This is a genomic window from Burkholderia sp. MSMB1835, assembly GCF_001526365.1.
Taxonomy (GTDB): Bacteria; Pseudomonadota; Gammaproteobacteria; order Burkholderiales; family Burkholderiaceae; genus Burkholderia.
On record NZ_LOYP01000054.1, the window covers coordinates 56,452 to 114,122 of the forward strand.

Below are 57,671 nucleotides of genomic sequence, written 5' to 3' on the forward strand. Positions count from 1 at the left end.
CATCCTGCCCGCCCTGGTCGTTGAATAGCGGCGAATTCTGCCGGCCCGCGCGCACCTTGCCCCACTGTCCCGCGATGCCGACCCACGCCTGCCGGTTGAACATGCTGCCGGCGCTCGCGAGCGAGCCGTCGTTCGGATTGAAGCCGTTTTCCAGCGCGAACTCGATCTTCTGGCCGCCGCCGATATCCTCGCCGCCCTTCAATCCGAATCGACTCCCCCACTGGCCGCCCGAATTGATCGCGGCCGTATAGCCGTTGCCCGTATTCACGTACTGCGCGAATTCGTCGATCACGCCGTACAGCGTGACGCCGTCCTGCGCGCGCGCAGCGCCCGAACCGGCGACGCAGGCGATCGCCACCGCGACACGAACACCGGCGTGCACCGGCTGCGCGCGGCCATCGACGCCGCGCACTTCACTATGCTTAGTCATACTATTCAATGGACAGAGGTTGAAACGATATCTGGCGCGGCATGAATGCCGCACCGCCATCGCGGGATACGGGATTGTGTCGACAGCGCCCGGCGCAGGCTGCGCCCGGCTTCGCGCTCAGGCTGGCGGCTTGCCGGCCCGATGCGCGAGACGTGTCGTCAGTGGTGGACTTCGCCGCGTTCGAGCGGCAGGATCAGGCGCTCGGGAATGCTGCGTCGCGACGCGCGGGCGCCGACGTAATACAGCACGGCCGGCACGACGAGACCGAGGATCCACGAGATATCGGTGCCGCCGAGCGCATCGACGAGCGGCCCCGTGTAGATGTGCGTCGACATGAACGGCAACTGCACCAGGATGCCGACCACGTAGATCGTGATGGCCATCGCGTTCCAGCGGCCGTAGCGGCCATCCGGATCGGACAGCGCCGGCACGTCGTAGCGCGACCGCGTGAAGCAGTAGTAGTCGACGAGGTTGATCGCGCTCCACGGCGTGAAGAACGCGAGCAGGAACAGGATGAACGCGGTGAACTCCTTCAGGAACGAATGACGGCCCGCGAGCGCGATCAGCGTCGACACGCAGATCATCCCAAAGATGTAGACGAGGCGGCTCTTCGACGATACCGCGCCCTTGCCGCGAAAACCGCTGACGATCGTGGCCATCGACATGAAGCTGCCGTACGCGTTCAGCGCCGTCACCGTCACCTTGCCGAACGCGATGCTGAGATACAGCAGCGCGGCCACGGCGCCCGTCGAGCCCAGGCCGACGATGTACGACACTTCATGGTGCGCGAACTGGCTGCCGGCGAGCGCGGCCGCGAACACGCCGAACACCATCGCCGCCTGTGCGCCGATCACCGAGCCGAGGCCGACCGCGAGAAACGTCGCGACCGACGACGTCGAGCGCGGCAGATAGCGCGAATAGTCGGCCACGTACGGGCCGAACGCGATCTGCCACGACGCGGACAGCGACATCGCGAGCAGAAAGCTCGGCAGCGAGAAATGCCGGTTCGCGAGCAGCGCGCCGATGTCGTGGTTCGCGAACAGTTGCGCGAACATGTAGACGAACGCGACGATGCCGACCACGCTCGCGATTCGGCCGACGAAATGGATCGCGCGATAGCCGAACACGGTCAGCACCACGATCACGGCCGCGAACAGCAGGATGCCGGCCGCGTCGTCGACGTGCAGCAGTTGCGCGACGGCCTGCCCGGCCAGCACCGAGCCGCTCGCGGAAAAGCCGATGTACATCAGGCACACCAGCACGATCGGGATCATCGCGCCGTACACGCCGAACTGCACGCGGCTCGAGATCATCTGCGGCAGACCGAGCTGCGGCCCCTGCGCGCCGTGCAGCGCCATCACCGCGCCGCCGACGAGCTGGCCAAGCAGCAGCGCGACCAGCGACCAGAACACGTCGCCGCCGAGCACGACCGCGAGCGCGCCCGTGACGATGGCCGTGATCTGCATGTTGGCCGACAGCCACAGCGTGAACTGGCTCAGCACGCCGCCGTGGCGCTCGGCGTCGGGAATGAAGTCGATCGAGCGAACCTCGATCAGTCCGCCGGCTTTTCCACTGGAATTCGTTGACACGGGTCAATCTCCAAAATACTCAGGATCACATATGGTTTGAACGAGACGGGAAGCTGCGAGCCGCCCTTTCGGCTCGTCGAATGCGGGGCGCCGTGGATCGCCGGCATGCGCCACGCACGCAGGGTCTGCCCGCTGGCGCGCAAGCGGCACGACGCGTGCCGACATTGCCAGCGGATGATCTTGTATATACAACTTGCGAGATATCGGTGATTACCCGATATCGATCGACTTTCGAAATTGTCCGAGCAATCGCGGTCTACCTGCGCAGGTTTTGCCTCAAGCCGGGCGTCGGGAAAATGAAAGCTCGATCGGGGGTGGCCGGCCGGGCGTGGCTGCCATGGCGCCGGCGGGAGGAGGTTCGGCAGGTGTCGTGCGGCGTCGATGTCGCGCGCGCCGCCACGCGTTGGCGTCGTGGCGACGCAGCGCCACGCCATCGCGCGGTCGGCGCGCGCATGCGGCAATGACCTGATTGCCCGGTCTGACCAAGCAGTTGTCCGAACCGGGCAAACGCCGAGATCCGAACAACGCGTCCGATCAGCCGCGCTGCCCGACCTGAAACGTGAGGATCTCGTCCCCCGCGTCGTCCAGCTCGCCGGTCGGCGTCCAGCCGAGGTGACGATAAAACCCGTACGCGCGCGACGCGGGATCGGTCGAGCAGCCGAGAAACAGCGACGTGATGCCGTTCGCCGCGAAATCGTCGATCACATGCCGCAGCAACTGCTTGCCGATCCCCGCTCCTTCGTACTCGGGCAGCATCGCGAGCACGACGATCTCGCCCGAGACGGTCTCGCCGAAGCAGTAGCCGACCATGCATCCGCGCGCGCAGCACACGTGGCCCGAGAACAGCCCGTCGCGGATACCGTCGCCCCAGCTTTCGACGGTGATGCCGAGCGCGCGCAACTGCGCTTCGGTGAACGCGTTCTCGCGGGTGCGCGCCCGCAGCGCGATGCATTCGGCGGCGTCGCCGGGAACGGCCTTGCGCCAGGTGAGGTCATCCATCGATCGACGCGTCCTTTTTCTGCCGCCGGCGCGACGCATACAGGCAGATCAGCTCCAGCGCGATCGTCGCACCGGCCAGCGACGTGATTTCCGCATGATCGTACGGCGGCGACACTTCGACCACGTCCATGCCGACCAGGTCGATGCCGTCGAGGTGACGCAGGATCTCGAGCGCCTGATGGCTCGACAGGCCGCCCGAGACCGGCGTCCCGGTGCCCGGCGCGAACGCCGGATCGAGACAGTCGATGTCGAACGTCAGGTACACCGGACGATCGCCGACGCGCTCGCGAATGCGCGCGGCGACCGCGGCGGGCGTCGACCCATGCACGTGGCGCGCATCCTGGATGTCGAACCCCATCGGTTCGTCGTTGGTCGTGCGGATGCCGATCTGGGCCGACCGTTCGGGCACGACCCACCCTTCCCGCGCCGCGTGATAGAACATCGTCCCGTGATCGATGCGCTTCACGCCGCGGTCGGGCCACGTGTCGGTGTGCGCGTCGAAATGCACGAGCGACAGCGGCCCGTGCACCTTCGCATGCGCCTTGAGCAGCGGATACGTGATGAAGTGATCGCCGCCGAGCGTCAGCATCGCGCAGCCACGCGCGAGAATCGCGTCGGCATGCCGCTCGATCGCGCCCGGCACCGATTCGGGCTGCCCGAGATCGAACGCGCAATCACCGTAATCGACCGCGGCCAGCACGTCGAACGGATCGAACGACCACGGCCACGGGCGCTCCCACGCGATGCCCGTCGACGCGATCCGCAACCCGCGCGGGCCGAACCGCGTGCCGGGACGGTGCGATGCGGCGGAATCGAACGGCACGCCGGTGATCGCGAGATCGACGCCGTCGAGATCGCGGCTGAAACGCCGGCGCATGAAGCTCGTCGCGCCCGCGAAACTCGGTTCGGCCCGGGTGCCGTAGAGGCTGTCGCGCGTGAACGCGAAATCGTTCTGGCTCATCGTCGGATTCCTGTCTGAAGGGGACACGGTCGCACGGTTGGCGACCTCGTGGCCGATTCTGCCTCCCCCGTACGCAACGAAAAATATGAACTAACATAAGCCGACTTCACAAAATACGATGTATCGCCATGCTGACCCGACTCAGAGACATGGATGTGCAGTTGCTGCGGCTCTTTCTGACGATCGTCGAAAGCGGCGGCTTCAGCGCCGCGCAGGGTACGCTCGGCATGGCGCCGTCGACGATCAGCACGCAGATGGCCAAGCTCGAGACGCGGCTCGGGTTCCGGCTCTGCGATCGCGGTAAAAGCGGCTTCCGGCTGACGCCGAAGGGCGAACGCGTGCTGCAGTCGACGCGCCGGCTCCTGCACGCGATGGACGTGTTCACGCGCGACACGCAGCACGTATCGGGCACGTTGCTCGGCGAATTGCGCATCGGCCTGTCCGAGCGGCTCTCCCCCGACGTCGTCGAATCGATCGCGGCGGCCGTCGGGCGCTTTCGCGAGCGCGCGCCGGACGTGCTGATCGAAATGATCGCGGTGCCGCCCGACGAGTTGGAACGCCGACTGCTGAAAGGCGAACTGCACCTCGCGATCGGCTATTTCTCCGGCCATCAGGCCGGCCTGCACTACGCGCCGCTGTTCGTCGAGCATCAGTCGCTGCATTGCGGCGCCCGCCATCCGCTGTTCGCGAAGAAAACCGTGTCGATCAACGACATCGCCCGCGCGAGCAACGTCGCGCGGCTCTACAAGACGAACACGTCGGGAGCAGCGCTGCGCAATGCGCAGCCGACCGCGTTTTCGGAAAACGTCGACGCCGACGTGATCTTCATCCTGTCGGGCGCGCATGTCGGCTTCCTGCCCGACCACGTCGCGGCGCCGTGGGTCGCCGCCGGGAAGATGCGCCGGCTGCTGGCGAGCAAGCTGAGCCACGCGGTCGAATTTCAGCTCGCGACACCGAGGAATTCCGACGGCAGCGAAGCGCTGGATGCGTTCACGGCGGCGCTCGCCGAGCAGTTCGGCGCGCTCGATGCGAACGCAGATGGATAGCCGGGCGGGCGCGTCGCCCGCGCCGCATCAGACGAGCCGATCCGATGCGATGACCTGCACACCCGGCCGTGCGTCGATCGCCGCGTCGAGCATCGCGCGCGCAATCCGCGACGCGGGATTCACGCGCCACTTCGCCGGCAGCACCGGCCCGACGGCGCCCAACGCGAGCACGAACAGCCGCTCGACGAACCTGAACTCGTCGCGGCTGCCGCCGATCAGGCCCGGTCGCACGTACGTGAGCGAATCGAACCCGACGCCGGCGAGCGCCTGCTCGACCTCGCCCTTCACGCGGTTGTAGAAGATGCGCGATGCGGCGTCCGCGCCGAGTGCGGAATTCAGCACGTAGGTCGGCGTGCCGTGCCGGTGCGCAAGACGCGCGACCGCGAGCGGATAGTCGTGATCGACGCGCCAAAAGGCCGCCTGCGAGCCGGCGGCCCGCATCGTGGTGCCGAGCGTGCAGATCACCGCATCGGCCCGCCACCAGTCGGCCGCCTCCGGCAGTCGATCGAAGTCGACCTCCAGCGCGCGCATCTTCGGATGCGGCGACAACGGCCGGCGCGCGAGCACGACGACCTGGTCCACCCGCGCGTCGGCGAGCGCGACTTCGAGGACGTGGCGACCGACGAGCCCGGTCGCGCCGATGAGCAACAGTTTCATGTCCGGTCGTTCCGTGAGGCGCCCGCGTGCGCCAATCGTCGGAAAATGCCGCGTGCACGCGGCGTTTCGCCATGCCGCACCGCGGCGAACCCGCCGGTGCGCGGCCGATGAACCGGGCGGGAAACCGGGCGGGATAGCGACACGATGAACGGTTCGCGCGGGACGGTCAACCGCGACCGCCGCCCCGCCCGCGCCCCGCTATGAACCGGGCGCCGCCTGCCGCGACACGCTCGGCGCCACGCCCGTCCACCGCTTGTACGCCTGCGAGAACGACGAGATGTCGCTGAACCCCAGTTCGTCCGCGATTTCCTTGATCGACAGTCGCCCTTCGGCAATCAGCGTCTGCGCCCGCGCCTTGCGCACCGCATTCGAGATGTCGCGGAAACACGCACCCTCCTCCCGTAGCCGACGCTTGAGCGTGCGCTCGCTCGTGTTCAGCAGCGTCGCGATGTCCCTCAGTTGCGGCGGACGGTCGAACGGCCGCGTGGACAGGTATTCGTTCAGGAACGACACGAGGTCGACCCGCGTGCGCCGGCGCGCGATCAGCTCCGCGCACATGCGCTCGCACATCGCGGCCGTCGCGGCATTGGCCTGCGGCAACGGCCGTTCGAGGTGCGCATGCTCGAACGCGATCGCATTGGCCTGCCGCCGGTACCGGACCGGCGTGCCGAGCACGTGCCGGCCGCCGGGTTCGGCGTCGTACGCGAGGTCGAACGTCGCGAGCGTGAACGCGCTGCCGATCACGTCGCGCAGCACGCGGCACGCGGCGCCCATCGCGCGCTCGACGAAGAAGCGCTGCAGCGGCGCGGACAACTCCGGCGCCGCGTCGAACACGATCGTGCCGTGCCGCCCCGCGCGACGGTACGTCATCCCGACGAATGTATAGGTCAGGGCCAGATACCGGCCCGCGAGCGCGACCGCATCCATCCCGGTCGCGCTGCTCAGCAGCCCGTATCCGAGCAATCCGTAGGCGGAAAGCTGGTACGACAGGCCGACCGTCAAGCCCACGCCCGGCTCGTCGCCGGCCAGCGCGAGCAGGTTCGACGCGACGGCCCGTTCCTGTGCGGCCAGCACCGTGAAATCCGGATCGGCGAGTTGCTTCAGCGTGAGCTGCGAGCCCTTCAGCAGCGCCGCCGGCGCGATTCCGCGGTCGCGCCCGAACGCGATCATCAGCAGGACGGAAGCCGGGCTGCGGACAAAGTTCCAGACGTTCATCGGGCGCCTCGTGACGTGTGTTGGCCTCGATTCTAAAGCGGTTGGCCCGCGCCAGCATGGGCGAGCGCCGCGTGCCGCGCGATGATGGCTCCATCGCAACCGCCCTTTCACTCGACCGACCGGAGTCCGATGCCATGTCCAGGACCTATGCAGATCAGCCCGTCTGGCGCGCCATGCAGGCGTTCCTGCCGCCCGACTTCCAGTGGGCGGCCGATCGCCAGCCCGACGAGCAATGGTGGCGCTGGAGGGGCCATCGTCTTCATCTCGATACGTATCGCAATCCCCGCGCGCAAGTGAAGGTGATCCTGTTTCATGGCGTCGGCACGAACGGACGGCAGATGTCGATGATCGTCGGCGAGCAGTTGGCACGCCGCGGCTACGAGACGATCGCGGTCGACATGCCCGAATACGGGATGACCGAAGTGGCACGCGGCGCGCTGGTGCGCTACGACGACTGGGTGCGCGCCGGCAGCGACCTGATCGACGCGGAGCGCGCGAAGGACGATCGGCCGATCGTGCTGTACGGGTTGAGCGCGGGCGGCATGCTGACGTACCACGTCGCCGCGCTGAACGGGAAAGTCGACGGCATCGTCGGCATGACCTTTCTCGACCAGCGCCTGCAGCAGGTGCGCGACGAAACCGCGCGCAATCTGTTCATGAGCCGCGTCGGCGGCCCGATGACGCACTTCGCCGCGAAGACGCCGCTGCGCGCCATGCGCATCCCGATGTCGCTCGCGAGCAAGATGCACGCGCTCGTGAACCGCGACGATGCGCTGAAGGTATGGATGTCCGACCGGACCTCGGCCGGCAACGCGATGACGATGGCGTTCCTCGATTCCTACATGTCGTACCGGCCGGTGGTCGAGCCGGAGGATTTTTCCGTGTGCCCGATCCTGCTCACGCAACCGGCCGCGGACCGCTGGACGCCGCTGCATCTGAGCGAGCCGTTCCTCGCGCGGGTTCGCCACGTGCCGGTCAAGGTCGAGATGCTGGAGAACGCCGGTCACTATCCGCTCGAGCAGCCGGGGCTGTCGCAGATGGTCGAAGCGATCGACGCGTTCTATCGTGACGTGACGACGCGGCACGCCGATCCGAACGCGCTTGCCTGATACCCGGCGCATACGCGGCCAGCCGTTTCGGAGCGGTTCCGGCACGGCGGCCGGCCGCGCACGCCCGACGCCCGACGCACGCCGATGCGCGCGCGACGCTGCGGCGGGTGCGTCCGGCGAGCGCGCGTCACACGTGCAGCGCGTGCCCGAGCGCGCGCAGCGCCGCTTCCTGAAGCGCCTCGCCGAGCGTCGGATGCGCGTGAATCGTGCCGCCGATGTCTTCGAGCCGCGCGCCCATCTCCAGCGACTGCGAGAACGCCGCGGCCAGTTCCGACACCCCGCACCCGACCGCCTGCCAGCCGACGATCACGTGATCGTCGCGCCGCGCGACGACGCGCACGAACCCGTCGGTCGCCTGCAACGTCATCGCGCGCCCGTTCGCCGCGAACGGGAACGATGCGCTCAGGCAGTCGACGCCGGCCGCGTGCGCGTCGTCCGGCGACCAGCCGGCCGTCACGATCTCGGGATCGGTGAAGCATACGGCCGGAATCGACGCGGGCGTGAACCGGCGACGCCGGCCGGCGATCAGCTCGGCCACCATCTCGCCTTGCGCCATCGCGCGATGCGCGAGCATCGGTTCGCCCGCGACGTCGCCGATCGCCCAGACGTTGCGCATCGAGGTCCGGCACGCGTCGTCGATCCGCAGCGCGCGCCCGTTGCGATCGAGCATCAGCGACTCGAGCCCGAACCCGTCGACGCGCGGCCGGCGGCCGACGGCGACCAGCACGCGATCGGCCGGCAGCGTGTGCTCGGCGCCGTCGGCCGCCCGCACGCGCACCGCGCCGTGCGCGTCCAGCCCGAGTACCGTGTGGCCGAGCCGCAGCCGCACGCCGAGGCGCGCGAGCGAATCGGCGACCGGCCGCACGAGTTCGGCATCGTACGCAGGCAGCACGCGCTCGGCCGCTTCGACGACGCTGACGTCGACGCCGAGCTTGCGATAGACGATCCCGAGTTCGAGCCCGATATAGCCGGCTCCGACGACGACCAGCCGCTTCGGCAGCGTCGCGGGCGACAGCGCCTCGGTGGACGACACGACATGCCCGCCGAACGGCATCGACGGCAGTTCGACCGGCTCGGACCCGGTCGCGAGCAGCAGGTGTTCGCAACCGATCCGCACCGCATGGCCGCCGCCGACGACTTCGACGGTCTTGCCGTCGATCACGCGCGCTTCGCCGTGCAGCACGCGCACGCCGTTCTTCTTGAGCAGCGCGCCGACGCCGCGCGTCAGCCGATCGACGATGCCGTCCTTCCATGCGACGCTTTTCGCGATGTCGATCTCGGGCGTGCGCACGCGGATCCCGAGCGCGCCCTCGCCGGCATGACCGCACGCCTGTTCGAACGCGTCGGCCACGTGGATCAATGCCTTCGACGGAATGCAGCCGATGTTCAGGCAGGTGCCGCCGAGCCGCTCGCGTTCGACGAGTATCGTCGGAATGCCGAGCTGGCCGGCGCGGATCGCGGCGACGTAGCCGCCCGGGCCGCCGCCGACGACGAGCAGCGTGGTGTGTTCGTTCTTCATCGGCTCACTCCACGAACAGCAGTGCCGGGCGCTCGAGCACCGCGCGCACGGCCTGGATGAATTCGGCCGCGTCCGCGCCGTCGACGACGCGATGGTCGAACGACGACGACAGGTTCATCATCTTGCGCGCGACGACCGCGCCGTCGCGGATCATCGGCCGCTCGACGATTCGGTTCACGCCGACGATGCCGACTTCCGGATGATTGATCACCGGCGTCGACACGATGCCGCCGAGCGCGCCGAGGCTCGAGATCGTGATCGTCGACCCGCTCAGCTCGTCGCGCTGCGCGCGGTTCGCGCGCACCGCATCGGCGAGCCGCGCGATCTCCGCCGAGATCGACCACACGTCGCGCGCTTCCGCATGCCGCAGCACGGGCACCGTGAGGCCGCCGTCCGTCTGCGTCGCGACGCCCATGTGCACCGCGCCGTAGCGCGTGACGACGCCCGCTTCGTCGTCGAAACGCGCGTTGATCTGCGGGAAGTCGCGCAGCGCGATCACCATCGCGCGGATCAGCAGCGGCAGCGGCGTGAGCTTGCCGCGCGTGTCGCCGTGGCGGCGGTTCAGTTCCGTGCGCAACGATTCGAGCTCGGTGACGTCGATCTCCTCGACATAGCTGAAATGCGGGATGCGGCGCTTCGCCTCCTGCATCTTGCGCGCGATCGCCCGCCGCAAACCGATCACCGGCACGTCGGTTTCGTCGTGGCGTTCGTCGTAGCCGCGCGGTTGCGACCCGTGCGCCGCGCTACCGCCGGTGCGTGCATACGCGTCGAGATCCGCATGCAGGATCCGCCCGGCTTCGCCGGTGCCGCGCACGTAGCGCAGCTCGATGCCCATGTCCCACGCACGCTGACGCACGGCCGGCGACGCGAGCGGCCGTTCGCCGGGCGCGAGCGCCGCGCGCGGCGGCGCAACCGGTTCGTCGCGGTGCGGTTTCGTCGGTGCGCGCGGTGCCGTGGGCTGCGCAGGCGGCTCGGCCGGCGCGTCGGCCGCCGGCTTCGACGGCGCCGCCGCCGCGACCGGTGCGGTTTCCACCTTCGTTTCCCGCACCGGCGCCGCGGCCTTCAGGTTGCCGTCGCCTTCGACTTCCAGCCGTATCAGCTCGCTGCCGACCGCCATCATCTCGCCGATCCGGCCGCCCAGCTCGATCACCTTGCCCGCCACCGGCGACGGAATCTCGACCGCCGCCTTGTCGGTCATCACGTCGGCGAGCGGCTGGTCTTCCTTGATCGTCTGCCCGACTTCCACATGCCAGGCCACCAGCTCGACCTCGGCGATCCCTTCGCCGATATCCGGCATCTTGATGACATGAATCCCCATCTCACGCCTCCATCACGCGTCGCAACGCTTCACCGACCCGGGTCGGGCCCGGAAAGTACGCCCACTCCTGCGCATGCGGATACGGCGTGTCCCAGCCCGTCGTACGCTCGACCGGCGCTTCGAGGTGGTAGAAGCAGTGCTCCTGGACCAGCGCGACGAGCTCCGCGCCATAGCCGCAGGTGCGCGTCGCCTCGTGCACCACGACGCAGCGCCCGGTCTTGCGCACCGATGCGACGACCGTGTCGAGATCGAGCGGCCACAGCGTGCGCAGGTCGATCACTTCCGCGTCGATGCCCGTCTCCTCGGCCGCGGCCAGCGACACGTGCACCGTCGTGCCGTACGTCAGCACCGTCACGTCGTTGCCGGGGCGCACGACGGCGGCCGTATCGAGCGGCACCGTGTAGTAGCCTTCGGGCACCGCGCTCGCCGGATGCTTGAGCCACGACGTGACGGGCCGCTCGTGATGGCCGTCGAACGGTCCGTTGTACAGCCGCTTCGGCTCGAGGAAGATCACCGGATCGTCGTTCTCGATCGACGCGATCAGCAACCCTTTCGCGTCGTACGGATTCGACGGCATCACCGTGCGCAGCCCGCACACCTGCGTGAACATCGCCTCCGGGCTCTGACTGTGCGTCTGCCCGCCGTAGATGCCGCCGCCGCACGGCATCCGGATCGTCATCGGCGCGGTGAACTGGCCGGCCGAGCGGTAGCGCAGCCGCGCGCCTTCCGACACGATCTGGTCGGACGCCGGATAGAAATAGTCGGCGAACTGGATCTCGCAGACCGGGCGCAACCCGTACGCGCCCATCCCGACCGCCGCGCCGACGATCCCGCCTTCCGATATCGGCGCATCGAACACGCGCGACTTGCCGTATTTGTTCTGCAGTCCTTCGGTACAGCGGAACACGCCGCCGAAATAGCCGACGTCCTGCCCGAACACGACCACATCGCCGTCGCGCCCGAGCATCACGTCCATCGCGGAGCGCAGCGCCTGGATCATCGTCATCGGCTGCGTCGCCGTCCCTGTCTCGTGTTGCGCCATGATCACGCTCCCAGTTCCTGGCGCTGACGGCGCAGGTGCGCGGGCAGCTCCTTGTACACGTCGTCGAACATCGACGCCGGCGACGGAATCCGGTCGTCGGCCAGCGTCCCGTACTTCTCCGCTTCCTTCTGCGCGGCGATCACCTCGGCCTCGAGCTCGGCCGTCAACGCGTCTTGCGCGCTGTCCGACCAGATGCCTTTCGCGATCAGGTGGCGCTTGAAACGCTCGATCGGATCGCCGAGCGGGAAATGGGACCAGTCGTCGCTCGGCCGGTACTTGGTCGGATCGTCCGACGTCGAATGCGCGCCCGCGCGGTAGGTCACCCACTCGATCAGCGTCGGGCCGAGATTGCGGCGCGCGCGTTCGGCCGCCCAGCTCGACGCCGCGTAGATCGCGAGGAAGTCGTTGCCGTCCACGCGCAGCGACGCGATCCCGCAGCCGACGCCGCGCCCGGCGAAGGTCGTGCCCTCGCCGCCCGCGATCGCCTGGAACGTCGAGATCGCCCACTGGTTGTTGACCACGTTCAATACCACCGGCGCGCGGTACACGTGCGCGAACGTGAGCGCGGTGTGGAAATCGGCTTCGGCCGTCGCGCCGTCGCCGATCCACGCGGACGCGATCTTCGTGTCGCCCTTGATCGCCGACGCCATCGCCCAGCCGACCGCCTGGATGAACTGCGTCGCGAGGTTGCCGGAAATGGAGAAGAAACCGGCCTCGCGATCCGAATACATCACCGGGAGCTGGCGGCCCTTCAGCGGATCGCCTTCGTTCGACATCAACTGGCAGATCATGCGCTCGAGCGGCACGTCGCGTGCGATCAGGATGCTCTGTTGCCGGTAGGTCGGAAAGCACATGTCGCCGTCGCGCAGCGCCATCGCGTGCGCGGTGCCGATCGCCTCTTCGCCGAGGCTCAACATGTAGAAGGAGATTTTCTTCTGGCGCTGCGCGATCATCATGCGCGCGTCGAAAATGCGGGTCTTGAGCATCGCGCGCAGCCCGGCGATCAGGCGCGCATCGTCGAGATCGGGCGCCCACGGGCCGACGGCCCTGCCGCTGTCGTCGAGCACGCGCACGAGGCTGCGGGCGAGATCGGCGGTGTCCGCCGCGGCAACGTCGATCGGCGGGCGGCGGACGGCGCCGGCCGGCGATAGATGCAGATAGGAAAAGTCCGTCTTGCAGCCCGGGCGCCCGGTGGGCTCCGGCACATGCAGACGCAATGGCTCTGACAGGCTCATCGTGTCGTCTCCACGCTCGATTGTGTCTCACGCTGTTTGGGAACGCGCGGGCCGGTTGCCGGCCTGCGCGCGAGCTGACGCGCGGATAAGCACGTCAACCTTGGAAATCTATGCCTTGCGGCGGCGGGCGTCGATGCCCAAGCCGCTCGTTCGCGGTGAGCAGATTTGCCATGACGGATCGTCGCGGCGCGTGAGGTGCGGCCGGCGGAGTCGGCGCAGCGCGGGTTTGCTGCGGTGCAGGGTCGTCGGGCGGGCGACGATCGGGCGTCGCCGACGGATCGACGCGTCCCGATCAGGTGAGGGTACGAAGCAAAAGACCCCGCGAAATCCTCGATCTCGGCGGGGTCTTTCGGGTTCGGGCGCGCGCGCGCCCGATCGCCGGTTCACTGCGACGCGCGACCGGTCACGCGTCGGGACGGAACAGGTCGAAGCGGCTGTCGGGCGTCACGTGCACGTAGGCCGACGGGCCGCCCGCACGCAGGATGATGCCCGCGCCGAACGTGTCGAAGATGCCGTCCTTCAGCAGGTCATGGCGGATATGGACCGCGACGACCTCGCCGAGCACCAGCGTGGCCGGCGTCTCGACACCGCGATGATCGCGCAGCCGGATCACGTCGGTCACCTTGCATTCGAAGTTCACGCCGCTTTCCGCGACGCGCGGCACGTCGACGAGGCGCGACGGCACCGCGGTCAAGCCGCCCAGTTCGAATTCGTTCACGTCGTACGGCACGGCGGCGCAGGTCTGGTTCATCTGCTCGGCGAGATCGCGTGTCGCGAGATTCCACACGAACTCGCCGGTCTCCTGCACGTTGCGCACGCTGTCCTTCGCGGCGGTGCTCGAAAAGCCGATGATCGGCGGGCGATAGTTGAATGCGTTGAAGAAGCTGTACGGCGCGAGATTGAGCGTGCCGTCGCTGCCGCGGGAGGAGATCCAGCCGATCGGGCGCGGGCCCACGATCGCGTTCAACGGATCGTGCGGCAGGCCGTGGCCTTGCGACGGTTCGTAATAGTGATGGGTCGAGTCGGTCATGACGAGAGGCTTGCAAGAGGCGAACTGCGTTGGAATGCGTCGGTAAGACGCGCGTGCCAAGTATCACATGGCGGCGCTTTCGTCGCATTGGCGCGCAGCGCGAGCCGCACGCGCGTGCCGCTGCATGCATCCGCACCAAACAAAAAACCCGCGAGCGCTGCATTTCTCGCGGGTTTTTTACACCTTCATCGAATCGAATCGCGTCGGGGCGATCGATGGTGCCGGGGACCGGACTTGAACCGGCAAGCCAATTAAGGCGGCGGATTTTCGTCACACTGCTTCTTTCGAAGCCGGCGTCGCGTGCGCGAACCGTTCGTGCGCTGGACTATGCCTTCACCGTCGCGCGCGGGCGTAACCGCTGCCCGTGCGCCTTAGGCGCCCCCCGTCTAGTCTCTACACCTTCCTCGCGGGGTGCCGCGAGGCTTGGCTCGGCGTTGCCTCGATGCGCACATCAGGGGTTTCGCCGAATTTGAAGGGTTCTGCACCGACCGTTTCCGGCCGGGCACTCAATCGTTTAAGTCCGCTATGTTTACCAATTTCATCACCCCGGCAAGAGGGCGGACGCGATTCTACCATTGCTTGGCGCATGCGTTCCCTCATTGCGCCGCGCCGCATCGCGACACCGGCCATCGTCGCACCGTTTCCTCCCGCGCATTCGACATCGATACGACACCGATACAACATCGATACGACACGGCCGACGATTTCGTCCCGCGCCGCACCTTCGGCCGATACAATCGACCGCGCGTGTCGGACGGCCTGAACCGTCTGACGTTTGTATCGTGCTCGCCGCGAAACAAGCGTCGCATGCGTCATCGCGAAGTCACAAACGTTTTCGATAATTCCCCGGCCGAAAACGTTTACATCGCATGACTTCATGACCTCGACCATCAAGGACGTCGCCGCCCTCGCGGGCTTCTCGATCGCCACCGTTTCGCGTGCGATCAACGCACCGCATACGGTCAGCCCCGCCACGCTGCAGACGATCCGCACCGCCATCGACACGCTGCAGTTCCGCCCGAGCCCGCTCGGCCGGCAACTGCGCGGCGAGCGCACGCGGCTCGTCGGCGTCGTCGTGCCGACGCTGTCGAACCCGGTGTTCGCCGACTGCCTGCAAGGCATCGATGCGCTCGCGACCGCGGCCGGCTTCAAGCTGATCCTGATGACGACCGAATACGACGCGGCGCGCGAGCGTCATGCGATCGAGACGCTGCGCGAGCAGCGCGTCGAAGGGTTGATCCTCACCGTCGCCGATGCGGATACGCACCCGCTGCTCGACATGCTCGACCGCGACGGCCCGCATTACGTGCTGATGCACAACGACACGCAGCGCCGCCCGTCGGTGTCGGTCGACAACCGCCGCGCCGCCTACGACGGCGTGAAGTTGCTGACCGCGCACGGTCATCGCCGCGTGCTGATGCTGGCCGGTTCGCTCGCGGCGTCGGATCGCGCGCGCCAGCGTCATCTCGGTTATGCGCAGGCACTCGAGGAAATCGGCGTGGCGCCGTTGCCGCCCGTCGAAGTCGACTTCAACGCGCCCGAGCTGCCCGATGCGGTGCTCGCGCACCTCACCGCGCACGCCACGCGCCCGACCGCCCTCTTCTGCAGCAACGACCTGCTCGCGATGGTCGTGATGCGCGGCCTGCGTCGCGCGGGTTTCTCGATTCCCGACGACCTGTCGGTGCTCGGCTTCGACGGGATCGCGATCGGCGAGTTGCTCGCGCCGCCGCTCGCGAGCGTCGCGACGCCGAACCGCGACATCGGCCGCCACGCCTGGCAGCGTCTCGTCGAATCCATCGGCGGCGCGGCGATCGACCGCACGTCGATGATCCTGTCGCATGCGGTACGCGACGGCGCGACGATTGCGCCGCCGGCCGCCGAGCTGCACTTGCGCAACGCGTGACCGCAGGTCCCGTCCACGCACACCGACACCACACCACCCCAGCACCACATCCACTCGCCCGGAGACTCACCGTGTCCTTTCGCCTGACCTCGCTGCTGCGCGCGCTCGCCGCGCCGCTCGCCTGCGCCGCGCTCGTCGCCGGCGCCCCCGCGGCCCACGCCGACGAAACGGCGATCTGCTACAACTGCCCGCCCGAATGGGCCGACTGGGCCGCGCAGATCGCGGCGATCAAGCAGAAGACCGGCATCCGCGTGCCGTTCGACAACAAGAACTCGGGCCAGTCGATCGCGCAGTTGATCGCCGAGCAAAAGAGCCCGGTGGCCGACGTCGTCTACCTCGGCGTGTCGTCGGCGTTCCAGGCGAAGGACAAGGGCGTGATCGCGCCGTACAAGCCCGCACACTGGAACGACATCCCCGCGAACCTGAAGGACCCGCAAGGCTACTGGTTCGCGATCCACTCGGGCACGCTCGGCTTCTTCGTGAACAAGGACGCGCTCGACGGCAAGCCGGTGCCGCGTTCGTGGGCCGATCTGCTGAAGCCCGAATACAAGGGCATGGTCGGCTATCTCGATCCGTCGAGCGCGTTCGTCGGCTATGCGGGCGCGGTCGCCGTCAACCAGGCGCTCGGCGGCAGCCTCGAGAACTTCAAGCCGGGCCTCGACTGGTTCCGCAAGCTGAAGGCGAACGCGCCGATCGTGCCGAAGCAGACCGCGTATGCACGCGTGCTGTCCGGCGAGATCCCGATCCTGCTCGACTACGACTTCGATGCGTATCGCGCGAAATACAAGGACAACGCGAACGTCGAGTTCGTGATCCCGAAGGAAGGCACGATCGCGGTGCCGTACGTGATGAGCCTCGTGAAGGGTGCGCCGCACGACGCAAACGGCAAGAAGGTGCTCGACTTCGTGCTGTCCGACGAAGGCCAGAAGCTGTGGGCCAACGCATACCTGCGCCCGGTGCGCGCGCAGGCGCTCGGCGCCGACGTCGCCGCGAAGTTCCTGCCGGCGAGCGAATACGCGCGGGCGAAGTCGGTCGACTTCGGCAAGATGGCGGCCGGCCAGCAGGCGTTCGGCCAGCAGTACCTGCAGGTGATGCAGTAAGCGGCCGGTCCCACGTCATGCTCGACCTGACTTTCCCGCTGCGCTGGCGCGTCGCGCTCGTCGCGCCGGCGCTGGCGGTATTCGCCGCGTTCTGGCTGCTGCCGATGGCTGCGCTCGTGCAGGTGTCCGCCGACGGCGCCTTCTTCTCGCACTACGCGGCGCTGCTCGGCAACGCGCGTTACATGAAGAGCCTCGGCGAGACGGTTGCGCTGTCCGCGGGCGTCACGCTCGCGACGCTCGCGCTGTCGACCGTTTCCGGCCTGCTGCTCGCGCGCCGCGAATTTGCCGGCAAGCGCGTGCTGCTCGCGTTGCTCACGTTTCCGCTCGCGTTCCCGGGCGTCGTCGTCGGCTTCATGGTGATCATGCTCGCGGGGCGCCAGGGGCTGATCGGCATGCTGTCGGCGAAGCTCGTCGGCGACAAGTGGGTCTTCGCCTATTCGGTGGCCGGCCTGTTCGTCGGCTACCTGTACTTCTCGATTCCGCGCGTGATCGTCACCGTGATCGCGGCCGCGTCGAAGCTCGACGCGTCGCTCGAGGAAGCCGCGCGTTCGCTCGGCGCGTCGCCGTGGCGCATCTTCGTCGACATCGTGCTGCCCGCGCTCGCGCCGGGGCTGATCGCGGCCGGCGCGATCTGCTTCGCGACCGCGATGGGCGCGTTCGGCACCGCGTTCACGCTCGCCACCGATCTGAACGTGCTGCCGATGACGATCTATACCGAATTCACGCTGAACGCGAACATCGCGACGGCGGCCGGCCTGTCGATCGTGCTCGGCATCGTCACCTGGGCCGTGCTCGCGCTCGCGCGCCGCTTCACCGGCCACACCGCCGCCGCGGCGGCCTGAGGATTCCCGCATGCAATCGCTTTCCGGTTCTTCCGCGCCGTCGCCGGCCCCCGCCCCGGCCCCCTTGCAGACCAAGCGCGCCGCGCGGCATGCGCCGCGCGTCGCCGGCGCGCGTGCGATCGCCGCGCTGCAATGGGGCGTCACGCTGCTGCTGTGCGCGTTCCTGATCGTGCCCGTCGTGATGTCGGTGCTCGCGGGCCTCACCGTCAACTATTTCCGCGGCCTGTCGAGCGGCCTCACGCTGCGCTGGCTCGAACAAGTGTGGCAGCAGTATCACGGCTCGGTCGCGCTGTCGCTCTACGTCGCGTTCGCAACGCTCGCGATCGTGCTCGTCGTCGGCGTGCCGGCCGGCTATGCGCTCGCGCGCAGCAAGAGCCGTATCGCGCGTGCGATCGAGGAAGCGCTCGTGCTGCCGGTCGCACTGCCGGGGCTGGCTTCGGCGCTCGCGCTGCTGGTCGTGTACGGCGGCTTCACCGCATTCCGGATGAGCCTGTGGTTCATCGTCGTCGGCCACGTCGTGTTCACGCTGCCGTTCATGGTGCGCGCGGTGGCGGCCGTCGCGGCCGGCGCCGACCTGCGCACGCTCGAGGAAGGCGCGGCGAGCCTCGGCGCATCGTTCGTCACGCGTTTCGTCACGATCGTGCTGCCGAACCTGCGGCCCGGGATCGTCGCCGGCGCGCTCGCGGTGCTCACGCTGTCGATTGGCGAATTCAATCTCACGTGGATGCTGCACACGCCCGACACCAAGACGCTGCCGGTCGGGCTCGCCGATACGTATGCGTCGCTGCGCCTCGAAGTCGGCAGCGCATACACGATCCTGTTCCTGCTGATGACGCTGCCGCTGCTCGTCGCGATGCAGTGGCTCGGCGTCGATCCGTCCGGTACGCGCGCGCCGAAGAAGCGCCCGCGCTGATTTCTTGCAGACATGAAACTCGATTCCACTCCCATCACCCTGACCGGCTGCGCGAAGACGTTCCGCGGCACCCGCGTGCTCGAATCGCTCGACCTGTCGATCGGCGCCGGGGAAACGCTCGTGCTGCTCGGGCCGTCAGGCTGCGGCAAGACGACCACGCTGCGCCTGATCGCGGGCCTCGACACGCCGGACGCCGGCGGCAAGATCGCATTCGGCGACGACGACGTCACCCTGCTGCCGATCGAGCGCCGGCAGGTCGGCATGGTGTTCCAGAACTACGCGCTGTTTCCGAACCTGACGGTGCGCGGCAACGTCGGCTACGGGTTGAAGATCCGCAAGACCGAACCGCGCGCGTTGCGCGAACGCGTCGACGAACTGCTCGCGATGATGCGGCTCGATGCGCATGCGGACAAACCGGTCGATCAACTGTCGGGCGGCCAGCGTCAGCGCGTCGCGCTGGCGCGCGCGCTGGCGGTGCGTCCGCGCGTGCTGCTGCTCGACGAACCGCTGACCGCGCTCGACGCGAAGCTGCGCGACGTGCTGCGCCGCGACATGAACACGCTGCTGCGCGCGCTCGGCGTGACGACCGTCTACGTGACGCACGACCAGGCCGAAGCGATGGAGCTCGGCGACCGCATCGTCGTGATGGGCGCGGGCCGCATCGAGCAGATCGGCACGCCGCGCGAGATCTACTATCACCCCGCGAACCGGACGGTCGCGCAGTTCATCGGCACGCTGAACCGGCTGGCGGGCCAGTGGCGCGACGGCGCGCTCGCGACGACGGGCGGCGCGATCGTCACGCCGCATGCGGCCGACGAATGGTTCTTCCGCCCCGAGGACGCACAGCTCGCGGATCCCGCGCATGCGCCGCTGCGCGGCGCGGTGGGCGCGTGCGCGTTCCTCGGCGAGCGCACGCGGCTCACGATCGAGCAGGCGGCGCCCGACGCGCTCGTGATCGACGTGCCGGGCCGCATCGCGCTCGCACGCGGTACGCCGGTCGGCCTCACGATCGCGCCGGAAGGCCTGATCGCGCTCGGCGCGTAAGCGGTCGATCGGGCATCATTCACGCAACACCCTACGGCGGCGCACGCCGCCGCGACAACGACCAGACGATTCCGAGGAACGACGATGCTGCTTGCTCAAATCAGCGATCTCCACATCAAGCGCCCGGGCCAGCTCGCGTACCGGCGCGTCGATACGGCGGCCGCGCTCGCCCGCTGCATCGCGAAGCTGAACGCGCTCGTGCCGCGCCCCGACGCCGTGCTCGTCACCGGCGACCTGACCGACTTCGGCCACGACGAAGAGTACGGCAACCTGCGCGGGCTGCTCGCGGCGCTCGAGATTCCGTACTACCTGATGATCGGCAATCACGACGACCGCGCCGGCTTGCGCCGCGCGTTCGCCGATCGCGCCGAGCTGCAGGACGGCGAATTCGTGCAATACGCGCTCGACGTCGGCGCGGTGCGCGTGCTCGCGCTCGATTCGCAAGTGCCGGGCGCGAGCCACGGCGACCTGTGCGACGCGCGCCTCGCGTGGCTCGCCGCGCAGCTCGACGCCGCGCGCGACCGGCCCGTGATCGTCGCGCTGCATCACCCGCCGTTCGCGTCGGGCATCGGCCACATGGACAGGCTGCGTCTCGCGCCCGCCGCCGCCGCGAAACTCGATGCGCTGCTGCGCGGTCATCCGAACGTCGAGCGCGTGCTGTGCGGCCACGTGCACCGCACGATGTTCACGCGCTTCGGCGGCACGCTCGCGTGCGCGGTGCCGTCGCCCGCGCACCAGGTCGCCTTCGACCTGCGAGCCGATGCGCCGTCCGCATTCCGGCTCGAACCGCCGGCGTTCGCGGTCCATCGTCATGCGCCCGATACGGGGATGACGTCGCATCACGTCTACGTGGACGAAGGAGCGGGGCCGTATCCGTTCTATGAGCCGACCGGCGAGCTAGTCGACTGACCGACGTGAAGCGCGTGCCGTGACGGGCGGCGGCCGGCCGGTTGTGCCGGTTGTGCCGGTTGTGCCGGTTGTGCCGGTTGTGCCGGTTGTGCCGATTTGCCGGTTCGCCGGTTCGCCGGGTCGCCGGGTCGCCGGGTCGCCGGTTCGCCGGTTCGCCGGGTCGCCGGTTCGCCGGTTCGCCGGTTCGCCGGGTCGCCGGGTCGCCGGGTCGCCGGGTCGCCGGTTCGCCGGTTCGCCGCCGGCAGGATTCACGCCGCTCCGGTATGATCGGCAACCTCGACCGGCGCCCGGCCCGCCTGCGCACCCGACGCGTGCGCCGCCTGCCGCGCCGCCCCACTCCGTGCCTGCCCCTCCACCGACCGTCCGACCGACGCCGCCTCGCCCCACTACTCGCGCAGCCTGCTGTTGCTGCTCGCGACGATCGCGGGCGTGTCGGTCGCGAACATCTACTACAACCAGCCGCTGCTCGACAGCTTCCGCTCGGCCTTTCCGGACGGCGCATCGTGGATCGGCGCGGTGCCGACCGCGACGCAGCTCGGTTATGCGGCCGGCATGTTCCTGCTCGCGCCGCTCGGCGACCGCTTCGATCGCCGCGGGCTGATCCTGCTGCAGATCGCGGGGCTGTCGATCGCGCTGATCGTGGCGGCCACCGCGCCGTCGCTGGCCGTGCTCGCGGCCGCGAGCCTCGCGATCGGCATCCTCGCGACCATCGCGCAGCAGGCCGTGCCGTTCGCCGCCGAAATCGCGCCGCCGGCCGAACGCGGCCACGCGGTCGGCACCGTGATGAGCGGCCTGCTGCTCGGCATCCTGCTCGCGCGGACCGCCGCCGGCTTCGTCGCCGAGTATTTCGGCTGGCGCGCGGTGTTCGCCGCATCGGTCGCGGCGCTCGTCGCGCTCGCCGTCGTGATCGTGTTGCGGCTGCCGCGCAGCTCGCCGACGTCGACGCTGTCGTACGGCAAGCTGCTCGGCTCGATGTGGCACCTGGCCGTCGAACTGCGCGGGTTGCGCGAGGCGTCGCTGACGGGCGCCGCGCTGTTCGCGGCGTTCAGCGCGTTCTGGCCGGTGCTCACGCTGCTGCTCGCCGGCGCGCCGTTCCATCTCGGCCCACAGGCGGCCGGTCTGTTCGGGATCGTCGGCGCCGCGGGCGCCCTCGCCGCGCCGTATGCAGGCCGCTTCGCGGACACGCGCGGCCCGCGGGCGATCATCTCGCTCGCGATCGCGCTGCTCGCGCTGTCGTTCGTGATCTTCGCGCTGTCGGGGTCGAGCCTCGTCGGGCTCGTGATCGGCGTGGTCGTGCTCGACGTGGGCGTACAGGCCGCGCAGATCTCGAACCAGTCGCGCATCTATGCGTTGAAGCCCGACGCGCGCAGCCGCGTCAACACGGTGTACATGGTGTGCTATTTCATCGGCGGCGCGCTCGGCTCGTCGGCCGGCGTCGCCGCATGGCGCGCGTTCGGCTGGACCGGCATGTGCGCGGCCGGCCTGCTGTTTACCGCGCTCGCCGGCTGGTCCCACCATCGCGGCGGCCGGCGCGGCTGAGCGCGGCCGGCCACCGCGGCGTCACGCGTCGGTGCGCGAGGCGGCCGGCTCGGCGGCGGTGGGCGGCGGCGCGAACGCCGGGGCCGGGTCGATCACCGCGCCGGGATCCATCACCGCCGCGGGCGCCGGCACCGCGAGCGGGACAGCGGAAGGCGCGAGGATGGGCGCCGCATCCGGCGTGGCGATCGGCTCGGCGACGGCGGAAGCGTCCGCCGCACCCGCCTGCTCGGCCGCGACGGCCGGGGAACCGGCGGCCGTGGCCGCCGCCGCGGGCCGGCGCGCCGGATCGAACACGAACGACAACCCGACGCTGCCGAGAATCGCGACGGTCGCGACCACGGTCGCCATCGTCACCGGTTCGCCCAGCAGCAACGCACCGAGCGCGACCGCGACGATCGGGTTCACATACATGCAACTGCTCGCGATGATCGGGCTCGTGTGGCGAATCAGATAGCCGTACGCGACGTACGCGGCCATCGTGCAGAACACCATCAGGTACACGAACGCGAACACGGACCCGACGGCCAGCTGTTCGACGCGTTCGCCGAGCAGCCACGCGACGATCGTCGACATCAGCCCGCCGAGGCCGATCTGCAGCGACGTCGACAGAAACAGGTCGGACGGCAGCTTGAGCCGCGTCGCGAGATGCGCGCCGCCTGCCCAGAACAGTGCGCCGGCCAGCACGCAGATCGTGCCGAGCGCCGAGTTCGCGGCGGCCGCGCCGCCCGAATTCAGCACGACGATGCCGACCATCCCCAGCGCGACGGCCGCCCATTCGCCCTTCGTCACCGGCCGCCCGGCGACCGCCGCGATCACGGTCGCGAACAACGGTACCGTGGCCACCATCACCGCGGCCGAACCGCTGCTGACCGTGCGCATGCCGAGCGCGATCGTGCCGGACGACAACGCGACGAGCATCGTGCCGACGATCGCCGCGTTGCGGATTTCCAGCAGCGTCGGCCAGTCGGGCTTGCGCCGCAGCGCGAAGATGAACAGGCCGACCCCGCCGAGCAGGTTGCGCAGCCCCGACAGCAACAGCGGCGGGAACGACTGCAGCGCGAAATGCAACCCGCTGTAGGTCGAGCCCCAGACGAAATAGATGAAGACGAGCGCGAGCGCCACACGGCCGCCGCGGCTTTGCGGCAGGCGGATCCGGAACGAAAGGCGGGCGAGGAAATCGAGGAGGCGGTCGAGCGGCGTCATCGTGCGGCCCGCCCGCACGTCACGCCGCGTGCTCCGCTGAAAGACGCCGGCGATGCCGGCAAACGATCCACGCGGGACCGGGAAGGCAGAGCGAACGTGCGGAACGACATGGCAGTGCGAACGGCGACGAAAGAGAACCGGCGAGCGGCGGCAAAAGGCAAAAAAAACGTGCGCAACCGTATCCGGTGCACACGCTCGGCATTATGGCATCAAGGATTCGAAAGCATCGTCGGACCTGTCTGAAAGCATATCGACTGATGTTTCGGCGCGACATTTTTCGCGCGACGCCGGATGAAAGCGGCGGCTGGAAAATGGGGCGCGACATTGCCGCCCGTGCCACGTTCGGCCCATCGCGCGCGAGCCGTCGGCCGAACGGCCAGTTGTGCATGGCCGCCGCCGTTTCGCGCTTATCGTGACGGGGCGACGCGTGCTGCGCGCCGCACGCTCCGTTCGAACTGCACCTTCACGCTCATACAAAATTTTGTATAATCCTGCCATTCTCCCGCCGAAGCCGGTCGTTTTCATCGGCAGCGCCCTCGACGCGCTTCGCGATTTCCCGCCTGCCGTACGACGCGAAGCCGGTCATCAGATCGATCAGGTGCAGCGCGGCCTGGCGCCCGACGACTGGAAACCGATGCGCACCATCGGCGTCGGCGTACGGGAGATTCGCCTGCGCGACGCGAGCGGCGCGTTCCGGATCGTCTACGTCGCGACGTTTGCCGACGCGGTCTATGTGCTGCACTGCTTCCGGAAGCAATCGGCACGCACGTGCAAGGCCGATATCGAACTGGCCGCCCGGCGCTATCGCGCCCTGTTGACGGAGTGGAAACGATGACCAACGAACGCTACAAGAGCATCTGGGACGCGATCGAGGAACAGCCGGCCGAGGCCGAGAACATGAAGCTGCGGTCCGAGCTGATGATCGCGCTCAAGCAACGCCTCGCGCAGCTTGAACTCAGCCAGGCGCAGGCCGCGAGACTGCTCGGCGTCACGCAGCCCCGCGTGTCCGACCTGATGCGCGGCAAGATCAACCTGTTCGCACTCGACGCGCTCGTCAACATGGCGGCGGCGGCCGGCCTGCACGTCGAGCTTCAGGTGCGGGAATCCGCATGACGCCCATGCGCGATGCATCGCGGCCCGCATGCGCCGGTCACGAGCCGCCGAACCAGTTGTACCCTTGATCGACCCAGTAGCCGCCCGGAAACGTATCGGTCACGAAGATTTCCATGATGTGCTTCGGGTTCTTGTAGCCGAGCTTGGTCGGCATCCGCAGCTTCATCGGGAAACCGTATTCCGGCGGTAGCCGGCGGCCGTCGTAATCGAACGCGAGCAGCGTCTGCGGATGCAGCGCGGTCGGCATGTCGATGCTTTCGTAGTAATCGTCGGCACATTTGAAGCCGACGTATTTCGCACCGGTATCGGCACCCGCGCGTGCGAGAAACGCGCCGAACGGCGTGCCGCCCCAGCGGCCGATCGCACTCCACCCTTCCACGCAGATATGCCGCGTGATCTGTTCCGCGTGCGGCAGCGCCCGAAGCTCGTCGAGCGTCCACACGCGCTTGCCCGTCACGCGGCCGGACAGCACGAGCCGATACGTCGATGCGTCGACGTGCGGCACGTCGTCGATCCCGTAGTACGCATTGAACGGGAACGGCCGCGTGATGTCGGCTTCGGTGTAGGTCGGCGCGAGCCGGTCGGGGCTGAACAGCCATGCCTGCACGCGATCGTTCATGCGCGACACTTTCTCGAGGAACGTGTTGACCGACGCGTCGTCCTGCAACGTGCAGCCGGTCAGCATCGCGAGGCCGCCGAGCGTCAGCACGCGCCGGTTGAAGAGCCGTCGCGACGGCATCTCGAGCGTGCGGCGCACGTCGAGTTCGAGCGACTGCCGATCGAGCGTCCAGCGCGGCTCGCCGCGGTTTTTTTCGGATTCCGACATGATGAGTTCCTTCGCCCGCGACGCGCGGGTCAGCGGCCGCGCAGCATCGCGAGCAGCGAGCGCGGCACCAGCAACGCCATCGCGACGTGAACGACGACGAATGCGACCAGCAGCGACATCGCCCAGAAGTGAACGACGCGCGCAGCGTCGTAACCGCCGAACAGCTCGCGCAGCAGCGGAAACTGCACGGATTTCCAGATCGTGAGGCCCGACAGCACCAACACGACGAGATCGACGATCGCGGTCAGGTACGCGGCACGCTGCACCGCGTTGTAGACGCTCAGGTCGTCGTGCGACAGCCGGCCGCCGAGCGCGGCGCGCACGTCGCGCCACACCGACGCAGGCGTGACCGGCAGCAACTTGCGCGCGAAGCGCCCCGTCGCGATCGACATCGCCAGGTAGAACAGCCCGTTGCCGACCAGCAGCCACATCGCCGCGAAATGCCATTGCAGCGCGCCGCCGAGCCAGCCGCCGAGCGTGATGCCGTGCGCGAACGTAAACGACGGATAGATCGGCGACGCGTCGTAGATGCGCCAGCCGGACAACACCATGAGAATCGCCGCGAGCGCGTTGAGCCAGTGACTCGCGCGCACCCAGCGCGGATGGATCGTCGGCGCGGGCGGCGGCACGCCCGCGCGATCCGTGACAGGAACCGTTTGCATGATGATGACTCCCGGGATGAAGCGGCGGGACGCGGTGCGCGCCGGCAACCGGCCGGTCGCGCCCCGCACGCGTTCGTCAGTTCGACGGGCTCATCGCGTCTTTCTTCATCGCGTCGTCCTTCTTCATCGCGTCGTGGCCCATCGCGTCCTTCTTCATCGCATGCTTCTTCATGCCGTCCTTCTTCATCGCGCCGTCCTTCGCCATCGCGTCGTGGCCCATCGCGTCCTTCGACATCGACATGCCGTCCTTCGACATTGCGTCGTTCTGCGCGTGGGCGCCCGTTGCGATCGTGGCAAGTGCGGCGACACAGGCGGCGAGGAATACGTTTTTCATGACATCTCTCCGATACATGGGTTTGGGAGCCGAATAGACGGAGGACGCCGCCGGAAATGACAGCGATGTCGAAAATTTTTTGAAGCCGGCAACACGGGACGGAAATGCTGCACTGCCCACCCCTTCCGTCCCGGACGACATTGCGCGTCGACGGCCGCGCTTGCTGCGGCGCACCGTGCGCGCGCCGGCGGTCGCGATCCGCCCGCCGCCCGGTGGCATCGGCTTCGCACCCGGTTGAAACCGCCGGCAAGCCGGTGTATCGTGTGCCCTTGCTAACGCGGGGGTCCTGCAATGCGTTCGGTCGAACGACCGGCATTGCGGGTGAGAAATACCCTTTGAACCTGATCTGGATAATGCCAGCGCAGGGAAGCGTACGGATTTCGCCGCCATCCTTCTGACGAAATCCGCCGCCTCACCAAGCCTCGTCTCCTGCTTAGCTCGAGCCCCACATTCGTCAAGGGCTCCGGGCAAGCGCCGAAGCGCCTGTCCGGCGCCCGCACAGGAGATTGCATGAACGCCAATCCGAAGTTTCTGTCCGCCGACGCCCATGTCGACGCCGCTGCCGTCGCGCCGCTGCCCAACTCGCGAAAGGTGTATGTAACCGGCTCGCAGCCCGACATCCGCGTGCCGATGCGTGAAATCACGCAGGCCGACACCCCGACCGGCTTCGGCGGCGAAAAGAATCCGCCGATCTACGTGTACGACACGTCGGGCCCCTACACCGATCCGGACGCGAAGATCGACATCCGCGCGGGCCTGCCCGCGCTGCGCCAGCGCTGGATCGAAGCGCGCAGCGACACCGAGGTGCTCCCCGGCCTGTCGAGCCAATACGGCCTCGAGCGCGCGGCCGATCCGGCCACCGCCGACCTGCGCTTTCCGGGCCTGCACCGCAACCCGCGCCGCGCACAGGCCGGCAAGAACGTCACGCAGATGCACTACGCGCGTCAGGGCATCATCACGCCGGAAATGGAATACATCGCGATCCGCGAGAACCAGCGCCGCGCCGAGTACATCGAGAGCCTGAAGTCGAGCGGCCCGAACGGCGCGAAGCTCGCCGCGATGATGGGCCGCCAGCACCCGGGCCAGGCGTTCGGCGCCGCGGCCTTCGGCGCGAACGCGCTCGCCGAGATCACGCCCGAGTTCGTGCGCGACGAAGTCGCACGCGGCCGCGCGATCATTCCCGCGAACATCAATCACCCGGAATCCGAGCCGATGATCATCGGCCGCAATTTCCTCGTGAAGATCAACGCGAACATCGGCAACTCGGCCGTCACGTCGTCGATCGGCGAGGAAGTCGACAAGATGACGTGGGCGATCCGCTGGGGCGGCGACACGGTGATGGATCTGTCGACCGGCAAGCACATCCATGAAACGCGCGAGTGGATCATCCGCAACAGCCCGGTGCCGATCGGCACGGTGCCGATCTACCAGGCGCTGGAGAAGGTCAACGGCAAGGCCGAGGACCTGACCTGGGAAATCTTCCGCGACACGCTGATCGAGCAGGCCGAGCAAGGCGTCGACTACTTCACGATCCACGCGGGCGTGCGCCTGCAGTACGTGCCGCTCACCGCGAACCGGATGACGGGCATCGTGTCGCGCGGCGGCTCGATCATGGCGAAGTGGTGCCTCGCGCATCACAAGGAAAGCTTCCTGTACGAACACTTCGAAGAGATCTGCGAGATCATGAAGGCGTACGACGTGAGCTTCTCGCTCGGCGACGGCCTGCGCCCCGGCTCGATCTACGACGCGAACGACGAAGCGCAGCTCGGCGAGCTGAAGACGCTCGGCGAGCTCACGCAGATCGCGTGGAAGCACGACGTGCAGGTGATGATCGAAGGCCCCGGCCACGTGCCGATGCAGTTGATCAAGGAGAACATGGATCTGCAGCTCGACTGGTGCAAGGAAGCGCCGTTCTACACGCTCGGGCCGCTGACCACCGACATCGCGCCGGGTTACGACCACATCACGTCGGGCATCGGCGCCGCGATGATCGGCTGGTTCGGCACCGCGATGCTGTGCTACGTGACGCCGAAGGAGCACCTTGGCCTGCCGAACAAGGACGACGTGAAGGAAGGCATCATCACGTACAAGCTCGCCGCGCACGCCGCCGACCTCGCCAAGGGTCACCCGGGCGCGCAGGTGCGCGACAACGCGCTGTCGAAAGCGCGTTTCGAGTTCCGCTGGGAAGACCAGTTCAACATCGGTCTCGACCCGGACAAGGCGCGCGAATTCCACGACGAGACGCTGCCGAAGGATTCGGCCAAGGTCGCGCACTTCTGCTCGATGTGCGGCCCGCATTTCTGCTCGATGAAGATCACGCAGGACGTGCGCGAATTCGCGGCCCAGCAGGGCGTGTCGGAAACCGAGGCGCTGAAGAAAGGGATGGAGGTCAAGGCGGTCGAGTTCGTGAAGACCGGCGCCGAGATCTACCACCGTCAGTAAGCGCGCCGCGAGCCGCACCGGCTCGCATCGCGATGCACGCAGCCCGCTTTCGAGCGGGCTTTTTTGCGCATGTCGCGTGCCTGCCGGCCCATACGAAACAATTGATTACGAAACCGCGCGAGCCTTAACAAGTCCTTACAGCAGCGTCGCGGGACGGCGCGTAGATTGGGGACATGCGCGGCCGCCAGCCGGTCGTGCGCCTTCCGTTCACTACCACAAGGACAACGATCATGAACTCGATTCGGCGTTTTGGGGTATGCGCTCTGCTCGTCGCGACGGTGGCCAGCCTGTCGGCCTGCGATTCGATGTCGCGACGCCAGCGCGATACGGCAATCGGTGCGGGTGTCGGCGGCGTCGCCGGCGCGGCGATCGGCGGCAACGCGCTGTCGACGCTGGGCGGCGCGGCGGCCGGCGGCATCATCGGTAACCAGGTCGGCAAGTAAAGCAATCGCATCGGCCGGTTGGGCGTCGCCCAGCCATTGGCCGGTCGGTTCAAAACGGCGTTTTCGCACCGCGGAAGCGCCGTTTTCGCATGCGGCATCGCAGCCGGCCCGGCCGCGGCCCGGAAATGATCGGTTACCGTTTCTCATACCGTGTCATCGGTACTCGGCCTAAGCTTCAAGCATCTGCCGATGGCCGGCTTTCGCCGGAGACACATGATGAACAGGACCTTCGTCGCCGCGGCGCTCGCCTGCACGACGCTTGCCGGCTGCTATTACCCGTACGGCTACTATCCGGGCGGCTATTACACGGCGGCGCCCGTGCCGGTACAGCCCGCGCCCGTGTATGTCGATCCCGGCCCCGCCTACTACTATCCGGCCCCCGCGTATGCGCCCGCGTGGGGCAGTTATTGGGGCCCCGCGCTGTCGCTCAATTTCGGCTTCGGCGGACGCGGCGGCTGGCGTCATCACTGATCGATCGCGCCGCCGGCGTGTGGCCGGCCGTCCGCCGTCGGCGCCAAGCGGCGCAATTCCCGTTTCTTGTCGTTTCATCCGATCGTGAAACGACGGTGCGGTAACGCGGTGTAAGATTCGTCGCATCCCGTCCCCGCCCTCGCCGATCGATGTCGCCCAAGAACGCTTTCCTGCTGACCGTGCTCGCCGCCCTGTGGGGCGCCTCCTTCCTGTTCATCCGGATCGGCGTGGTCGATTTCGGCGTCGCGCCGCTGATGGCGCTGCGCGTGGGCATCGGCGCGCTGTTTCTCGCGGGCTTCGCGCTGACGCGCTTCACACCCGCCGATCTCGGCGCCCGGCTGCGCCGTCATGCGTGGCCGCTGTTCGTCGTCGGCGCGCTGAATTCGGGCATCCCGTTCTGCCTGTTCGCGTTCGCCGAGCTGACGCTGTCGGCCGGCGTGACGTCGGTGATCAACGCGACGACGCCGCTGTGGGGCGCACTCGTCGCTTACCTGTGGCTGAAGGACAAGCTGTCGCTGCCGCGCGCGCTCGGCCTCGTCATCGGGTTTGCCGGCGTGCTCACGCTCGTGTGGAACCAGATCGCGAACGCGCACGGCGACACCGGCGCCAGCGCGACCGCGCTCGCCGCGGCGGCCGCGCTCGGCGCGACGCTGCTGTACGGCATCGCGGCCAACTACACGAAACGCAAGCTCGGCGGCGTCGATCCGCTCGTCAACGCAGTCGGCAGCATGATCGGCTCGACCGTCCTGCTGCTGCCGTTCGCGATCGCGACATGGCCGGCCGCGCCGGTCGGCGCGCACGCATGGGGCGCGGTGCTCGCCCTCGGCATCGCGTGCACGGGCATCGCGTATTTCATCTTCTTCTACCTGATCGCGCATATCGGGCCCGCCCGCGCGATCACCGTGACGTTCGTGATCCCCGTGTTCGGGCTGCTGTGGGGCGCGCTGTTCCTCGGCGAACACGTGTCGGTCGTGATGATCGAAGGCTGCGCGATCGTGCTCGTCGGCACCGCCCTCGCAACCGGCGTGATCAAGCGGATTCCCGGCGTCCGACCGCGCGACGGCGAAGCGGCCTGACGATCGGCGCGGCCGGCGCGCAGACACCGCGGTCCGCCGTGCCGCCATGCCGATGGCGACGCGACGCGGAGGTGCGGACGCGCCGCCGATCGCATCGCGGCGCGCACGCATTCGACTCATTCGTCTGACGGCGGCGGCCGGCCGCCGGGATTTCCCGCATCGGCCCGCGCATCGGGCAACAGCGACGCACGGTCATGCCGCCGCCCGGTGGCGGGAGGCGGGATCGTCATCCGCCGCCGCGGCGCGCTTCGTTTCGCGACGGTCATGCACCGTACGCATGCACGCGGGGCCGGTCGCCGCGCCGCAGCGCGCGGGCCGGAATCGCGGTGTACCGTTTGCGTCTGGAGTTACCCTGATACGCGCGCCGCGGCAATCCCGTTACACTCGGAACACTCATCCGCAGAAGGCGGTCTCGATGCCCCCCGTTCTTCCGCGTCCGCCTGCGCATGCGGCTGCATCGGCGTGGCGGTGCGCCGCCGCCCGCTCCCGGGCACCGTCGACATGAAGTCCACCCGCGACCTGTCGCTCGACGCCCTGCTCGAACGCCTCACGCCGACGCCCCACGGCTGGCTCGCCACCTACCGCGCCACGACATTGCGCAGCGTGTTCCAGCCCGTGCTGTCGATCACGCACAAGCGCGTCGTCGGCTACGAGGCGCTGCTGCGCGTCGTCGACGGGAACGGCGCGCTGGTGTCGCCCACCGCCCTGTTCGACAAGACGCGCGGCGACGCCGACGCGCTGCTGCTCGACCGGCTCGCGCGCTGCCTGCACACGGCCAACTTCGTCACGCAAGGAATCGGCGACGGCTGGCTGTTCCTGAACGTGACGCCGCGCGTGCTCGACACGGGCCTCGTGCAGCGCGAGTTCGTCGAGGCGCTGTGCCGGCATTTCGCCCTGCCGCCGAACCGCATCGTGCTGGAAGTGGTCGAGCAGCCGGCACGCGACGAAGCCGCGCTTGCCCGCACGATCGACATGATCCAGCATCGCGATTTCCTGATCGCGATCGACGATTTCGGCACGGGGTTCTCGAACTTCGACCGCGTGTGGCGGGCGCGGCCCGACATCGTGAAGCTCGACCGCTCGCTCGTCGAGCGTTCGACCGCGTCGGCCGACGATCGCCGCATCATGCATCACCTCGTGTCGATGCTGCATCAGGCCGGCGCGATGGTGCTGGCCGAAGGCGTCGAAAGCGACGACGCACTGCAGGCGCTGATGGAAGCCGACATCGATTTCGTGCAGGGTTTCCAGTTCGGCCAGCCCGATGCATCGATCGCGCACGCGAGCGCGGCGGCGCCCGCGATGCTCGATGCCGCGTGGCGGCGCTTCATCGCCCGCCGGCACACGCCGGTGGCCGCCCAGCAACCGGGCTTCGACGCGATCGAACGGCTCGTGCTCACCGGCGCGGCCGCGTTTTCGGCGAGCGGCAACCTGCAGGACGCCGCGCAACGCGTGTTCGCGGTACCGGCCGCGCGACGCGTGTTCGTCACGGACGAGACCGGCGAACAGTTCCTGCCGTCGATCGGTGCGCCGCCCGACGACAGCCAGGCGAGCGTGACCCGCCTCGCGCCGCTCTTCCCGGAAACCCACAGCAACTGGTCGCGGCGCCCGTATTTCCAGCGCGCGATCGCCGCCCCCGGGCGCGTCGCGCTGATGGGCCCTCATTTCTCGCTGACGGAAGGCCGCGACTGCTATACGGCCGCCGTCGCGATCCGCGCGCAGAGCCGGCTCGTCGTGTTCTGCGTCGACTTCGTGCTCGACAGCGCGGGAACCGTGATGCGGTAGCCGCCGCGCGCGGCGGACGATCGCGTGCGACGCGCGTCCGCGTTCATTGGTCAGTCGATCACCTTCCCACGCCCCGACTTCACCACGCTGCGGCGCGACTTGTGCTCGAGCCGCCGCTCCTTCGACGCGCGCGTCGGCCGCGTTGCGACCCGGGCACGCGGCGTGTGCGCGACGCTGCCGATCAGCGCATCGAGCCGCGCGAGCGCGGCCTCGCGGTTCTTCTCCTGCGTCCGATATTCCTGCGACTTGATCACGACGACGCCGTCGCGCGTGATGCGCTGGTCGGACAATGCGAGAAGCCGCTCCTTGATGAGCGGCGGCAGCGACGACGCGCGGATGTCGAAGCGCAGATGAATCGCGCTCGACACCTTGTTCACGTTCTGCCCGCCCGCGCCCTGCGCGCGCACGGCCGTCCATTCGACCTCGGCCGGATCGAGCGTGTAGCGAATCATCATCGCGAAGCCTCCGTGCGGCGTCGGGCGAGCGCCTCGTCGACGCGGGCCGCGAGCCCCGAATCGCGCTGCGTGCGCGTCGCGACCGCCTGCGCCAGCACGCGCCGCGGCCCGATCACCTGCACGCGCGCGCGCGCGCGCGTGACGGCCGTATAGACGAGCTCGCGCGTGAGCACCCGGCCGAACGACGCAGGCAGCACGAGCGCGGCTTCGTCGAATTCCGAGCCCTGCGATTTGTGCACCGTCAGCGCGAACGCCGTTTCGTGCGGCGGCAGCGCGGCCGGCGACACCGCACGCGCGGCGCCGTCCGCGCGCCGGAACCACACGCGCAGCACACCGTGCGCGTCGGGCAGCGCAATGCCGATGTCGCCGTTGAACAGCCCGAGCGCATAGTCGTTGCGCGTGACCATGATCGGCCGCCCGGTGAACCAGTGCGCGCCGACCGCGAGCGGCACGCGCGCCGCATGCCGCACGTGCGCGGCCACCAGCGCATTGACGTGTTCCGCCCCGCGCGAGCCGCTGCGGGTCGCGCACAGGATCCGGAACCGGTTGAGCGCGTCGAACAGCGGCAGCGGATCGGGCGCCGGCGCGGCCAGCGCGTCGCGCAATGCATCGAGGTATGCGCCGAAACGCCGTGCGAGCCGCTCGACCGTCGACGACGCCAGCGTGTCGCCCGCATCGTCATGAAACGATGCGGCTGCCGAGTCGTCGGCGGGCAGCGCATCGAGCGCCGCCTGCACGTCGCCGCGGCGGATCGCGAGCGACAGCCGGCCGATCGGCGAATCGAGACCGAAGCGGTAATTGCGTTCGAGCCACACGACGCAGTCCGCGAGCGGTGCCGGAGCGGGCGTGCCTGCGGATGCGGCAGCGGCTTCGCCGGCCCATGGCGATGCGGCGACCGCCGCCGACGTCAGCGCCGCATCGTCTGCGTGGAACGGCGCCAGCTCGACGGCGTCGAGCCAAGCGAGCTCGTCGGCCTCGATCCAGGCCGGCGCATCGCCCGGTGCGCCGGCATCGGCCGATGCCGACCCGGATGACGGCGACGGCGCGATGTCGGCCGACGACGCTTCGTCATCCTGCGGTTCGTCGTCGAAGAGCGACGCCTGTCGCGCATCGACTTTCGGCCGAGGCGCCGATTTGCGCGCAACAGGCGCGGATGCCGACGGCGAAGCCGGAGCCCGTGCGGACGCGGAAACCGGATGTGCGCGCGCATCCGCTGCCGGCGCGGCTTCGTCCGGCACCGGCAACGCCGCGACGAACGCCGCCTCGTCGATGCCCAGCGCCTGCGCGATGCGCGTGCGGGCCGCGGCGGTGAACGCCGGCCGTGCGCTCAGCTCCGCGAACACGGCGCCGGCCTCGACCGCGGCCAGTTGATCCTTGTCGCCGAGCAACACGAGCCGCGCACCCGGCGCGAGCGCGTCGAGCAGATGCGCGGCGAGCGCGACGTCGATCATCGACGCCTCGTCGACGACGATCAGATCGTACGGCAACGGATTGTCGCGATGATGCCGGAAGCCGGCCGCCCCGCCGCCGCCCAGCAGCCGATGCAGCGTGTACGACGTGTCGGGCAGGCGCGCCGCGAGTTCGGGCGGCAGATCGCCGGCGCGCGCGTGCAGCGCCTCCTGCATCCGCTGCGCGGCCTTGCCGGTCGGTGCGGCCAGCGCGATGCGCAGCCCCGGGTGCGCATCGAGCAGGCAGGCCAGCACGCCGACGACGGTCGTCGTCTTGCCCGTGCCCGGCCCACCGCTGACGATCGTCACGCGGCCGGTCAGCGCGACGATCGCCGCCACGCGCTGCCAGTCGACTTCGCCGGTGGCCGGCCCGAAGTAACGGGCGAGACTGTCGCGCAACCGGTCGGGCGACAGGCCTTCGTCCGGCGCGGCGACACCGGCCTGCGCGACGAGCGCATCGGCGAGCCGCCGTTCGTAATCGAAATAGCGCGACAGGTACAGATGATCGAGCCGGTCGACGATCAGCGGCCGCTCGTCGCCGCGCGCGAGCGTGCCGAACGCGACCACGCCGCTCGCGGCCAGCGCCGCGCGCACCTCGTCGAGCGACGCTTCGTAGCGCTGCGCGAGCGCGCCAAGCGCGACGCACACGTGGCCGCCGGCGGTCGCACGGCTCGTCGCGAACGCGGCGCGCGCGGCCCAGCGCGCCGCCGCGGCCGGCGCACCGGCACGGCGCGCGAGGTCGCCGATGCGGCGTGCGAAGCCTTCCGCGAGCGCGATGCCGAAATCGGCCGGCTCGGGCAGCCGCGCGACGAGGCCGCCGGTGAATTCGAGCATGTCGTCGGACGCGGTCATGCGCGGCCCCCTTCCATCATCCGGTCGAGCGCGTCGACGAGCGCGCGCGCGGGCCGCCGCGCATGCACGCCGGCCGGCTCGCCGCCGCTGCGCCAGCCGGGCCGCACGCCGCGCACGAACAGGTACAGGTAACCGGCGACGTGCGTGTCGTAGTCGTAATCGGGCAGCCGGCCGCGCAGGTAGCGATGCAGCGCGACCGTATAAAGCAGCGCCTGCAGGTGATACGCGTGATCGGCCATCGCGACGTCGAGCGCGCGCGGGCCATAGGCGTCCGGCGTCGTGCCGAGGTGGTTCGACTTCCAGTCGACGATCCAGAAACGGCCGTCGTGTTCGACGATCATGTCGATGAAACCCTTGATGAAACCGGCGAGCGTGCCCGCCTCCAGTGCAACGTCCGGATAGCCGTGCGCGACCAGCAGCCGGCGCAGCGCCGTCAGGTCGAGCGACGGCGCCGGGAACAGGAAACCCATTTCGTCGAGCCGCTTGGCCGGATCGAGATCGGCGAGCCGCATGCCCGGCACGAGCTCGGTGTGCACGACGTCGTCGACGAGCCGCGCCATCATCGCCGGCAGGCGTGCCGCGAGCGCCGGCTCGGCCTCGACCGGCCGGTCGTGCAGCGCGCCGAGCGCGGCCTTGTGCCACGATTCGGGCTCCGCGAACCGGCTGAGCTCGAACAGGCGGTGCAAGCATTCGCCGGCCGCCGCGCCGCGCGGGAACATGAGGATGTCGTCGTCCGGCGGGGCGGCCGCCACCGTGTCGGCCAGTATCGGTTCGCCATCCGGCGCCACCGCGGCAAGCGCATCGTGATCGGGCCGCAATTCGTCGTCGGGCACGGCCGCGACGCCCGCCTCCTCGCGCGCCATCGACGCGGTCAGAGAACTGAAGCTCGCCATCCGCCACGCATCGCGCAGTATGCGCGTCGCATGGCGCGCCGCGAGCGTCTGCGACGCGTCGTGCCCGGCCGCGAGACGCTCGCGGCGCGCAGGCACGGGCAGCGGCGCGATGCTCACGGGGCCGCCCGCGAGCGCGCGCCATGCCGCATCGAGCGCGGCCTCGTCGGGCGGCTCGTCGAGCCACGCATCGAACGCATGGCCGGCCCCCGCGACGAGCCAGTTGAGCACGCTGCGCCGCGCTTCGCGCGTCGAGCGCGACGACAGGTACGGCCCGGCGACGACATAGCAGCGATACACCGCGCGCGTGAGCGCCACGTAGACGAGCCGCGCGCGTTCCGCGGCCTGCTCGCGCAGCGCCTGCCGCGCCGCATGCGCGGCCGCCTCGTCGTCGCATCCGTAATGCAGCACTGCATCGCCCGCGTCGTCGTGATACTCGCGCGCATCGGGCAGCGCGGACGACGGCGGCTCGCGCAGCCCGCCGTCGTTCAGGAACGGGCAGAACACGATCGCGTATTCGAGGCCCTTCGACTTGTGCACCGTGACGATCTGCACGAGGTTGCGATCGGATTCGAGCCGCAGTTGCGCTTCCTCGCCGCCGCCGTCGAGCCGTTGCGCGGCGAGCCAGCGCAGCGTCGGCGCGATGCCGGGCTGTGCGGATGCCCGCGCTTGCGTCAACTCGGCCAGATGGTTGACGTCGGTCACGCGGCGCTCGCCGTCCGCACCGGCCATCAGCCGTTCGGCGATCCGCAGCTCGCGCGTGAACGTGCGCCACATCACCGCGAAACCGCGTTCGCGCCACAGCAGCCGATAGCGCGAGAAGCGCTCGACCCAGCTCATCGCATCGGCGCTGTCGGCCGCCGACGCACCGGATGGCGCATCGCCGTCGCCCTGCTCCATGCGCCACAGCGCGCCGGCGTCGAGCCCGAACCAGTCGGACGCGAGCGCCGCGCGCAGGCGTCGCAGGTCGCCGGGCGCATCGATCGCCGCGAGCACGCGTTCGAGCTGCTCGGCGTCGCCGGTCGAGAACACCGACGCCTGCGCCAGCTCGACGCTGCCGATGCCCCACGTCGCGAGCACGCGCTTCACGAGGCTACCCTGCCGGTGCGTTTGCACGAGCACCGCGATGTCGCCCGGCGACAACGGCGTGTCCCCCAGCCGCACGCGCCCTTCACGTGCGCCGCGCATCAGCCGCGCGATCTCGGCCGCGCAGGCCTGGGCAGCCTGCGCTTGCGCGTCGCGTTTGAGCAACGTGCCTTCGCCGCCCGGCAGCGCCCATACCCGGAAATCGCCCGCCGGCCCCGGATCGGTTTCGTCGACGAACGGCGCCCGCACGCGCGTGCCGGCGCGCACCGCGTAATAGTCGAGCCCGTCGAGCACGAAGGCGCGCGGATTCGACATGAAGAAGCGGTTGCACGCATCGACGATCGCGGGCGTCGAGCGCTGATTGACCGCGAGCGTGTAGCACGCGCTCGCCCGTGCGCGCGCGGCGAGATAGGTATGCAGATCGGCCGCGCGAAAACTGTAGATCGCCTGTTTCGGATCGCCGACGAGGAACAGCGGACCGCCCGGCGCGAAGATCCGGTCGAAGATCGCGAACTGCAGCGGATCGGTATCCTGGAACTCGTCGATCAGCGCGGCCGGATAGCGCGCGCGCAGCGTGTCGGCGAGCCACGGATGCGCGTGCAACGCGTGATACAGGTTCGCGAGCAAATCGTCGAACGACACGACGCGCCGCGTGCGCTTGCGCTCGGCCAATTCGCGCGGCGCCATGTCGAGCCATTCGGCGATCAGCGCGAGCCAGCGCGCGCGCTGCGCGGCCTCGGCCGCCGCCACGGCCGCTTCGAGCGCGTCGGCCACCTCGAAGAACGCGTGTGCGGGCGTCGCACCGCCTTTTTTCGTCGCCTTCGCGAGCGCGGTTTGCGTGAGCTTCAGCGCGGCTTTCGGCAGCGCGGCCGTCGCGTCGCCCTGCTCGAAATGCACCGCCCACGCGGCGAGCGCATCGGCGAGCGCGTCGGGCTTGTGCGAGCGTTGATTGAGCGCGGGCTGCGCGGCGCGCAGCAGCGCATCGATCGCGTCGCGCTCGGCCGCCCACATGCGCGCGGCTCGCGCGAAGCATTCGGCTGCGGCCGCTTCGGCCGATTCGTCCGGCTCGGTCACGCCGTCCCAGCGCAGCGCGGCCAGCGGCTTCTTCAGCCGGCGTGCGAGCTGCGCATCGAGCGCGGCCGGGCCGGCCCCCGATTCGACGAGCCACGCCGCGAAACCCGGCCAGCGCGCGGCCGCCGGTTCGACGCGCGTGCGCCAGAAATCCGCGGCGAGTTCGAAGCGCAGCGACGCATCGTCGGCCTCCATGTCGAACGCGAACGGCATCGCGGCCGCGAACGGCGCTTCCTGCAGCGCGCGCTGGCAGAACGCGTGGATCGTATGGATCGCGGCCTGGTCGAACGCGCGCAGCGCGCGCCGGATCCGCTTCGCGGCCGTCTCGGGATCGAGCGCGCCGCCGACGCCGAGCGCGGTTTCCCACAGACGCGCGATGAACGGATCGCCGCCGTCGTCGCCCGTGTCGAGCGCATGCGCGAGCTGCGCGAGCCGGCTGCGAATCCGCTCGTGCAGTTCGGCCGTCGCCGCTTTCGTGAAGGTCACGACGAGGATTTCGTCCGCGCCGAGATCCTTTTCGAGCAGCAGGCGCACATACAGCGCGCAGATGTTCCACGTCTTGCCGGTGCCGGCCGACGCCTCGATCTGGTTGACGCCGTCGAGCGGGCACGCGAACACGTCGAGTTCGAGCGCCTGCGGCTGCGACACGGCGCTCATGCGACCTCCTTCAGATGCTCGACGAGCGGCTCGAACACGAGCCGCGCGAGCGTGCCGAACGGCTCGTCGAGCGACGGATGCGCGCCGCGCCATGCGATCGCGATGGCCGGATCGTCGGCTTCGCTCGCCACCCGCTCGTTGATCCACACGCTCGCGGCCTTGGCCTCGCCGTCGGACACCCGCGCCCACGCACTGCGCGGGAAAAACCGCAGCGGCATGCGCCGACCCGCGCGAAACAGCGCGGCCAGCGGCGCGAGCCGTTCGAGCGGCGCCGCGACGGGCGTCAGCTCGAACGCACCGCCGCTGCCGAACCACAGCGTGCGGCGCGGGCCGCCGGGCTCGATCGCACAGTAGACGAGATGCGCGAGCCACGCGGACAGGTAATCGCGCGCACTCGGCCGCGCATAGCGATAGATGACCTGCCCGGCCGGCGTCAGCCGATTCAGCGTGCCGTGCAATTCGAGCGGCGCGCTCACCGCGTCGGCCGCCAGCATCGCGTCGTCGGCGCCGAACAGCGCCTGCTCGGTATCGGGCCACGTCGGCACGACGGTGAGCGAGAACGGCCGCCGCTCGATGCCGTCGGCCAGCGCACGGCGCACGTTCGACGCAAGCTGGGTCATCGAACCGAGCGCTTGATCGCGCCACACCGCGCCCGTCGCGCCGCCGGGCAGTTCGGGGCTCGCGTCCGCAATGCGCAGCGCATGATCGTGCACGCCGCCGTCGCCCGCTTCGATCAGGAGCGGCAGCACACGCTCGGCAAGCGCGTCGCTGCCGGCGAAGTCCAGCGCGAACGGCTCGGTATCGAGCAGTTCGGCCTGCGCGTCGGCCAGCACGATGCCGAGCCGGCCGCGCAGCAACGCGCGCGCCGGATGGCGCCAGAAACGTTCGAATTCGCCGAACGCGACGGGCTCGACCGGCTCCGCCGGCAGCGGCTGCGCGAAGAACGGCTGCTCGCGCGGCCCGTCGCGCGACGCCTCGGCGGCCAGCAGCGACGCGAGCGTCGCCCGCTCGGCGTCATACGAAACGAGGCCGCTGCCCGGCTGGAAATACGCGGCCGCGAACGGTTGCAGCGGATGCTCGACGATGAACGCGCGGCGCGCGGCATCGACCGCGTCCGGTGCGGCGCCGGGCCCGGCCGTGACGTCCGCGAGATGGTCGAGCAGTTCGTCGACCAGCGCCGCCGGTGGCAACGGCGCGTTGTCGCGAATGCTGCGGCCCGTATAGGCGATCAGCAACCGGTCGCGTGCGGCGAGCAACAGGTCGAGAAACAGATTGCGCTCGTCGTCGCGGCGCTGCCGGTCGCCCAGCTTCGGCAGCACGGCCATCAGGTCGAACTCGTCCGCGCGCGCGAGGCTCGGCAGCACGCCGTCGTCCATCCCGAGCAGGCAGACGACGCGATACGGCAGCCCGCGCAAGCTCGTCAGCGACGAGAACGTGACGCCGCCCCACGGCACGCCGCCGCGGGCCGGATCGTCGAGCGCCGCGGCGAGCCCCGCGCGGACGACGGCCGCCGGCAACGCCTCGTCGGGCGCGCCCTCCGTCATCGCGGCCAGCATCGCGTCGAGCGCGTCGCGCACGCCGGCCAGCGCGTCCGCGTACGCAGCGCCCGAATCGAAGAAGCGCGCGAGCGTGTCCGCGAACAGTTCGCTCCAGCCGCGCGGCGTGTGCGACTCCGCGAGCCGCCGCGCGAAGCCGTCGAGATCGTCGGTAAACCGGGCGAGCCGGCCGAGCAGTTCGGCCTCGCTGCCGGTGGCCGCCTCGATCGGCAGCCACGCCCCGATCGGCACCGCCCCGTCGGGCATCGCATAGCCGAGAAAGAGCCGCGCGAGCGCATCGGAGAACGTATGGCGCGGCGCGGGCACGGCCGCGTCGTCGCTTGCGAGCGGCGACAGCCCGCGCCGCGCGCCGGCGGCCGCGAGCCAGGTCTGCACCGTTTCGAGCGCGGCCGCGTCGATGTCGTAGCGCGCGGCCACCGCATCCACGCGCAGCCATTCGACCAGCTCCGGCGCGCCGACCTGCCGCTCCGGCAACGCGAGCCAGTCGAGCAGCACGCGCGCGACCGGATTCGCCTGCGACGGCGGCAGGCCGGTGATCCGGTAAGGCACCCGCGCACCGCCGGCGCCCGCCGTGCCGAACACCGCGTCGATCAACGGCCCGGCCGCGGCGAGATCGGCCACCGCGACGAGCACGTCGGACGGCTGCAGGCTCGCATCGGCGTCGAACCATGCGAGCAGCCGGTCGTGCAGCACCTCGAGCTGGCGCGCGAGGCTGTGGCACACGTGCACCTCGATCCCGCGCTCGACCGGCGTGTCGCCGATTTCGGCCTCCGGTTGCAGTTCGAGGATCGCGTTCTGCACGCGCGCGAGCCAGGTGGGCGCGGAATTCTCGACGAAACGCGACGCATCGCCTGCCGCGGCGCCTTCGGTCAGCTCATGCAGCATGTGCAATTGCGCCTGCGTCTGCCTGCCCCATTCGGCGAGCAGCGGATGGCCGACCTCCTGGAAGTCGCGCCGCCCGGCCGCATCGAGCGCCTCGGCGTGCGCGGCGGTCACGATGTCGAACCAGAATTCGCGGCACGGATTCAGCGCGTAGACGCGCACGTCGATCCAGCGCGACAGTTCGCGCAACAGCGCGACGTGCAGCGGCGGCATCGTCGGCAGCGCGAACACGCTGACCGATTCGGGCCAGTCGGCGCGCGCGAGCGCATCGGCATCGAGATGGCGCGCTTCGACGAGAAAGCGGTGCGCCGGCGGCGTGCCGCTGTCGCTCAGCTCGGCGAGCAGCGCGCGCCACAGCGCGGCCTGCCAGCGCTCGTCGTCGCGCGCGGCGTCGCTGATCCCGCGCGGCGCGCCGTCGCCGGCGAGCACCGATTCGCCGGCCTGCCACGCGGCCAGCCACTCGGGGCGATAGGTCAGGTAGTGATCGAGCACGGCCGCGACGCGATGAGCCAGTTCGTAGCGCATCGCATCGTCGGACGCCGACAGATACGCGGCCAGCCGCGGCGACGCGCGCCACGGCGCACCGTCGGCCGCCTGCGCGAACAGCCGGTAGCAGCGCCACACGAGCCGGTCGGGCGCGAACGGCGAGCGCGCGGGCACCGTCAGCACGCGGCCGATCTGCGCCCACAGCCACTGCGCGAGATACGTGAACTCGACGTTCGCGCACACGCCGTTGCGCGCGGCGATGTCGAGCTCGAGGCGGCGGCGCAGCGCGGCGCTCGGCACGATGACCTGTTGCGGCGCCCACGGGCCGTTGCGGGCCGGGAACGCGGCCAGATCCTCGAGCAGCGCGTCGGCCAGCGTTTCGTGACGGTTCGAATAGAAAAGATGGAGCATGAAGCGGGCGTCTGAACCTCGCACCGGCGGGATCGGGCGAACAGGATCACCAAGGATAGCAAATGGGCCGCCGCCGCGAACCTCGGCCGGAAAGCCAGCTTTTGCGAACCGCGAAATACGATAGACTCGTCGCCAGTCAATACGCCGCCCCCGGGCGTCTTCGTCTGCCATTCAGCCCATCGATGCGCTATTCGGTCGAAATCAGAAAGTTTTTCTACAGCCAGTACTTTTTCGGCGGCCTGCGGATCGCGGTCGGCGTGTCGCTGCCGGCCGTGTTGTGCCTGATCGTGTTTCACAACCGGGAGCTCGGCTTCACGATCTCGACCGGCGCGCTCGGCGCCTGCGTCGTCGACATGCCGGGCCCGCTCAAGTACAAGCACAACGAAATGCTCGCGTGCAGCGTGATCGGCTTCCTGGCCGCGCTCGCCACCGGCCTCGCGACACCGAACATCTTCGCGCTGTGGCTCACGATCGTGCCGCTCACGTTCGTGCTGTCGCTGATCGTCGTCTACGGCAATCGCTGGCCGCAGATCAGCTTCGCGACGCTGTTCATGATGGTGATGACGCTCGAGGAAAAATTCACGCCGCTGCAGGCGTTCGTCAACGCGGGCTGGATTCTCGCGGGCGGCCTCTGGTACACGTACTGGGCCACGCTCGTGTCGCAATGGCAGGCCCGCCGGATCGAGCAGCAGGCGCTGGCCGAAAGCCTGTTCGCCTGTGCCGACTACCTGCTCGCGCGCGCGCAGTTCTACGATCTCGACGCCGATCTCGACGAGTGCTATCGCAATCTCGTCGCCCGGCAGATCACCGCGGTCGAAACGCAGGAAACCGCGCGCGACATCGTGCTGCGCAACCTGCCGAAGCTGCGGCGCGGCAAGCTCGATCCCGGCCGCACGACGATGTACAACCTGTTCATCAACAGCGTCGACCTGCACGAGCTGTTCGTCGGCGCGCATACCGATTACCCGCTCGTGCGCAACACGTTCGGCGGCTCGGATCTCATCATTTTCTACCGCGACCTGATCCGCAAGGCCGCGGCCGATCTCGAGGAAATCGGCCTCGCGGTGCTCGAGAACCGCGCGCCGCATTCGCGCATCAGCGTGAAGGCCGAGCTGCGCGCGATCGAGTACGAGATCGAGCTGATGCGCAAGAAGAACTTCGCGGCCACCCACGCGGAAGCGTATGCGGCCGTGCTCGCGACGTTCCGGCGCATCTGGAGCGCGACGCGCCTGATCGACCGGATGCGCCGCAACCTGTCGGGCCACGCCGATCCGCAGCAAACCGAACTGAAGATCGACAAGGCGCTCACGCGTTTCCTGCAGCGCCGCCGCATGTCGCCGCTGCTGATCTTCTCGAACCTGAACATGCGTTCGCCGAGCTTCCGCCATGCACTGCGCGTGACGATCGCCGTGGCGGTCGGCTTCTGGATCGGCCGGCTGCTGCCGCTCACGAACGCGTACTGGATCGTGATGACCACCATCATCATCCTGAAGCCCGGCTACTCGCTGACCAAGCAGCGCAACGCGCAGCGGATCATCGGCACGCTGATCGGCTGCGCGGCGAGCATCGCGCTGATCTATACGGTGAAGGAGCCGCACCTGCTGATCGCGATCATGTTCGGGTCGATGGTGATGAGCTACAGCCTGCTGCTGTTCAACTATGCGGCGAGCGTCGTGTTCACGTCGTCGTACGTGCTGCTGATGTTTCACTTGCTCGCGCCGGGCAGCATGCGGATCATCGGCGAGCGCGCGATCGACACGGTGGTCGGCTGCATGATCGCGATCGCCGCGAGCCGGCTGTTCCCGTACTGGGAATACCGGCTGATGGGCAAGCTCGTCACCGACATGCTGACGTCCACCCGCAAGTATTTCGAGGCCGTGTGGCGCGCCGGGCGCGGCATGTCGCCGCCGCCGGTGCCGACCGCCGACGGCGCGGCCGTCGTACCCGTCGTCGCCGCGGCGATCGAAACGCCGGTCAGCCCGCTCGACGACGACTACCGCTACCGCCTCGCCCGCAAGGACGTGCACATCGCGTTCGCGAACCTCGGGCAGGCGTTCCAGCGGATGATGATCGAGCCGAAGGCGCACCAGCGCTTCGTGCCCGAACTGAACGACCTGCTCGTGCAGACGCACGTGCTCGGCGCGCAGATCACCGCTGCCGCGCCGCTGATTCGCAGCGCATGCGCGGCCGATGGCGGCCTCGTCCACGACGACGCGCTGCAGCGCGGCCTCGCCGCCGTGCTCGAGAATCTCGAAAAGGCCGAAGCCGGCGAGCCGCCGCCTGCCGACCAGCTCGAAACGTCGAAGCAGATCACGCGCGATCTCGATGCGATGGTCGTGTCCGCGGAGAAATCCGACGCGGTCGGCGCCGAGCTCACGCACGACCTGAAGGTGCTCGCGCACCAGTGCAAGCAGATGCTCGCGTCGTCGCTGCTGATCCGCAAGGATGCGAGCGTGATCCGCCTGCCCGCCTGACCGCGCATGTCCGCGCCGGCAGGTCGGCCCGCGCACGTCGCGACCGGGCCGCCGGCGCGCGCCGGCTTGACGGTTGCCCCGAAGCATGCCCCACCCGCTCACACGGCCCGCACCTGCGGGCGCGCGAGTGTTCCATGCGCCGTTCCGCTCGCCGCGCCAGTCAGGGAATACCCGATTCCGGTCACCAGGCCCGGCTTGTTATCATTCGTTCACATTCAAGTTGTATAGACAACTTGAGCCAATCGGACCGGCCGCGCTCGCCCGGTTCGTCGCATAAAACGATATCGGAGACTCGATGAAAAACTTGCAGCGCCACCTGAGCGCGCGGCACATCCGCTTTCTCGCGCTGGGCTCGGCGATCGGCACGGGCCTGTTCTACGGGTCGGCGTCCGCGATTCAGCTCGCGGGCCCGGCGGTGATCCTCGCGTACCTGCTGGGCGGCGCGGCCGTCTACATGGTGATGCGCGCGCTCGGCGAGATGGCCGTGCGCGACCCCGTCGCGGGCTCGTTCGGCCACTACGCGACCGAGAACCTCGGCCCGTTCGCAGGCTTCGTCACCGGCTGGACCTACACGCTCGAAATGGTGATCGTCGCGATTGCCGACATCACCGCGTTCGGCATCTACATGGGCTTCTGGTTTCCGGATGTCCCGCAATGGATCTGGGTGCTCGGCGTCGTCGCGATCATCTGCGGGCTGAACCTGTGCCACGTAAAGGTGTTCGGCGAGCTCGAATTCTGGCTGTCGATCATCAAGGTCGGCGCGATCGTCGCGATGATCGGCGGCGGCGTCGCGATCCTGCTGACCGGCATGCACTTCGGTCATTCGGCCGACGCGCCGACGTTCGCGAACCTGTGGAACCACGGCGGCTTCCTGCCGAACGGAATCGGCGGGCTGATCGCGTCGCTGTCGGTCGTGATCTTCGCGTACGGCGGGATCGAGGTGATCGGGATGAGCGCCGGCGAGGCGAAGGACCCGGAGCGCGTGATTCCGCGCGCGATCAACGCGGTGCCTGCGCGCATCCTGCTGTTCTACGTGCTGACGATGGTGGTGCTGATGTCGATCGGACCGTGGACCGGCGTCGGCAGCGACGGCAGCCCGTTCGTGCAGATCTTCTCGGCGCTCGGCGTGAAATCCGCCGCGACGATCCTGAACCTCGTCGTGATCAGCGCGGCGATCTCGGCGATCAACAGCGACATCTTCGGCGCGGGCCGGATGATGTTCGGGATGGCGCGGCAGGGTCAGGCGCCGCGCGTGCTGATGACGACGTCGCGCCACGGCGTGCCGTGGGTCACGGTGCTCGTGATGGCCGCCGCGCTGCTGGTCGGCGTGCTGCTCAACTATCTGATACCGAAGGACGTGTTCCTGGTGGTCGCCGCGATCGCGACGTTCGCGACCGTGTGGGTCTGGCTGATGATCCTGCTGTCGCAGGTCGCGATGCGCCGGCGCCTGTCGCGCGCGGAAGTCGCGGCGCTGAAGTTCAAGGTGCCGATGTGGCCCGTGGCGCCGGCGCTGACGATCGCCTTCATGGGTTTCGTGATCGTGATGCTCGGCTGGTTCGACGATACGCGCGTCGCGCTGTATGTCGGCGCGGCATGGCTCGCGCTGCTCGCGGCCGTGTTCTATGCCCAGATCCGCCCGAAATTCGCCCCTGCGTCACGTTGACGCACGGCTGACTCTCCATGCGGTGCGCCGGCTCCGGCGCCCGCGTCTCTCTCGGATCCCACGGCGTCACACGACGCATCGTACCGCCCACCGCAGTCCCGCTCTCCCGTTCCCGTACCTGCGCATCGCTGCGGCCCCGTCCCGGGCCGCGCGGCGATCACGCACGGGCACGACGCGTCAATGCGACGCGGCGCTCGCGCTCGCGGCCTCGGCCGGATGGGCCTCGTCGTACGCGTGCTTCTGCGAGATCGCGTTGTACAGGATCGTCCCGATCACGAGCAGCACGGCCACGACGATCAGGATGCTCACGTTGCGGACAGGGTTCTTCTTGCGCTGATCGTTCATGGTCGGGGCGGCTCCGTCGAATTCGTTGAAGCCGGCATTCTACGCGCTTGTATCCGCGCCGCACCGTGCCGTCGCGCTCTCCGCCCGGCGTCTTCCCGACGGCTTTCGAAAGCTTTCATTTGATAATCATTCCCATTTCGATCTAGAATCGCAAATCTTTCGTTTTGTAATGTTCCGGGTCGCTCGGGCGGCAGGCGCGCGCCGGAACGCTTCCTCGTCCACCTGCCCCACCGGAGTTCTCCATGTCGAATCCGCGCACCTGCCTGCTGCCGCTCGCCGGCGCTCTCGCCCTGGCTGCGGCCGCCTTCGCGCCGCTTGCCCAGGCAGCCGAGGAAGTCAGTCTGTACACCACCCGCGAACCGAAGCTGATCCAGCCGCTGATCGACGCGTTCACGAAGCAGAGCGGCGTCAAGGTCAACACCGTATTCGTGAAGGACGGCCTGCTCGAGCGCGTGAAGGCCGAAGGCGCGCAGTCGCCGGCCGACGTGCTGATGACGGTCGACGTCGGCAACCTGCTCGACCTCGTCGACGGCGGCGTCACGCAACCGGTGCGCTCGAAGGCGCTCGACGACGCGATTCCCGCGAACCTGCGCGGCGCGAATGGCGACTGGTACGCGCTGTCGCTGCGCGACCGCGTGTTGTACGTCGAAAAGGACCTGAAGGTCGATGCGTTCCGCTACGAGGATCTCGCCGATCCGAAATGGAAGGGCAAGGTCTGCATCCGCTCGGGCCAGCATCCGTACAACACGGCGCTCGTCGCCGCGATGATCGCGCACGACGGCGAAGCCGCGACCGAGAAGTGGCTGCGCGGCGTGAAGGCGAACCTCGCGCGCAAGGCGACGGGCGGCGACCGCGACGTCGCGCGCGACATTCTCGGCGGCATCTGCGACGTCGGTCTCGCGAACGCATACTACGTCGGCCACATGAAGAACGCGGAAGCCGGCACCGATGCCCGCAAATGGGGCGATGCGATCAAGGTCGTGCGCCCGACGTTCGCGAACGCGAAGAGCGACGGCACGCACGTGAACATCAGCGGCGCGACGGTCGCGAAGCATGCGCCGCACAAGGCCAACGCGGTGAAGCTGCTCGAGTATCTGGTATCGCCGGAAGCGCAGGCGCTGTATGCGCAGGCGAACTACGAATACCCGGTGCGCGCGAACGTGAAGCTCGATCCGGTGATCGCAAGCTTCGGCCCGCTGAAGGTCGACCCGCTGCCGCTCGCCGACATCGCGAAGCATCGCAAGGCGGCCAGCCAGCTCGTCGACAAGGTCGGCTTTGACAACTGATGCACCTTTGGCCCGCGCGCGCCGCCAGCCCTTTCGGTTGCGTGCGGGCAGCGTCTGGCTGGGCGCTGCCGTTGCGATCGCCGCGGCGGTAGCGGCGCCGCTCGCGGTGCTCGTGGCCGCCGCGTTCGACGCCGATCTCGCGCACTGGGCGCATCTCGCCGAATTCGTGCTGCCGCAGGCGCTCGTCAATACGCTGCTGCTGCTCGCGGGCGTCGGCGGGATCGTGTCGATCGTCGGCACCGGCTGCGCATGGCTCGTCACCGCCTACGATTTTCCCGGCCGCCGGATCCTGACCTGGGCGCTGCTGCTGCCGCTCGCGGTGCCTACCTACATCGTCGCGTTCGCGTATCTCGACCTGCTGCATCCGATCGGCCCCGTGCAGGGCGCGATCCGCTGGCTGCTCGGCTTCGACAGTCCGCGCCAGTTCCGCCTGCCCGACCTGCGCTCGCTGCCCGGCGCGATCTTCGTGCTGGGCTTCGTGCTGTATCCGTACGTCTATCTGAGCACGCGCGCGATGTTCGTCACGCAGTCCGCGAGCCTGCTCGAGGCCGCGCGCACGCTCGGCGCCGGCCGCGTCGCGACGTTCTGGCGCGTCGTCGTGCCGCTTGCCCGGCCGGCGATCGCGGTCGGCATGAGCCTCGCGCTGCTCGAAACGCTGAACGATATCGGCGCGTCGGAATTTCTCGGCGTGCAGACGCTGACCGTGTCCGTCTATACGACGTGGATCACGCGCTCCGATCTCGCCGGCGCCGCGCAGATCGCGCTTGCGATGCTCGCGATCGTCGTCGGCATGATCGCGCTCGAACGCTACGGGCGCCGCCGTCAGCGCTACGCGCACGGCCGGCGCATGCGGCCGATCGCGCCGCGCCGCCTGGCCGGCGCGGCCGCGCTGGGCGCCGCGGCGCTCGGCTGGCTGCCCGTCCTGCTCGGCTTCGGCGCACCGGCCGCCTATCTCGCGGCCGAGACCGGCAAGCGGCTGCACCTCGTCGGCGGCGTATCCGCGCAACTGATGACGGGGCTCGCGAATACGCTGACGATCGCGACCGCCGCCACCGCCGCGACGCTCGCGTGCGGGCTCGTCGTCGCGTGGGCCGCGCGCGCGCAGCGCGACAGCGCGCGCGCGGGGCCTGCCCGCCTGTGCACGCGGATCGCGAGCCTCGGCTACGCGGTGCCGGGCACCGTGCTCGCGATCGGCCTGCTGATTCCGTTCGCGGCGGCCGACCGGCTGTTCGGCGTGGCGCTCGGCCGCGACGGACTGCTGCTGATGGGCTCCGCGACCGCGCTCGTGATCGCGTATACCGTGCGCTTCCTCGCGATCCCGGCCGGCGGTATCGAGGCCGGCCTCGCACGCATTCCGCCGTCGCTCGAACACGCCGCGCGCTCGCTCGGCGAGACGGCCGGCGGCACGTTGCGCCGCGTCCATCTGCCGCTGTTGCGGCCCGCGCTCACGACGAGCGCGCTGCTGGTGTTCGTCGACGCGATGAAGGAGCTGCCGGCCACGCTGCTGCTGCGCCCGCTGAACTTCGACACGCTCGCGACGTGGCTGTATGCGGAAGCCGCGCGCGGCACCTATGAAGAAGGCGCGGTCGCCGCGCTCGCGATCGTGCTGGCCGGGCTCGTGCCCGTGATCCTGCTCGCACGCACCCGCCACAAGATCGGAGCCTGACACCGTGAACCTGCTCGAACTCGACGACCTCTGCGTCGCCTACGACACGCCGCACGGCCGCCGCACCGTGGTCGACGGCCTGAGCCTCGCGCTGCCGCGCGGCGACATCGGCTGCCTGCTCGGCGCGTCCGGCTGCGGCAAGACCACCGTGCTGCGCGCGATCGCCGGCTTCGAACCCGTGCGCATGGGGCGCATCGTGCTCGACGGCACGCCGGTCGCGGCGCCGTCGCTCGACGTGCCGCCCGAGCGGCGGCGCATCGGCATGATGTTCCAGGATTACGCGCTGTTCCCGCACCTGAGCGCGGCCGACAACGTCGCGTTCGGCCTGCGGCGCAGGCCGAAGGCCGAACGGCGCCTGCGCGTCGCGCAGATGCTCGAGCTCGTCGGCCTCGCCGATTCCGGCGACGCGTATCCGCACGAACTGTCGGGCGGCCAGCAGCAGCGCGTCGCCCTCGCGCGCGCACTCGCGCCGTCGCCGGAATTGCTGCTGCTCGACGAACCGTTCTCGAATCTCGACGTCGATACGCGCGAGCGGCTCGCGTTCGAGCTGCGCGACATCCTGAAGCACACGGGCCACACCGCGATCCTCGTCACGCACAATCAGGCGGAAGCGTTCGCGATCGCCGACCGGATCGGCGTAATGAACGACGGCCGGCTCGCGCAATGGGATACGCCGTACGCGCTGCACCATCATCCGGCCAGCCCGTTCGTCGCGGATTTCGTGCGCCGCGACGCACTGGCCGACGAGCGCGCACGCGCACTCGCGCGCGGCCGCTGACACCGCGTGGCCGGCGCGACGGCGTGCCCGTCAGGCGGGCTCGGCCAGATCGCGCACGGGCAGCGCGGTCGAATACTTGATCTGCTCCATCGCGAACGACGAACTGACGTCGAACAGCGGCACCGTGCGGATCAGTTGCTTGTAGACGCGATCGTAGTCGTCGATCCCCGCCACGACGACGCGCAGCAGATAATCGGTCTCGCCGCTCATCCGGTAGACCTCGACCACTTCCGGCATGTCGCGCACCGCCTGCGTGAAACGCTGCGCCCATTCCTCGGTGTGCTGGTTCGTGCGGATCTCGACGAACACGGTCGTGCCGACCCCGAGCTTGCGCGGATCGCACAGCGCGACCTGCGCGCGAATCGCGCCGGTTTCCTTCAGCCGCTGCACGCGCTTCCAGCACGGCGTCTGCGACAGGTTCACGCGCTGCGCGAGCTCGGCGATCGGCAGCGTGGCATCCGCCTGCAGCAGCTCCAGCAGCTTGCGATCGATGGCGTCCATTTCTCCATTCCCTCGTCGATAGAAATTTATTCTATTCATCCTGCCCAACGGGGAACAATATGAAAACTGCCTCGTCGCGTCGACCGGTGTAAATACCGATCTGTCATGCACGCGACGCTTTCGCCGCGCGCGCCGCGCCAAATGAAACAGGCGACGCCGCCCGCGAGGGCGGAATCGCCTGACATGGCTGCGCGTCGCCGCCTGCACGTCGCGCCCGGGCCGGCGCTTACCCGCCGCCGGCCGTCACGCCGCTCAATACGCGACCGTCGCGATCTCGCGCACGAAGCTGTCCTGCTCGAGCGCGTCGACGAACGCGACCGCGTAATCTTCCGCCGAGATCTTGCTGTTGCCTTGCGCGTCCACGATCAGCTTGCCGATGCCGGTGCGGAACGTGCCCGTGCGCTCGCCCGGCGCGATCAGCGCGGCCGGTGCGAAGAAGGTCCAGTCGAGATCGGCGACCGTCTTCAGGTAGCCGAGCGCGTCGCGGTGCGCGAGCGCCTGCGGCTTGTACGCGTCCGGGAAACCTTCGGTGTCGACGAGTTGCTTGCCCGGCGCGACTTCGAGCGAACCGGCGCCGCCCACCACGACGAGCCGCTTCAACCCGGCCTGACGCGCGCCGGCGACCAGCGCCTTCGCGACCGCGACGACCTGCGCCGCATCTTCCTGCTTCGGGCCGTACGCGCTTGCGACGACGTCATGGCCCGGCAGCGCGGCCGCGATGCTGGCGGCGTCGAACAGGTCGGCCGCCTTCGCGGTGATGCCGTCGCCGGATGCGCCCGGATGGCGCGACAGCGCCGTGACGCGGTGGCCGCGCCGCACGGCTTCCGCCGCGATGCGCGAGCCGATCATCCCGGTGGCGCCGAACAGCGCGATATTCAACGAACGTTGCGTCATATCGATTCTCCAGAAATAGAAATATGTAACACAGTTAATTACATATAAGACCGAAAAAAACGGGGCGAAGCCCCCGTTGCGCCGATCGTCGCGTGCATACGCGCCGCCCGGCTTCCTGCCCTGCCCGCCGCCGGGCACCCGTCGTCGGTTGTCCGCCGCGAGTTGCCCGTTGCTGGTCGCCCGCTGCCGGTCACCCGCCGCCGGTTACCCGCCGGCGCGCGCCGCTCGTTGCGTGCGCTGTTCCAGATCCAGCATGTCGGCCGTCACGTCGACCAACGTGCGCGTGGCGAGCGAAGCCTCCATCGCGCGCTGCGCGTCGCCGATATAGCCGGTCAGCACGCCCTGGATGTGCCGCCCGACGAGACACGCCGGATTCGGCGCCTCGCGGTGCAGCGCGAACAGTTGCGCATCGTCGACCGCGCGATACACGTCGAGCAGCGTGATCTCGCCCGGCTCGCGCGCGAGCAGCGCACCGCCGCCCGCCCCGAGCTGCGACGTCGTCAGCCCGGCTGCCGCCAGCATCGACAGCAACCGGCGAATCAGCGCCGGATTCGTATTCACGCTGCCCGCAATGATGTCGGACGACAACGGCACGCCTTCCTGCATCGACAGCAAGGCGAGCACGTGAACGGCAAACGCGAACCGGCTGCTGGTATTCATCCCTGACTCACTCGGCGACGCCGGCCCGACCCGCGACCGGCGACATGTGTAACCATCATAATTACATTTTGCGGATCGTGCAAGCCTGCGTCATTCGCCGCTCGCGGGTTTCGCCCCCGCGGCATTCTGCTGGCTCCACTGCTGGAGTTTCTTGCCGGCTTCGGCGATCTTCGCGCCCGCTTCGGAAGCCGCATGCGCGACGACGGCGGACGCCGCCGCGTCGATCTGCGCCTGCGCGGCCGACGCGAGGCCGCTCGCGGACAACGGCGGCACGGCCGACGCCGCGGATGCGATACCCGCCTTCGCCGCGTTGATCTGTTGATTGACGGTGCTCGCCACCTGGTCGAGCGCCTTGGCCGCATTGTTCGCCGCATCGGCAGCCGCGCTCGCGGCCGTATCGGGTTGCGCGGCCGGCGTGCCGGACTTCTCGCAACCCGCGAGCAACAGCAGCGCGCCGGCGGCCACGGCCGCCAGCACGGACCCGGGCACGCGACGCGCCCGCGATGTCTTCATGTTCATCAGCAATCTCCGGCCGCGCATTGCACGACCTCGTGGTTGGACCGGTGTCGATGATACCGCCTGTGGAACAGGCCCAATGACGACCCGCGATTAAAAATCCCTTTCAATTTCGGATTCGTCTGATTCAATCGCGGGCGCCACGCCTCTAAAGTGGGCACGCTTCAATTCGCTTCGTCCGTGCCTCCTTTTTCCTCGTCATGGCTTTCCTCGTCGACTGGCTCATCGCCCTGGCCGCGCTGCTCGCCGGCACCCTGTTCATGTGTCTGCGCGCGCCGTCGGCGCGCCGCCTCGCCGAATCCGGGCGTCCGCGCCGCATCGCCTGCGCGCGCCTGCTCACGCAAGCCGTGATCGGCTTCTGGACGGCCGCGCTGATCGTCGCGCAAGGCATCCTCGGCGCAGACGGCGACGGCCAGTCCGTCGCGGGCTTCGCGGCGCTCGCGTTCGCCGCGCTCGGGCTGGCGACCGTCGCCGCCTACTGGTCGGCGTGCGCGCTGCGGCTGCGCCGTCCGCCCGCGCTGTTCGCGCGCCACTGACGCGCCAGATCGGTGCACGATCACGCCGCGCCGCGCACCGCTTCATTCGTCGTACGCACCGATTCGGCACGCGTCGCACCACACGCGTGCATCGGGTATGGCCTCGCGCCGGCGTCCGCCGCGCCCTCATCCCGTGCACGATTCACCGGAATGCCGCACCGCGCGGTATCCGGGCACCAGTTCCACGCAGCCGTTCACCACATTGGCTCGATACTTGCGTTCCTTGCCCGTTTTTTGCGCAAGGAAGCCAGGGCATGGATGGTCTGAAATCCGGCGTCGACACACTGTTCCTGTTGATCGGCGCCGTCATGGTGCTCGCGATGCACGCGGGCTTCGCATTTCTCGAACTCGGCACGGTCCGCAAGAAGAACCAGGTCAACGCGCTCGTGAAGATCCTGGTCGACTTCTCGGTGTCGACGCTCGCGTATTTCTTCATCGGCTACACGATCGCGTACGGCGTCGAATTCTTCGACGACATCGGCACGCTGTCGCAGCACAACGGCTACGCGCTCGTGCGCTTCTTCTTCCTGCTGACGTTCGCGGCGGCGATCCCGGCGATCGTGTCCGGCGGCATCGCCGAGCGCGCGAAGTTCAACCCGCAACTCGTCGCGACGCTGATCATCGTCGGCTTCATCTATCCGTTCTTCGAAGGGATCGCCTGGAACGAGCGTTTCGGCGTGCAGGCCTGGCTCACGCGTGCGTTCGGTGCGCCGTTCCACGACTTCGCGGGCTCGGTCGTCGTGCATGCGTTCGGCGGCTGGGTCGCGCTGCCGGCCGTGCTGCTGCTCGGCGCGCGCCACGGCCGCTATGCGAAGGACGGCCGGATCGCCGCGCACCCGCCGTCGAACATCCCGTTCCTCGCGCTCGGCGCCTGGGTGCTCGCGGTCGGCTGGTTCGGCTTCAACGTGATGAGCGCGCAGACGCTCGACAAGATCAGCGGCCTCGTCGCGGTGAACTCGCTGATGGCGATGGTCGGCGGCACGCTCGCGGCGTGGATGGCCGGCCGCAACGACCCGGGCTTCACCTACAACGGGCCGCTCGCGGGCCTCGTCGCGGTATGCGCGGGCTCCGACGTGATGCATCCGATCGGCGCGCTCGTCACGGGCGCCGCGGCCGGTGCGCTGTTCGTCGCGATGTTCACCTGCGTGCAGAACCGCTGGCGCATCGACGACGTGCTCGGTGTCTGGCCACTGCACGGGATGTGCGGCGCGCTCGGCGGCCTCGCGGCAGGCGTGTTCGGGCTGCCGGCGCTCGGCGGTCTCGGCGGCGTGTCGTTCCTGTCGCAGCTCGTCGGCACGCTCGGCGGCATCGCGCTCGCCACCGCGGGCGGCACGCTCGTCTACGGCGCGCTGAAGGCGACCGTGGGCCTGCGTCTCGATCGCGAAGCCGAATTCGACGGCGCCGACCTGTCGATCCACCGCATCTCGGCCACGCCCGAGCGCGATTGAGCGCGAGCAGGCATCCGATGGGCATCCCGCAGCATGCCTGACGGATGCCCGACGCATCATTACGTTTTCAATTCAAAAAACTTTCATCTAGCGTCCCTACACTTCGGTCCAGATTTCAACTTGCCTTCGCGAAGCTTGCCGCTCGCCTGCTTCGCGAACGCCACTCTTCCAACAACCGAAACTGGACTCCACATGCCCGCGTTGCCCAATGCTTCCCGTCGTCAGGCCCTGAAGATCCTCGCCGGCGCACCGATGCTCCCCCTTTCCGGCCTCGCGCTGCCGGCCCTGCTGACGGGGTGCGGCGGCGACGACGATCCCGCGTCGACGCCGGCCCCGGTCGCCGCCGCCTATACGTCGGCGGCATTCTCGACGATGGCCGCGCCGACGCTCGACAACGCGGCCGCGATGGCCACGACGACGGTCGGCTCGACGCTGTCGGTGTCGTTCTCGGACGGCTCGTCGCGCAACTTCAAGCTCGCGTACCGGCCGTTCTTCGTGACGGGCGACATGGTGCCGGACGGCAACGGCGGCACGACGCTCGCAGGCGGCTACTACGACATCAACAACCAGCCGATCATCGATCGCTCGGTGGCCGGCAAGGAGCGCCAGTTCTATTCCGACTGCCCGGACGGCAGCTCGCTGCTGACGCTGAAGAACGCGAACGTGCCCGGCGTGAAGGGCAACACGGTGTTCGCGGTCGTGCAGTTCGAATATACGACGCGCGACCAGGCCAGCGCGTCGCAGTACGGCCAGTTGCCGTCGCCGATCGCCGTGCTCACGCTCGACCAGGATCCGGCCACCGGCGCGCTGAAGGTCGTGAAATATCACAACGTCGACACGTCGAAGGCGCACGGCCTGTGGATCACCTGCGGCGCGAGCCTGTCGCCGTGGGGCACGCACCTGTCGAGCGAGGAATACGAGCCGGATGCGACCAAGGCCGCGACCGATGCGCAGTTCAAGGCGTTCAGCAAGAACACGTTCGGCGACGAGACGAAGGCGAACCCGTACCACTACGGCCACCTGCCCGAGATCACCGTGAACCCGGACGGCACCGGCACCGTGAAGAAGCACTACTGCCTCGGTCGCATCTCGCACGAGCTGATCCAGGTGATGCCGGACCAGCGCACCGTGATGATGGGCGACGACGCCACCAACGGCGGCCTGTTCATGTTCGTCGCCGACAAGGCGGCCGACCTGTCGGCCGGCACGCTGTACGTCGCGAAGTGGACGCAGACGTCGTCCGCGGGCGCGGGCACCGCGACGCTCACGTGGATCAAGATCGGCCACGCGACCAGCAGCGAAATCGAAACGCTCGCGAACACGCTGAAGGCGTCGGACATCATGGACCTGGCGACCGCCGATCCGAACGATGCGAGCTACACGAAGATTCACTTCGGCGGCAAGTTCAACTGGATGCGCGTGAAGCCGGGGATGGAAAAGGCGGCCGCGTTCCTCGAGACGCACCGCTACGCGGCGCTGCTCGGCGGCAGCATGGCGTTCACGAAGCTCGAAGGCACGACCGTGAACGCGAAGGACAAGATCGTCTACACGGCGATGTCGCGGATCGAAACGTCGATGGTCAAGGGCAACGCGGTGTCGCGCGACGTCGCGGTCGACAAGAAGATCGCCGCGGGCGCCGTCTACGCGCTGAACCTGAAGGCCGGCCAGCGCGACACGACGGGCGGCGCGATCGACAGCGAATGGGTGCCGGTCGACATGGGCGCGCCCGCCGCGCTCGTCGGCGAGGACCTCGCCGCGGCCGACGCGCTCGGCAACCTCGCGAACCCGGACAAGATCGCGAACCCGGACAACCTGAAGTTCTCCGAAAAGCTGCGCACGCTGTTCATCGGCGAAGACTCGGGCATGCACGTGAACAACTTCCTGTGGGCCTACAACGTCGACACGAAATCGCTCGCGCGCGTGCTGTCGTGCCCGGCGGGCGCCGAATCGACGGGCCTGCACGCGGTCGACGAGATCAACGGCTGGACCTACATCATGAGCAACTTCCAGCACGCGGGCGACTGGGAATCGCCGCTGCACGACAAGGTCAAGCCGACCCTCGACCCGCTCGTGCGCGCGAACTACAAGGATCGCTTCGGCGCCAGCGTCGGCTACCTGACCGCCGAGCAGACCAGCATCAAGCTCGCGAAGGGCTGACGGGCCGCGCGCGACGGGACGCTGCTTCCTGCAGGGCGTCCCTGGCCGGGGGTCTTTTCTTCATCACCGTTCATTCGTCGGCGCTCCACGCCGTTTCACGCGCGATGCCCATTGCGGGCATCGCGCTTTTTTTTGCACGGCGATGCGCCCCGCGCCGGACGACGAGCGGCACACCTGTTCGAAACCCGGTCTGCCGCCATG

49 protein-coding genes and 1 riboswitch (1 of these 50 running past the window's edge) are annotated in these 57,671 nt (G+C 69.0%); of the genes, 24 read left to right on the forward strand and 25 right to left on the reverse strand.

Annotated elements, in window-relative coordinates; translation table 11 throughout:
• From WS96_RS26225 to speB, 4 genes are all read right to left on the reverse strand, one after another.
• On the reverse strand, positions 1–430 hold the 5' portion of the coding sequence (locus WS96_RS26225) for a porin (RefSeq protein WP_059836570.1). The gene continues 641 nt to the left of window position 1, outside the view; 430 of the gene's 1,071 nt are visible here — the first part of the coding sequence; it begins with the start codon at positions 428–430; the stop codon falls past the left edge of the window.
• Between the two features lie 158 nt (positions 431–588).
• Positions 589–2,019, reverse strand: coding sequence for a purine-cytosine permease family protein (locus tag WS96_RS26230; protein ID WP_059836572.1), 1,431 nt, complete (start codon positions 2,017–2,019; stop codon positions 589–591).
• A 534-nt stretch (positions 2,020–2,553) separates the two neighbouring features.
• Positions 2,554–3,018, reverse strand: a complete 465-nt coding sequence (locus WS96_RS26235) for a GNAT family N-acetyltransferase (RefSeq protein ID WP_059836574.1) — start codon at positions 3,016–3,018, stop codon at positions 2,554–2,556.
• Entirely contained in the window at positions 3,011–3,979 is a 969-nt protein-coding gene (speB, locus tag WS96_RS26240; protein ID WP_059836576.1) for an agmatinase, read from the reverse strand. The genes WS96_RS26235 and speB overlap by 8 nt, the downstream gene beginning before the upstream one ends.
• 128 nt (positions 3,980–4,107) lie before the next feature.
• On the opposite strand from speB, the gene WS96_RS26245 reads away from it, so the two are divergent.
• Positions 4,108–5,025: a LysR family transcriptional regulator gene (locus WS96_RS26245; protein ID WP_059836578.1), complete on the forward strand. Its 918-nt coding sequence runs from the start codon at positions 4,108–4,110 to the stop codon at positions 5,023–5,025.
• Positions 5,026–5,052: 27 nt separating this feature from the next.
• On the opposite strand, the gene WS96_RS26250 is transcribed toward WS96_RS26245, so the two are convergent.
• Positions 5,053–5,682: an NAD(P)H-binding protein gene (locus tag WS96_RS26250; protein ID WP_059836580.1), complete on the reverse strand. Its 630-nt coding sequence runs from the start codon at positions 5,680–5,682 to the stop codon at positions 5,053–5,055.
• 198 nt (positions 5,683–5,880) lie between these two features.
• Entirely contained in the window at positions 5,881–6,897 is a 1,017-nt protein-coding gene (locus tag WS96_RS26255) for an AraC family transcriptional regulator (RefSeq protein ID WP_059836581.1), read from the reverse strand.
• A gap of 134 nt (positions 6,898–7,031) precedes the next feature.
• On the opposite strand from WS96_RS26255, the gene WS96_RS26260 reads away from it, so the two are divergent.
• Positions 7,032–8,006, forward strand: a complete 975-nt coding sequence (locus tag WS96_RS26260) for an alpha/beta hydrolase (protein ID WP_059836583.1) — start codon at positions 7,032–7,034, stop codon at positions 8,004–8,006.
• A gap of 127 nt (positions 8,007–8,133) precedes the next feature.
• On the opposite strand, the gene lpdA is transcribed toward WS96_RS26260, so the two are convergent.
• The 6 genes from lpdA to WS96_RS33890 form a co-directional block, all read right to left on the reverse strand.
• The gene (gene lpdA / locus WS96_RS26265) at positions 8,134–9,525 is read right to left on the reverse strand and encodes a dihydrolipoyl dehydrogenase (protein WP_059836586.1); all 1,392 of its coding nucleotides are present in this window, start codon (positions 9,523–9,525) and stop codon (positions 8,134–8,136) included.
• A gap of 4 nt (positions 9,526–9,529) precedes the next feature.
• Positions 9,530–10,843, reverse strand: a complete 1,314-nt coding sequence (locus tag WS96_RS26270; protein WP_059836588.1) for a dihydrolipoamide acetyltransferase family protein — start codon at positions 10,841–10,843, stop codon at positions 9,530–9,532.
• Between the two features lies 1 nt (position 10,844).
• Positions 10,845–11,885 carry an alpha-ketoacid dehydrogenase subunit beta gene (locus tag WS96_RS26275; protein WP_059836590.1) on the reverse strand — a complete coding sequence of 347 codons (1,041 nt, stop codon included), beginning with the start codon at positions 11,883–11,885 and terminating at the stop codon, positions 10,845–10,847.
• 2 nt (positions 11,886–11,887) lie between these two features.
• Positions 11,888–13,120 carry a 3-methyl-2-oxobutanoate dehydrogenase (2-methylpropanoyl-transferring) subunit alpha gene (locus WS96_RS26280; RefSeq protein ID WP_059836592.1) on the reverse strand — a complete coding sequence of 411 codons (1,233 nt, stop codon included), beginning with the start codon at positions 13,118–13,120 and terminating at the stop codon, positions 11,888–11,890.
• A gap of 403 nt (positions 13,121–13,523) precedes the next feature.
• On the reverse strand, positions 13,524–14,150 hold the full coding sequence (locus WS96_RS26285) for a flavin reductase family protein (RefSeq protein WP_059501889.1): 627 nt from the start codon (positions 14,148–14,150) through the stop codon (positions 13,524–13,526).
• Between the two features lie 393 nt (positions 14,151–14,543).
• Positions 14,544–15,044: a hypothetical protein gene (locus WS96_RS33890; protein ID WP_156443699.1), complete on the reverse strand. Its 501-nt coding sequence runs from the start codon at positions 15,042–15,044 to the stop codon at positions 14,544–14,546.
• Between WS96_RS33890 and WS96_RS26290 the strand changes: the two genes are divergently transcribed.
• From WS96_RS26290 to WS96_RS26320, 7 genes are all read left to right on the forward strand, one after another.
• Positions 15,028–16,053, forward strand: coding sequence for a LacI family DNA-binding transcriptional regulator (locus WS96_RS26290; RefSeq protein ID WP_059836593.1), 1,026 nt, complete (start codon positions 15,028–15,030; stop codon positions 16,051–16,053). The genes WS96_RS33890 and WS96_RS26290 overlap by 17 nt on opposite strands.
• A 71-nt stretch (positions 16,054–16,124) precedes the next feature.
• A complete protein-coding gene (locus WS96_RS26295) occupies positions 16,125–17,153 on the forward strand; it encodes an ABC transporter substrate-binding protein (RefSeq protein WP_059836595.1) in 1,029 nt (342 codons plus the stop codon).
• 17 nt (positions 17,154–17,170) lie between these two features.
• Positions 17,171–17,995, forward strand: a complete 825-nt coding sequence (locus tag WS96_RS26300; RefSeq protein ID WP_059501884.1) for an ABC transporter permease — start codon at positions 17,171–17,173, stop codon at positions 17,993–17,995.
• Between the two features lie 10 nt (positions 17,996–18,005).
• Positions 18,006–18,908 carry an ABC transporter permease gene (locus WS96_RS26305; RefSeq protein ID WP_059836597.1) on the forward strand — a complete coding sequence of 301 codons (903 nt, stop codon included), beginning with the start codon at positions 18,006–18,008 and terminating at the stop codon, positions 18,906–18,908.
• 12 nt (positions 18,909–18,920) lie between these two features.
• Entirely contained in the window at positions 18,921–19,952 is a 1,032-nt protein-coding gene (locus WS96_RS26310; RefSeq protein ID WP_059836599.1) for an ABC transporter ATP-binding protein, read from the forward strand.
• Between the two features lie 84 nt (positions 19,953–20,036).
• Positions 20,037–20,861, forward strand: a complete 825-nt coding sequence (locus tag WS96_RS26315) for a phosphodiesterase (protein WP_059836601.1) — start codon at positions 20,037–20,039, stop codon at positions 20,859–20,861.
• Between the two features lie 399 nt (positions 20,862–21,260).
• Entirely contained in the window at positions 21,261–22,400 is a 1,140-nt protein-coding gene (locus tag WS96_RS26320; protein ID WP_059836602.1) for an MFS transporter, read from the forward strand.
• Positions 22,401–22,421: 21 nt separating this feature from the next.
• Here WS96_RS26320 and WS96_RS26325 read toward each other — a convergent pair whose 3' ends face one another.
• Positions 22,422–23,603, reverse strand: coding sequence for an EamA family transporter (locus tag WS96_RS26325; RefSeq protein WP_059836974.1), 1,182 nt, complete (start codon positions 23,601–23,603; stop codon positions 22,422–22,424).
• A 481-nt stretch (positions 23,604–24,084) separates the two neighbouring features.
• On the opposite strand from WS96_RS26325, the gene WS96_RS26330 reads away from it, so the two are divergent.
• Positions 24,085–24,438, forward strand: a complete 354-nt coding sequence (locus tag WS96_RS26330; protein ID WP_059836604.1) for a type II toxin-antitoxin system RelE/ParE family toxin — start codon at positions 24,085–24,087, stop codon at positions 24,436–24,438.
• Complete coding sequence (locus WS96_RS26335) at positions 24,435–24,716, forward strand: helix-turn-helix domain-containing protein (RefSeq protein WP_059836606.1); 282 nt, start codon at positions 24,435–24,437, stop codon at positions 24,714–24,716. Before WS96_RS26330 ends, WS96_RS26335 begins: the two co-directional genes overlap by 4 nt.
• 37 nt (positions 24,717–24,753) lie before the next feature.
• Here WS96_RS26335 and WS96_RS26340 read toward each other — a convergent pair whose 3' ends face one another.
• The 3 genes from WS96_RS26340 to WS96_RS26350 form a co-directional block, all read right to left on the reverse strand.
• Positions 24,754–25,542, reverse strand: coding sequence for a molybdopterin-dependent oxidoreductase (locus WS96_RS26340; protein ID WP_034206863.1), 789 nt, complete (start codon positions 25,540–25,542; stop codon positions 24,754–24,756).
• Between the two features lie 29 nt (positions 25,543–25,571).
• On the reverse strand, positions 25,572–26,204 hold the full coding sequence (locus WS96_RS26345) for a cytochrome b/b6 domain-containing protein (RefSeq protein ID WP_059836608.1): 633 nt from the start codon (positions 26,202–26,204) through the stop codon (positions 25,572–25,574).
• Positions 26,205–26,280: 76 nt separating this feature from the next.
• Positions 26,281–26,538: a pentapeptide MXKDX repeat protein gene (locus tag WS96_RS26350; RefSeq protein WP_034206862.1), complete on the reverse strand. Its 258-nt coding sequence runs from the start codon at positions 26,536–26,538 to the stop codon at positions 26,281–26,283.
• Between the two features lie 269 nt (positions 26,539–26,807).
• A riboswitch (TPP riboswitch) is annotated at positions 26,808–26,924 on the forward strand.
• 124 nt (positions 26,925–27,048) lie between these two features.
• On the opposite strand from WS96_RS26350, the gene thiC reads away from it, so the two are divergent.
• The 5 genes from thiC (at position 27,049) to WS96_RS26375 (ending at position 32,752) form a co-directional block, all read left to right on the forward strand.
• The gene (thiC, locus tag WS96_RS26355; RefSeq protein ID WP_059836610.1) at positions 27,049–28,980 is read left to right on the forward strand and encodes a phosphomethylpyrimidine synthase ThiC; all 1,932 of its coding nucleotides are present in this window, start codon (positions 27,049–27,051) and stop codon (positions 28,978–28,980) included.
• 230 nt (positions 28,981–29,210) lie between these two features.
• Positions 29,211–29,423, forward strand: a complete 213-nt coding sequence (locus WS96_RS26360) for a glycine zipper 2TM domain-containing protein (protein WP_011545020.1) — start codon at positions 29,211–29,213, stop codon at positions 29,421–29,423.
• Positions 29,424–29,639: 216 nt separating this feature from the next.
• Entirely contained in the window at positions 29,640–29,894 is a 255-nt protein-coding gene (locus WS96_RS26365; RefSeq protein ID WP_027784015.1) for a hypothetical protein, read from the forward strand.
• A gap of 149 nt (positions 29,895–30,043) precedes the next feature.
• Complete coding sequence (locus tag WS96_RS26370; RefSeq protein ID WP_059836612.1) at positions 30,044–30,970, forward strand: DMT family transporter; 927 nt, start codon at positions 30,044–30,046, stop codon at positions 30,968–30,970.
• 501 nt (positions 30,971–31,471) lie between these two features.
• Positions 31,472–32,752 (forward strand): sensor domain-containing phosphodiesterase, encoded by a 1,281-nt coding sequence (locus WS96_RS26375; protein ID WP_059824598.1) that lies wholly within the window; start codon positions 31,472–31,474, stop codon positions 32,750–32,752.
• Positions 32,753–32,802: 50 nt separating this feature from the next.
• Here WS96_RS26375 and arfB read toward each other — a convergent pair whose 3' ends face one another.
• Genes arfB through recC form a run of 4 tightly spaced genes read right to left on the reverse strand, consistent with a single transcriptional unit; the run spans position 32,803 to position 42,546 of the window.
• On the reverse strand, positions 32,803–33,207 hold the full coding sequence (arfB, locus tag WS96_RS26380) for an alternative ribosome rescue aminoacyl-tRNA hydrolase ArfB (protein ID WP_059836614.1): 405 nt from the start codon (positions 33,205–33,207) through the stop codon (positions 32,803–32,805).
• Positions 33,204–35,507, reverse strand: coding sequence for an AAA family ATPase (locus WS96_RS26385; RefSeq protein WP_059836616.1), 2,304 nt, complete (start codon positions 35,505–35,507; stop codon positions 33,204–33,206). The genes arfB and WS96_RS26385 overlap by 4 nt, the downstream gene beginning before the upstream one ends.
• Positions 35,504–39,211 (reverse strand): exodeoxyribonuclease V subunit beta, encoded by a 3,708-nt coding sequence (recB, locus tag WS96_RS26390; RefSeq protein ID WP_059836618.1) that lies wholly within the window; start codon positions 39,209–39,211, stop codon positions 35,504–35,506. Before recB ends, WS96_RS26385 begins: the two co-directional genes overlap by 4 nt.
• Positions 39,208–42,546, reverse strand: coding sequence for an exodeoxyribonuclease V subunit gamma (recC, locus tag WS96_RS26395; protein WP_059836620.1), 3,339 nt, complete (start codon positions 42,544–42,546; stop codon positions 39,208–39,210). The genes recB and recC overlap by 4 nt, the downstream gene beginning before the upstream one ends.
• A 182-nt stretch (positions 42,547–42,728) precedes the next feature.
• Here recC and WS96_RS26400 point away from each other — a divergent pair, with 182 nt between their 5' ends.
• Together WS96_RS26400 and WS96_RS26405 are read left to right on the forward strand one after the other, a co-directional pair.
• Entirely contained in the window at positions 42,729–45,020 is a 2,292-nt protein-coding gene (locus tag WS96_RS26400) for an FUSC family protein (RefSeq protein ID WP_034206855.1), read from the forward strand.
• A 295-nt stretch (positions 45,021–45,315) separates the two neighbouring features.
• Positions 45,316–46,683, forward strand: coding sequence for an amino acid permease (locus WS96_RS26405; protein WP_059836623.1), 1,368 nt, complete (start codon positions 45,316–45,318; stop codon positions 46,681–46,683).
• A gap of 177 nt (positions 46,684–46,860) precedes the next feature.
• Here the strand turns inward: WS96_RS26405 and WS96_RS33895 are convergent, their stop codons facing one another.
• On the reverse strand, positions 46,861–47,028 hold the full coding sequence (locus tag WS96_RS33895; RefSeq protein WP_108041923.1) for a hypothetical protein: 168 nt from the start codon (positions 47,026–47,028) through the stop codon (positions 46,861–46,863).
• Between the two features lie 242 nt (positions 47,029–47,270).
• On the opposite strand from WS96_RS33895, the gene WS96_RS26410 reads away from it, so the two are divergent.
• Genes WS96_RS26410 through WS96_RS26420 form a run of 3 tightly spaced genes read left to right on the forward strand, consistent with a single transcriptional unit; the run spans position 47,271 to position 50,758 of the window.
• Positions 47,271–48,314, forward strand: a complete 1,044-nt coding sequence (locus WS96_RS26410) for a Fe(3+) ABC transporter substrate-binding protein (RefSeq protein WP_059836625.1) — start codon at positions 47,271–47,273, stop codon at positions 48,312–48,314.
• Positions 48,304–49,980: an ABC transporter permease gene (locus WS96_RS26415; protein ID WP_059836627.1), complete on the forward strand. Its 1,677-nt coding sequence runs from the start codon at positions 48,304–48,306 to the stop codon at positions 49,978–49,980. Before WS96_RS26410 ends, WS96_RS26415 begins: the two co-directional genes overlap by 11 nt.
• A gap of 4 nt (positions 49,981–49,984) precedes the next feature.
• Positions 49,985–50,758: an ABC transporter ATP-binding protein gene (locus WS96_RS26420; protein ID WP_059836629.1), complete on the forward strand. Its 774-nt coding sequence runs from the start codon at positions 49,985–49,987 to the stop codon at positions 50,756–50,758.
• 30 nt (positions 50,759–50,788) lie between these two features.
• Here the strand turns inward: WS96_RS26420 and WS96_RS26425 are convergent, their stop codons facing one another.
• The 4 genes from WS96_RS26425 to WS96_RS26440 form a co-directional block, all read right to left on the reverse strand.
• Positions 50,789–51,259, reverse strand: a complete 471-nt coding sequence (locus WS96_RS26425; protein WP_059836631.1) for an Lrp/AsnC family transcriptional regulator — start codon at positions 51,257–51,259, stop codon at positions 50,789–50,791.
• A gap of 252 nt (positions 51,260–51,511) precedes the next feature.
• Complete coding sequence (locus tag WS96_RS26430; protein WP_059836633.1) at positions 51,512–52,153, reverse strand: NAD(P)-dependent oxidoreductase; 642 nt, start codon at positions 52,151–52,153, stop codon at positions 51,512–51,514.
• Positions 52,154–52,357: 204 nt separating this feature from the next.
• Positions 52,358–52,813 (reverse strand): Rrf2 family transcriptional regulator, encoded by a 456-nt coding sequence (locus WS96_RS26435; protein WP_034206849.1) that lies wholly within the window; start codon positions 52,811–52,813, stop codon positions 52,358–52,360.
• 90 nt (positions 52,814–52,903) lie between these two features.
• Positions 52,904–53,332, reverse strand: a complete 429-nt coding sequence (locus WS96_RS26440) for a hypothetical protein (RefSeq protein ID WP_059836976.1) — start codon at positions 53,330–53,332, stop codon at positions 52,904–52,906.
• Positions 53,333–53,529: 197 nt separating this feature from the next.
• On the opposite strand from WS96_RS26440, the gene WS96_RS26445 reads away from it, so the two are divergent.
• The 3 genes from WS96_RS26445 (at position 53,530) to WS96_RS26455 (ending at position 57,470) form a co-directional block, all read left to right on the forward strand.
• Positions 53,530–53,865 carry a hypothetical protein gene (locus WS96_RS26445; protein WP_034206848.1) on the forward strand — a complete coding sequence of 112 codons (336 nt, stop codon included), beginning with the start codon at positions 53,530–53,532 and terminating at the stop codon, positions 53,863–53,865.
• Positions 53,866–54,119: 254 nt separating this feature from the next.
• Entirely contained in the window at positions 54,120–55,313 is a 1,194-nt protein-coding gene (locus WS96_RS26450; protein ID WP_059836636.1) for an ammonium transporter, read from the forward strand.
• 192 nt (positions 55,314–55,505) lie between these two features.
• A complete protein-coding gene (locus WS96_RS26455; protein WP_059782546.1) occupies positions 55,506–57,470 on the forward strand; it encodes a PhoX family protein in 1,965 nt (654 codons plus the stop codon).
• Positions 57,471–57,671: the final 201 nt, after the last annotated feature.

Coding starts and splice junctions, on each gene's coding strand:
- WS96_RS26235 (WP_059836574.1), bottom strand. CDS start 3,018: ATGGATGACCTCACCTGGCGCAAGGCCGTTCCCGGCGACGCCGCCGAA.
- speB (WP_059836576.1), bottom strand. CDS start 3,979: ATGAGCCAGAACGATTTCGCGTTCACGCGCGACAGCCTCTACGGCACC.
- WS96_RS26245 (WP_059836578.1), top strand. CDS start 4,108: ATGCTGACCCGACTCAGAGACATGGATGTGCAGTTGCTGCGGCTCTTT.
- WS96_RS26250 (WP_059836580.1), bottom strand. CDS start 5,682: ATGAAACTGTTGCTCATCGGCGCGACCGGGCTCGTCGGTCGCCACGTC.
- WS96_RS26255 (WP_059836581.1), bottom strand. CDS start 6,897: ATGAACGTCTGGAACTTTGTCCGCAGCCCGGCTTCCGTCCTGCTGATG.
- WS96_RS26260 (WP_059836583.1), top strand. CDS start 7,032: ATGTCCAGGACCTATGCAGATCAGCCCGTCTGGCGCGCCATGCAGGCG.
- lpdA (WP_059836586.1), bottom strand. CDS start 9,525: ATGAAGAACGAACACACCACGCTGCTCGTCGTCGGCGGCGGCCCGGGC.
- WS96_RS26270 (WP_059836588.1), bottom strand. CDS start 10,843: ATGGGGATTCATGTCATCAAGATGCCGGATATCGGCGAAGGGATCGCC.
- WS96_RS26275 (WP_059836590.1), bottom strand. CDS start 11,885: ATGGCGCAACACGAGACAGGGACGGCGACGCAGCCGATGACGATGATC.
- WS96_RS26280 (WP_059836592.1), bottom strand. CDS start 13,120: ATGAGCCTGTCAGAGCCATTGCGTCTGCATGTGCCGGAGCCCACCGGG.
- WS96_RS26285 (WP_059501889.1), bottom strand. CDS start 14,150: ATGACCGACTCGACCCATCACTATTACGAACCGTCGCAAGGCCACGGC.
- WS96_RS26290 (WP_059836593.1), top strand. CDS start 15,028: ATGACCTCGACCATCAAGGACGTCGCCGCCCTCGCGGGCTTCTCGATC.
- WS96_RS26300 (WP_059501884.1), top strand. CDS start 17,171: ATGCTCGACCTGACTTTCCCGCTGCGCTGGCGCGTCGCGCTCGTCGCG.
- WS96_RS26305 (WP_059836597.1), top strand. CDS start 18,006: ATGCAATCGCTTTCCGGTTCTTCCGCGCCGTCGCCGGCCCCCGCCCCG.
- WS96_RS26310 (WP_059836599.1), top strand. CDS start 18,921: ATGAAACTCGATTCCACTCCCATCACCCTGACCGGCTGCGCGAAGACG.
- WS96_RS26315 (WP_059836601.1), top strand. CDS start 20,037: ATGCTGCTTGCTCAAATCAGCGATCTCCACATCAAGCGCCCGGGCCAG.
- WS96_RS26325 (WP_059836974.1), bottom strand. CDS start 23,603: ATGACGCCGCTCGACCGCCTCCTCGATTTCCTCGCCCGCCTTTCGTTC.
- WS96_RS26335 (WP_059836606.1), top strand. CDS start 24,435: ATGACCAACGAACGCTACAAGAGCATCTGGGACGCGATCGAGGAACAG.
- WS96_RS26340 (WP_034206863.1), bottom strand. CDS start 25,542: ATGTCGGAATCCGAAAAAAACCGCGGCGAGCCGCGCTGGACGCTCGAT.
- WS96_RS26345 (WP_059836608.1), bottom strand. CDS start 26,204: ATGCAAACGGTTCCTGTCACGGATCGCGCGGGCGTGCCGCCGCCCGCG.
- WS96_RS26350 (WP_034206862.1), bottom strand. CDS start 26,538: ATGAAAAACGTATTCCTCGCCGCCTGTGTCGCCGCACTTGCCACGATC.
- thiC (WP_059836610.1), top strand. CDS start 27,049: ATGAACGCCAATCCGAAGTTTCTGTCCGCCGACGCCCATGTCGACGCC.
- WS96_RS26360 (WP_011545020.1), top strand. CDS start 29,211: ATGAACTCGATTCGGCGTTTTGGGGTATGCGCTCTGCTCGTCGCGACG.
- WS96_RS26365 (WP_027784015.1), top strand. CDS start 29,640: ATGAACAGGACCTTCGTCGCCGCGGCGCTCGCCTGCACGACGCTTGCC.
- WS96_RS26370 (WP_059836612.1), top strand. CDS start 30,044: ATGTCGCCCAAGAACGCTTTCCTGCTGACCGTGCTCGCCGCCCTGTGG.
- WS96_RS26375 (WP_059824598.1), top strand. CDS start 31,472: ATGAAGTCCACCCGCGACCTGTCGCTCGACGCCCTGCTCGAACGCCTC.
- arfB (WP_059836614.1), bottom strand. CDS start 33,207: ATGATGATTCGCTACACGCTCGATCCGGCCGAGGTCGAATGGACGGCC.
- WS96_RS26385 (WP_059836616.1), bottom strand. CDS start 35,507: ATGACCGCGTCCGACGACATGCTCGAATTCACCGGCGGCCTCGTCGCG.
- recB (WP_059836618.1), bottom strand. CDS start 39,211: ATGAGCGCCGTGTCGCAGCCGCAGGCGCTCGAACTCGACGTGTTCGCG.
- recC (WP_059836620.1), bottom strand. CDS start 42,546: ATGCTCCATCTTTTCTATTCGAACCGTCACGAAACGCTGGCCGACGCG.
- WS96_RS26400 (WP_034206855.1), top strand. CDS start 42,729: ATGCGCTATTCGGTCGAAATCAGAAAGTTTTTCTACAGCCAGTACTTT.
- WS96_RS26405 (WP_059836623.1), top strand. CDS start 45,316: ATGAAAAACTTGCAGCGCCACCTGAGCGCGCGGCACATCCGCTTTCTC.
- WS96_RS33895 (WP_108041923.1), bottom strand. CDS start 47,028: ATGAACGATCAGCGCAAGAAGAACCCTGTCCGCAACGTGAGCATCCTG.
- WS96_RS26410 (WP_059836625.1), top strand. CDS start 47,271: ATGTCGAATCCGCGCACCTGCCTGCTGCCGCTCGCCGGCGCTCTCGCC.
- WS96_RS26425 (WP_059836631.1), bottom strand. CDS start 51,259: ATGGACGCCATCGATCGCAAGCTGCTGGAGCTGCTGCAGGCGGATGCC.
- WS96_RS26430 (WP_059836633.1), bottom strand. CDS start 52,153: ATGACGCAACGTTCGTTGAATATCGCGCTGTTCGGCGCCACCGGGATG.
- WS96_RS26435 (WP_034206849.1), bottom strand. CDS start 52,813: ATGAATACCAGCAGCCGGTTCGCGTTTGCCGTTCACGTGCTCGCCTTG.
- WS96_RS26440 (WP_059836976.1), bottom strand. CDS start 53,332: ATGAACATGAAGACATCGCGGGCGCGTCGCGTGCCCGGGTCCGTGCTG.
- WS96_RS26445 (WP_034206848.1), top strand. CDS start 53,530: ATGGCTTTCCTCGTCGACTGGCTCATCGCCCTGGCCGCGCTGCTCGCC.
- WS96_RS26450 (WP_059836636.1), top strand. CDS start 54,120: ATGGATGGTCTGAAATCCGGCGTCGACACACTGTTCCTGTTGATCGGC.
- WS96_RS26455 (WP_059782546.1), top strand. CDS start 55,506: ATGCCCGCGTTGCCCAATGCTTCCCGTCGTCAGGCCCTGAAGATCCTC.